This is a genomic window from Pseudomonas sp. ICMP 561 (assembly GCF_002699985.1).
Classification (GTDB): domain Bacteria; phylum Pseudomonadota; class Gammaproteobacteria; order Pseudomonadales; family Pseudomonadaceae; genus Aquipseudomonas; species Aquipseudomonas quasicaspiana.
This window is the reverse complement of sequence record NZ_LKBT01000069.1, coordinates 57,672-113,873: the sequence shown is the minus strand read 5'-3', so window position 1 is coordinate 113,873 and position 56,202 is coordinate 57,672. Positions and strand designations below refer to the sequence as shown.

The following is a 56,202-nucleotide window of genomic DNA, read 5'->3' as shown; positions in this document are numbered from 1 at the left end:
TATGACGCCGCCGGCAAGGTCTTCGCAGCACTTGAGGAAGGAGCTTGGGATCTTGCGTTTCTAGCCATTGAGCCAGTCAGGGCTGAGAAAATTTCCTTCTCAAGCCCCTACGTCTGCATCGATGGAACCTATCTGGTGCGAACGGAAAGCAAGTTTAATCTCGCTTCTGCCTTAGACGCTGGCGGCTGCAGGATCGCAGTAGGTAGGGGAGCGGCCTATGACCTGTTCTTGTCCCGGACGTTGAAAAATGCCGAGTTGGTTCGAGCGACCACTTCAGCCGTCGCCGTTGATGAGTTCTTGAAGCTAGGCCTCGATGCAGCTGCAGGAGTTCGTCAGCCTCTGGAGCGCTTCGCCCGAAGTACGGCAGGCGTCAGAGTGTTGAGTGACAACTTTACGGAAATTCGTCAGGCGATGGCTATTCCGAAAAGGAGAGCGCTTGCTGCTGAGTACGTTCAGAGCTTCATCAATCGCTGTCTGCGCAGCGGACTCGTTGCCAAAGCGCTGGACGACAGTGGTGAGCAGGATGCGCGAGTTGCTAAGCCCTACGTGGGGTAAACCCAAAAACACTTGATCCAGCCGTGGGCCGTTGGGCGGTCGAACTGATTATTTGCAGGGTCGCTGCCCAGTAAAGGTTAGATGTGTAACCATCTGTGGCTAACCCTTTAGTACTGCCGAATACAGGAAGCAACTCAGATGCTCGCTGCCTTCAGACACTACCCGTTTTCGGTCAATCTGCTGCTGTCGTCTGCATTGTTTCTGACACTGGGGCGCGCCATTACCCTGCCGTATATGGTGATTTATCTGTCATCAAACTTCACATTGGGCATCAGCGAAATCGGTTTGGTGGTGGGCGGTGCGATGCTTTTCGGCTCGTTGCTAAGCCTGTACGGCGGCTATCTGACTGACAAAATCTCCAGCTATCGATTGATCCTGAGCTTCACGGGGTTTTTCACAGTAGGCTTCGTGGGTATGTGCGTCACGGCGCACCTTTGGCTATTTTTCCTGTTTCTGGTGTCTTTCAATTTCGCCTATTCAGTGATCGATATCGTGGTCAAGGCTGCGTTTGGCAAACTGCTGCCGGAAGCGGAACGCGGCAAAGTGTTTTCAGTGCGCTACACACTAATCAACATTGGTTACGCGGTGGGGCCGTTCATTGGCGCTGGGCTCGCGCACATGGATATGAAACTGCCGTTCTTGATGTCTGCGACTCTCGGCCTCGGCTTCTTCCTGACCTATATGGTCTGGGGCGACAGGAGCCTCAGTTCCGCCGACCCGGCCAATGCCCCGGTGTCGTTCGTCGCTGTGGGACGCATTCTGCTCAAGGACTATCGCCTGGTCTGCTTCACTGTTGGCGGTGCATTGAGCGCTGTGGCATTCGGCCAGTTCACCGGCTACATCTCGCAATACTTAGTGACAACAAGCACACCAGAATTTACCTACCAGGTCATCAGTACGGTTGTGGCGGTTAATGCTACGGTGGTGATCTGCTTGCAGTACATTGTGGGCAAGCGCATTACCAATGAGCATTTGAACCAGTGGCTGACAGCGGGCTTCAGTCTGTTTCTGCTGGGCGTCGTCGGTTTTGCGTTGTCCACCAGGGTGCTGCATTGGGCATTGGCAGTGGCGATATTTACCGTGGGCGAAGTCATCGTCTTCCCGGCGGAGTATATGTTCATCGACCGCATCGCGCCGGAGCATCTGCGCGGCATGTACTACGGCGCGCAAAACCTGTCCAGCCTGGGCGGTGCGCTGGGACCGGTGTTGTGCGGATTTGCCCTGGCATCGCAGCCAGCGCATTTCATGTTCTATATGCTCGCGGTGTTTATCATTGCGGGCGGGTGCTTCTATCTGATGGGGGCCTCCTACTCAAAACGCCATGACACTGGACGCGGTGATCTCCGCCCATAATTGCTTTACGTCTACTTCTGGCAGAACATGGACATAGATCTCACGACCTGGGCGGCAGTCAGGGGCAGAATGGAGGTCAGACCAGTTCAAACAATTTTGGTCTGACTCCACTCTGCGCGGCAGGCACGCTGTATTTCGTATCTTTCCACCGGGAAAGCGGTTACCAGCTTAGACCTTCTTAGGCGGGCAGCTACCGCTGCTCAACCCTTGCTCTCATAAAATCAATGAAAGCGCTTAGTTTCCGTGGGATATGCATTCGGCTTGGAGGCGAGGCCCGGTTAGACAGTGTCCTGCCACGGCAAAACACACGAAAAATTAGTGACTGAGGACTTTATGGAAGACCTGGATATTTCAAACAGTGAGCTTTCCCAGAAAATTGTAGACCTGGTAGAGTCTGGTAATAGATTGGAAATTCAGAACAATCTTGCCAAGGCACTTGAAAAATATAATGAAGCGTGGGGTTTACTACCTGCCCCAGCTACGAAATGGGATCTTGCCAATTGGATTTCTGGCTGTATCTCGGGCTTGTTTTTCGATGTGGGAAACTATATGGAAGCCAAGCCATGGGCCGCTATTGCAATGGAAACCAAACCACCACGAGAAACTAGCAGTTTTATCAATTTTGCAAAAATATGTTATGAGCTTGGCGAAAAAGAGCTTGCGATTGAATATTTTGACAAAGCTTTCAAGCTGGGTAAGAAAAGAGCTTTTCAGGGGTTCGATAAAAAGTACCTGAACTACTATCTTGAGAATATAAAGGTATAAAACATGCTGGAACTTGATGACGAACTGTACGAGAAAATTTCTGAAATGAGCGAGTTGGGAAACTCGTTTATGGATGATGGTGAATACCCAAGTGCATTGAATATTTTCGAAGAAGCACTTAGTTTATTGCCCGCTCCTTGCGACACTTGGGAAGCCTACACTTGGCTGAAAGCTGGCATCGCTGACGCGCTTTTTGGCATGAAGGACTATGAGCATGCCATTGAGGCCCTCCATGACGCGATGAATGGGCCTGAAGGTGCATTCAACCCTTTCATCATGATGCGCTTAGGGCAGTCACTTCATGAACTGGGCAAACCTGGAGGTGTCGATTATCTGTGCAAAGCTTATAGGCTGGAAGGTGAGGAGATTTTCTCAGAAGAAGATGAGAAATACCTGAACCTTGTAATGCATAGTTTGGCAGTTAATAAAAACCAACTTCACTAGCTCAAAATAAAGGCATGTCACTCAAGACAATCAAGCTGTGACAGCCAAAGCTCTCCCCATGGGCATGTGAGGTCTGTCGAAACCCTTCAAGACAGAGGTCTATACGATGCCCACAGGTAGCAATCCTGCAGGCCTGCTCAGTGCCTGATATTCATTCCAGCTTGAAAGCAATCACGCTGTCACCCGTCGTCGTACCGAGGGAGCCGTGACCGCCAGCAGCAATGACCACATATTGTTTGCCATCACTTCCCATATAGGTCGATGGAGTCGCCTGGCCGCCCGCTGGCAATTCGGTCTGCCAAAGAGTTTCTCCGGTATTGATGTCGTAGGCGCGAATGAAGCCATCTGCGGTTGCGCCCTGGAACGCTAATCCTCCTGCCGTGATCAGTGGCCCACCGTGCGCCACCATGCCCATTGGGAAACCGATCGGAAAGCGTCCTGGCAGGAAACTGGTATTCAGGTTTTTGGTCGTTCCGATGCGGCGCATCCACTCCGTTTTACCGGTGTTCAGATCAACCCCAACCATGCGGCCCCAAGGGGGAGCGATGCAGGGGATACCCAGATCAGAGGCAAACTGCTGAATCCTGATCGCGTAGTCGCCCTTGAAGTTTTCATTCCAATAGGGCTTTCCTTCTGCGCTAAACAGCCGCTTCTCTTCGGTCCCCGGCGTTCGTTTGATCAGCGTGTATTTGTAAGCCAGGCGCACGGGGGCGCCAATCAGGATCTGTCGTTGCGGGTCAATCGCCACCGAGCCCCAGTTAAAGACGCCGATGTTTCCCGGAAATACCAGCGTCCCGGATTCGGTGCTCGGCGTCCATGGATTGCCATCGTACCGAAGCTTCTTGAAGCTGGTACGACAGGACATCTGGTCAAACGGTGTCAGGCCCCACATGGATTTTTCGTTCAGCGGCTCAGGAATGAAGTTGAGCCTGGAGACTGGCTGACTCGTCGCGAAACGCTCACCGGCCACACCGCCTTCAGCCGACGCCTTGGCCTGATCAATAGGAATAATCGGCTCACCAGTCAATCGGTTGAGCACGAAGATATTACCGACCTTCGTTGGCAGCTCCACAGCGGGCAGCTTATTGCCGTCCTTGCCGAGATCAACCAGCGATGGTTGCGACGGGTTATCGCGATCCCACAAGTCGTTATCAGAAGTCTGGAATTTCCATTTGAACGCGCCAGTTTTCAGATCCAGAGCGACCAAGGCGTCACGAAATTTTTCGGTATTGCTGGCCGGGTCGCGTCGAATACCGAGTTCATCGGGAGAGGCATTGCCGAAGGGGACGTACACTAGACCGTTCTGCAAGTCGGCACTCAGCGTGCCCCATGCCACCGGCGTGTCTTGTGGGTAGTCGTGGTCAGCAGCAATGGGCTGGGTGGATTCAGGCGTGGCAGGATCGAAATTCCAGACCAGTTTGCCGCTGAGGACGTCATACGCCCTGATCACGCCGGACGGATTACCGGCGTTGTAGCCATTGTCCATCACCGAACCACCGACGATGATCAGGTCACCGGCCACCAGCGGAGCAGCGGTTTGCATGAGAGCGTGGGGGCGGATTTTGCCCATGTTATCGCTCAGGTTGACCACGCCGTTATTGCCGAAGTCGCTACAAGCCTTGCCTGTATCGGCGTCCAGTGCGACCAGTCTCGCATCCGCTGTCGCGGTAATGATGCGCTTGTCGCAGAGCGGCGAGGCACCAGTCACTGATACGTCGCCGTTTCGAGTGCTGGAGGACGCCGCAGCGTAATAGCTGACCCCTCGGCATGTCTGATGTTGCTGCAGGTATGAGCGGTCCTTCTGAGGCTCGTACTTCCACTCCAGTGATCCCGTCTCGGGGTTTAACGCGTGCACCTCATTGTGCGCAGTGCAGACATAAACCCGATTGTTTACTTTTAACGGAGTGGCTTCGAAGGTGTATTCGCTGGCGTCCTTCTCAGGATCACGCAGGTCGCCGGTGTGGTACTCCCAGGCGACCGTGAGTTTTTTAACATTCCCCGCGTCGATTTGATCCAGTGCAGAGAATCGCTGACCGTCGTTGGTGCCCCCGTAGGCAACCCAATCCTCTGCCGCGCCAATGGCTGCCTTTGCAGAAACCGGGTTAGTGATTTTGCCCTGAACAGGGTAGGGGTCGTAGAACATGATGCCGACAACGATCACGATCATTACTGCCACCGTGCCGCCAAGGAAGGGGTGAAAGCTTCGTGACTCTGCTGGCGTCTGCGCTATGTACAAGCGGCGTACGACCCATGGCAACGCCAGCCAGAACCCCAACAACGCGAACAGATCGCCACGTGGAATCCACTGCCATTTGTCGAACCCCACTTCGTAGATGATCCAGATCAGAATCGCCCACATCAGTAGTGCATAGAGCGTGAGTGCTGATTTTTTCTTTAGAAATAACAACACTGCAGTGATCAGCACGCCGAGCCCGATCAAGGCATAGGCAGGACTCCCTCCAGCCGCAACCAAAGCGCCGCCCATGTACAAAATGGCGACAGCGACTAGCGCCATGACGATACTTGTTATTTTCAGCACCATGATCTAACTGCCATCCGTTCAAGCTCCCAATGACAAGCAGACCAGAATACGGCACGAATCGTTCGGTGCGCGGAGAGGGCGGGGCGTAGATATCTAATGATCCCTGTGCACAAAAAAATCCTACCGCTCGGTGGATTTGGCTATGGGTCGCCAACAGGTCAATCTCTGCGGTCTCAGGTAAAAACAGGTCGTAATTATCGTCAGACAACGCGTTCCATTTGGTAGTCTCAGGCGAGATCCGGGAGACTTTCAATGAATCGACGCGTTTGTTTGGCCGCTCTATTGGCAATGACTGTATCAACTGCCTTTGGCGCTCCTACCTTCGACCACCTCTATGCATTCGGTGACAGCTACTCTGACAATGGCGCGGGTCAGAACTTCACTCGAACACTGTCCGTGCAGAAGGTCAAAGAGGCGCAAGAGCTGCCTGGCTCTTTGTATTGGGAGGGGCGGTGGAGCAATGGTCCCACTGCCGTCGAGAGTCTGGCCCATACCTTGAATCTACCCTTGACCGATTACGCGATTGGCGGAGCCAAGAGCGGTAACGGAAACTACTATGCCTGGATGGAGCCGTTTCGTAATACCGGAGTTTTCGGGCAAATCAACGATCATCTGAAAGCAACCCCTACACACAAAGCTGATCCGAATGCGCTCTATTTCATTTTCGTTTCAGCTAACGACTTTTTCGAATGGGCCGACTTTTCGCACCCCGAGTCGATTGATGTGCTCAGCCAGAAAAGTGTGGCTAACATACAGAAGGCTACCGAGACATTGGCTACAGCGGGCGCGAAGCATGTAATGGTTGTGGGAAGTACGGATTTGAGTCATGTGCCGGCTGTGGTGCAAGGTAATCAAGTCAACAATGCAGCACGATATCAAAGAGTACTCGAGCAGAAGCTGCCAGCCGTGTTGGCAAAAACAGCGAAAGCCAGAAACGTTAATATCATCTATTTTGATCACCTGGCCTTCAGCAACAAGCTTCGCGCAGCACCCGATGTTGCAGGTTTCAAGGATCTGGACACCCCTTGCCAGCCGACGTATCCGGACGTCCAGCCTGTGTGTGAAAGTCCAGATACCCATTACTATTGGGATGAATGGCACCCGACCCGCAAAGTCCATACCCTGGCGGCCGAGGCGATGTTTGAAACGCTAAAAGCTAGTCGTTGATGTCGCCATGCTTTAGCAACTGCCGAATAAATATATCGAAATTCGGTACGGTGCCCATGGCACTTTCCCACTCCATCGGGACGAACATGACTGAGCATACTGGGAAGGGTGGTCCTGAGCGTGTATCGAACCCGATCATATCCGGGCCACCGTTGTCTCCAAATCCAATAAATCCCGGCAACCACTTTGCGACCTCGTAATCACGATTGTTCTCGATCGCCTTCAACGCTGACCAAATACGGACGTAGCGTGGATATCCCGACATATCTGCTTCGCCGCCGTCGCTCAGACGGAGCAACTCTAAATACTCACACGGCAGAGGGACGGGAGTTGCGGCGATCAGAGCTTCGATGGAAGATTCCGCAGCTGGCGGATCGCATTCGAACTGATAGTCGCCGCTTAATAGTAACGTTCGTAAATCCATTCGATACTCCTTATAAATTGGCGGTGGCTGAGTAGGCTCATTCAGTGCCCTGACCGCGCGACCCTATGTGTAAGCATCAGCGAAATATCTGGCTGTTCTGCGAATGCTCGCGTAACGCTTCCGCGATGGCATTGAATACAACCTGGCAGCGAGCGCTGTTACGGAGGTCTTCATGCATCGCGACCCACGTGTCCATCTGCACCGAAAAGGCTGACGCAAGCACCCGCATCAAAGTTGAGTCGCGGGATGCAATTGTCGATTGGCACACGCCAATGCCGAAACCGGCTCGCATGACTGCCAATTGCGCAAGTTCACTGTCGGCACGAAATGCCAGGCCCGCGCGCGCAAATATCGGGAACTGTTTCAGGAATCCTCGAATAAAGGCGTTCTCTCGGTCGAAGCCAATGAGCGTATGGTTGCTCAGCTCTTCGAGTGAGCAGGGGCTGCCGTGGATAGCCAGATAACTGCGATGAGCATACAGCCCGACTTCTATACCACCGACATGCCTTGCGATTAGCGCATTCTGAGTAGGCCTGTGCATCCGAACCGCGATGTCTGCGTCCCGACGTAGGAGGTCATCAACCTGATTAGAGAGAATCATCTCTATAACCAACTCGGGGTGCTGCTTGCGCAATACCAACAAAACTGGTGGTAAGACTTCAACGCCGATCACTTCGCTGACTGTCAGACGCACCGTCCCACGGATATCGGTGCTGCCTTCACTTGCCTTGCGCAACAAAGCCGCCGACATTGCCGCCAGGTTGAGCGCATAAGGCGCGATTTCATAAGCGGCACTGGTGGGACTGAATCCATCTGATGAGCGAGTAAAAAGTTTCAGGCCCAGAGCAGATTCAAGGCCGTCGATGTGACGGCCCGCTGTTGGTTGACTGATGCCCAGGTTACGCCCCGCTGCCGACAACGAACCGGTCTCCAGTACGGCAAGAAAGGTCCGATACCATTCCCAGCTTGGCTCATGCTGAATCACAGGGCTATCCATTTTTGTATGGTGTGTATGCGATCTTATACGATTACGTTTTGCAGATGTATCGTACAAAATTGAATGCTCAATCCCTGGAGAGCTTTCATGTCCCATTTAGCGCCATCGGCATCGCACACTGTTCTGTGGCAACGTGTAGAAGGGGGGCTCCTGTTTGCCACCTGCATTCTGCTTTTTTGGCGCACTGGGCATGACTTCTCATGGTGGGAGTTGCTGGCAATTTTTTTCACGCCCGACTTGAGTATTCTGGGCTATGCGTTGGGGCCCAGAGTGGGGGCTTATTGCTATAACTCCCTTCACTTGTATGCGACTGGTGCTGCTTTGCTCGCGGCCGGTTTGATAGGGTCGATCCCTGATCTCGCTGCGGTAGGTGCTCTCTGGCTCGCACATTCGGGCTTCGACCGAATGCTTGGCTACGGTCTGAAGTCGCCACAAGGTTTCACTTTCACCCACCTGGGTGTAATCGGCCGTTGAGAGAAAGACCGCGCTTACAGGGCTTACTCTACTGCCGATTACCAGCGGTGCTAAAACCGCTTACCCGGCTTGATAAACAACGCTCAACGCCAGAAAAACTCTAGCCTTCGGCCGTTTTGTCTTCATCAATATGGATGCCTAAATCCTGACGGCCGGGTGCAATATGTGGCTTGAGGGTCAACGCTGGAATTTCATAGTCCCCGGCGTTCTGGCGACGAAATGGCAAAGGTTGATCAACGAACAGGTTATCCAGCCGGGCAGCATAGGCTGTGCATAGCTGTTCGAACCGAGCGGCGTCCATTTTGCCGGTCTTATAGATCGGGAAGGGCGGCATGACAGTGAACCCTGGATAGAAAAGCACCCCATGCTGGATAGGGAAGAGCAGATCATCCAGTGCACCGTTGACCCCTCGACCACTGTAGTGGGATTCCCACCCGCCCATGGTGACCACCAGCATCGCCCGCTTTCCAGCCATGCTGCCTTCGCCATAACGATCGCCCCAGTGGCTTTCGCTGTGTTCGCCGACACCGTAGGCAAACCCGTAGGCGTAGACGCGTTCGACCCAGCCTTTGAGGATCGCGGGCATCGAGAACCACCACAACGGGAATTGAAAGATCACAGCGTCCGCCCACAGCAGTTTGGCCTGCTCTTCCTCAATATCTAGCGGTTGGGTGCCCGCGGCGAATACGCGCTGCGATTCTATTGCCGGGTTGAAAGGTCTTTCGTCGTCATAGCCCGGGGCATCGTCCGTATCAAGAGGCGCTTTCCAACTCATCGCGTACAGATCCGAGACCTTGACCTCGTGACCTGCGGTTTCCAGGTGAGTGATCGCGAAATCCCTGAGCGAGCCATTGAGGGAACGAGGTTCAGGGTGGGCGTAGATCAGCAGCAGCTTCATGAGGAACTCCGAATGGATGGATGCCTCACAGTAATGACGAACCCGGTATGATAGAAATGAATTTCCGAAACATATGGTATTTACATGCACAATACCTTGCGTCGTCTGGATCTTAATTTGCTGGTCACGCTGGATGCGCTGTTGTCTGAACAAAACGTCACACGCGCAGCGCGATTGCTCAATCTCGCTCAACCGACCGTCAGCCTGCAACTGGGTCGACTGCGGGAAATCCTCGACGACCCATTGTTGCTGCCCGGTCCCCGAGGGATGTCGCCTACCGAGCGTGCCCGTGAATTGCGCGGGCCACTGCGTGAAGCGCTCATAGCTTTGGAGGGCGCGCTGAATCCTGGTGCCACTTTTGAGCCAGCACTGTCTAGTCAGACGTGGAAGGTCGCTGCCAGTGATTACACCGCGACTGCTTTAGTCTGGCCGTCGTTGGCACTGCTCAGGCGCCTGGCCCCTAATACACGCCTGGCACTGTTGAACAAACATCCCGCCACCCTTGCCAATGATATGGAGAACGGCCAGATCGATCTGGCGCTGCACACTCGCGATGACGCACCGCCAAAGCTGCGTCAGCGTTTTTTGTTTCACGAACGCTATGTGCTGGCAGGACGGCGCGATCATCCTGCTTTGGCAACCAGGCTATCGCTCAAAGCATTCTGCGGGCTCGAACATGCCGTTATGTCACCCAATGGCGCCGGGTTCGTCGGGAGTACTGACCAGGCACTGGCCGCTAAAGGTCTGGAACGACGCGTTGTATTGTCAGTGTCCACTTTCAACTCGCTCGTCTCTGCATTGATGCACAGCGACCTGGTTGCAGTGGTGCCTGAAAGGCTGGTCCGAGATGACCCGTCACTTCACGTCCAGGCGCCGCCACTCGCCATTCCGGGCTTTGAAATGCTCATGTTATGGCCCGAACGACTGCACCGGGATCCTGCTCATATATGGCTACGCGACCTCATCGCCTCGACGCTGCAAACAGCCCCTGACTCAGTTGATTAATCAAATGATGGTAAGGGTATGGCTTCAAGCGAGGCAGTCAATCAGGGCATCACGCTCATGGCGGCTTCACGGCCGTGATCTTGTCAGCTGCAATCGACACATTTACACGTTCTTATTCACGAAACAGGAAATTACCCAATGAAAGCTTTTCAGATAGGTGCTCAGAATGGTCTGGACTCGCTGACCGCGACGACCCGCCCGGAATTGTCGGCCGGGGTAGGCGAGGTTGTCATCGCTCCCCGCCTTGTGAGCCTCATCAGTCGAGACGTCCAGATTCTGCGGGGTGTTTACGGTCCTATGCAGGCACCTGATCGTATCCCGGTGTCCGAGGGCGTGGGAGAAGTCATTGCAGTCGGCGAAGGCGTTGAAGATTTCAAACCAGGTGACCGAGTCATCTGCGGTCATTTTCCCAACTGGCTGGAAGGGCAGTTTCGCGCTGACGTTTTCAGCCATGATGTCGGTGTCAGCCATGACGGCTGGCTTGCTGAACAAGTTGTGCTTCCGGCTGCTGCGTTGATCCATGTCCCGGAAGGGTTGATGGATAAAGACGTCGCCGCACTCGCATCCGCCGGGCTGACCGCATGGAATGCGTTGGTCGAGGTATTCAAGGTCAAGCCGGGCGAACTGGTTCTTTGCCTGGGCACGGGCGGAGTGGCGTTGGCAGCATTGAAAATCGCCAAGATCCTGGGCGCGCGCGTGGCGATGACCTCTTCAAGCGATGAGAAGCTGGAGTTTGTTCGCCAACTCGGAGCGGACATCACCATCAATTACCGCACTCATACTGACTGGGCAGCACAGTTGATGCAGCTTACCGGGAACGCAGGTGCCGACATTATCATCGAGACGGGCGGTCAGGACACGTTGGGTCAATCCGTCGCGGCAGCGGCCGTGAACGGGCGTATTGCTGTGATCGGTGTAAGCCCTGGACAGCAGTCGCCAATACCTGACTATGTCTCGCTCATCCTGAAAAACGTGACAATCCGGGGCATCGCCAACGGCAACCGGAAAATGTTTGAAGATCTTCTGCGCGCCATCGAAGTGAACGGCATTCAAACCGTAGTCGCCAAGACGTTCAAGTTCGACGAAGCGCCTGAGGCGTATGCCTATTTTGCTGCTGCAAAGCATATCGGCAAGGTGCTGATCGAGTTTGATAAGCGCTGAGACGATAAGCTTCGTGGTCCCTGCGTAAGAAAGACTGCTTAAAAGGCGAGGGCGTCCACTTGAATAGGTGGACACTTTCGCTTTTGGCTCCGGTGCCAGGAAGATGAGCGCCGCCCCGGTGTCCCTGATACCACGCTGTCTCGCGGCAAACATAGGACCTGTAGGAGCTGCCGAAGGCTGCGATCGCGGTGTCTCGGGAGAAATGCATCGCAGCCTTCGGCAGCTCCTGCAGACAATGCATTTCAATCCAGCAGTTTGCATGTATGGGGGCGTGTCGCCAAAGGCTGAAGGCTTAATTCGCCTCAGGCTTGAATAACCGCGAAATATCTACTTTTTCAGCCATCGCTTGATACCCGGCTCTATTAGGATGCAATTTGTCGCCGGTCCCGCCCACTGTGCTGTCCGCCACATATTCCTTTTTCATGCCGCCCGTCTCGGGGTCGAGCGTCGCTGCATCGAAGTCCGCGACAGCATCAAACAGGCCCGACGTGCGGATGAACTCATTTAGCTCTTGCCGCTTGGCGTTCTGCTCCGCGTGACCGTGTGCCGCGCTGGTACTGCCGAGGGCTGTAGTGAGCGTGCCTCCAATAACTTTGACATCTGGAAGCTGCGACTTGATTCGGCCCACAACATCCTTCATTCCTGCCTTCACAGCTTCGGCGGAGGCATTGCCATTTTTGCTGAAGTCATTGATGCCCTCCATCCAGATAACGCTGGTAACGCCGGACACACCTATCACGTCTCTTTCGACGCGCATTTGCGCAGAGGGGCCGCCTGAGAAGGGCGTCTGCGCAGAGTAGCTGGCCGGGCCAATAACCTGATTGCCGCCAATACCCGCATTGACAACCGATACCTTGTTGCCATGAACAGCGTGAAGTTTTCTCGAAAGGACGTCTGACCACCGATCATCGCCGTTCAGCGTTGTACCTGTGCCGTCAGTGATGGAGTCTCCAAAGGCAACAACGACCTTGGTATCGGCTGGCGCCATCATGTCAACGGCATCCAGGAAGTAGGTAGAAGTCGTACTGAACGGGAAAGCTGTTTCGCTTTCGGATTGGCCGACAGAACCTGCTCCCGGCTCGCTGACATAAGAGGTATTGAGCGCTTTGGCGTGCCATGTCATCGGCCCGCTCTGGCCCTTGATATGAAAACTCACTGCAAGCCTGCGCCCATTGAGTAGTGGGACGTCATCAGGCTTCACAAATGGCAACGCGATGGGGTCACTCCAGGCCGATGATCCGGCGGGAATATCAACGCTCGGCTTCCCTGCGAAAGAAACCGGCTGATTGGTGCCCTTCAATACGGCTGAACTGCCTTGCTGTAGTCCGGCGTAAATGCCATCAAAGGTGACGGGGCGGGTGCCCAGCACGTTGGACAGACGTATCCGCATGTGCGTCCCCCAGATGTCCGGTCGCACCATCAAGCGGAATGTCTGATCCTGCGCACCTTGCTCAGGTGCGGGGAAGGCGAGACTCAAGTCTGGTTGCGCAGAGGGATTGCCTGTCGGATAAGGCCCTTGAACTGCGCCTAGCCACGCAGCCACCCACTTGTCATTCGTCTCGGCCTGGGCCGCTGTCGGGAGGAATACGGAGATCAGAACCATTGAAATACACGCCAGCTTTTTTCTCATGGTGACTCCCTCATTTTTTGTCGGTCTTTTAGTATCGGGGGGGCGGGTACAGGTGCATCTACCCAGTTCGAATGCTGAAGCGCTTGCAATCGATTTATATTTAACAGGAGTGACGGGAGACGCAGGTATTGAGTTGCTTGCGGCGACCCCATGGACCTACGTACCTATAGAACATTCTTCTTAAGGGCATACCTGATCAGTGCGATGACAGCGAGTGCCAGACTTGCATACAAACAAAATTCACTGATCTGTGAGGCTGCATCAAGCATTGATCGATTGTCCGCGTTGCCTCCGCCCCCACTGATGCCGCTGGCGCTTCCGCCCAAATAAATAGCGCCCGACGCCAGACACAAGACCATGAATGAAAGCGACATTTTAAATAACGTACCCGCGGTGAGTACACTTGAAATGCCGCCTTTGGTATCCGCGTTGACGACCCGGAACATCACGACAGCCAGATAAGCCAAACCAGCCAGAGCGACTGCGAAAAAAACAAAAGTGACCATTATGCTTACCCACTTCCAGATTGTAGTTCGATTTATCATCGCAGAGGGATCGCCAGACTGAAAGCCCGAGTGACGAGTTCTCGGGATCGCATTCAGTGTTTCTGGCGAGTCACTGGACCGGGATGTTATTCATAAACGCCATCGTCTTGTGCTTTTCCAATGAAAGCATCCATCAGATCACCCTGGATTTCTTTGCCATCGCAAGAAAGTAGAAAATCTCCCTCCAGGTTGTCGGGGAAGTGTACGCCGTCCAATGTTCCTAAAATGACGCAGGCACTATCGGATATCACGACTTTAAAAAAGTTTATGACGTCAGACCTTTGAGCGTCATCCAGTGAAGCCAGAGCATTTCTCGCCCTTGCATAGATGTCCATGCCGTTATCCGGCGCGCGGTTCAAAGCCATTTGGTATTGGTTGAAGTTGTCTTTGAACAGCTCGTCATAGATCGCTTCAACAAAATCCTGGTCTGAAGACATAAGTGCTCCTTTGGTGCATTTCTGGATATATGGGTTGTCAGGTTAAGTGATCGGTAACACTTTGTATCAGGTTTTGCGCTTTCACAGTTTATATCCGCACAGGCTCTTTTATTGTATTGTGTTTTTCTGATGTCAGGGTGAAACAGAGTTCTATGGTATTGCCCGCCCTGGCGAAGCCCATGCTGTAGTGGCCTGGCGCGAAGTCTAACGTTTCTCCTTGGATAACGTCAGAACCATCAGGTTCAAGATTTCCTCCAGACGTGTCTTCTCCAGACCCTATAAAAACTTTGCCCGACGGGAAGTGCAGGTTCAATGTGCCTGCTGCATTTTCAATGCTGTCCAGCACTTTGATCGTGTAGCTACCGTCATCGCCTAAACCAAGAAAGGCGATATTACCTTTGTTGATCTCAAGAACCTCATCCTCCACAATGCTCCACCAGTCAGGAGCATCTGAGACTCTGTGCTTGATAGCGCCAAGATCAAATATTGAAAGGGTTGCGGTGTCTGTAAAAATGGAAAACTCTTTTGGCATATGGGTACACCTCAATTAAGGCTGTATTCAATCAGATTTGAAAATCCATAAAGAGTTTTTAGCGGCTCTCTGAGGCTCTTAGTTTATCCAGCTCTCGCTTGAGATAACTAACATCTGAGCGATCAAGTCCACGGTCTATTTTTTGCCACCATTTAGGGATGACGCTTTTAAAGAGCTCGACGCCTTCTTCAGTGACGTCGGATTTACGAACTAAAAAATCCATTTTAAGATCGCCATTTTCTGTAAAGGGAGGCGTGCTTATTACCCCCTCATCATGCAGAAACTTTAAAAGGGCAGTCGACATCTGGATTGTATTTTCTTTGTATTGCAGGTTCTTGTTTCTGCTGTATAAAAGGGGCACGCTAAACAGTGTGAAGTCTATCATTGTCTTATCCTCAGGTCAGGATTGGCTGTTTTGCTGTCGCTCAAATTCTTCATCTGCGGCGTCTAGAATACTATTGACCAGGTCTGCCGTCACCTCGCGTTTTTCCAGATTTCTGTTGTCTGCATACCTTTCCCCGTAAGGGATCTCATAGAATTTTACCGAGATTTTCTCTTCGGAAATTATTTTCAATACACCGCGGACGAATGTTGAAGTCTCTTGGAGGTCACTGTCAAAGAGCTCAATTTCCAGAATAGGATGACCACCACCGCAAAGGCTTTTAACCTTCTGTAATGGTAGCATCAAGAATTTATGAAGTTTGATGAGCGTGGCGGGCCTGACAGCAGGTTCGTCAATAACGATAGCTAAAATAGACATTTTGTCTCCCGGTTGATCCTGTCTGGAGATTAATAATCTTCGGACGCTTCTCGGTCCAGTAGATAGGAAAAAAAGCTGGCGTAGTTTTCCCAGCAGTCGGGAGGTGTTGAAAGTTCGCCTGTGCCCAAATGCTCAGCGTCATTGGCATCGCACCATATCACCACTGGAGATTTGGAGACATTCATGACGATGAGGCTTTCAGCCGGTTCGGCCAATACTATGTACTCCGTGCCCAGATTTATCGACTTCCTGAGGCGCAACGTCTCGCTGACAATGTTCAATGGATTAGTCGCGCTAAACATCGCGTGATGACTGATACCCCCCAAAAAACCACCTGTATAAAAGGTTGCGATTTCTTTAAAGTCGTCAGGCAAACGCACGCTCAGGGAATTTTCTACCCCTCTTATATCCTCGGCAGAGGAGGTGTCGGCTTCATAGAAGCTCAGATATCTTTCTTTCAGGTCGTTAATGCTTATTCTCCTTATCTTTCTTAAACAGGGTCTCACTGGCAGTTAGCTCAATATCCGTAACTCGCGCCAAGGTTGGATAGCTTTGGCGGGGCTGGCTAGTAAGGGATTAAACCACTTGCTCAGGCGCTCAAGCCAGTGCCTCCGGCGGCGAGAGCGGTTTTGACTCGAAAGTACGAGAAACCATGGTCCACGAAAACCCTTCTGAATTAAAAAATCAACACCGGTTGGTGAACGATATCGTTTAGCCATGTTCCAACCGCCGACAGATATTGCTCAGGCAATGTTCAGGTCCATTTGAAACTCTCATGAGCGCCACGTATGTGGCAGGTTGCCTGGGCAGCTTTGCTCTTCAAACTCCATACAGGGAAGCAGAATTATGCAGCAATCCTCTCAGTCTCCAGAAACTGGCGAATTGATCGCTACCTTTCGCCATGGCAAAGGGTTTTTGGTATTTAGCCTGGTTTTCGGTGTCGTATTGCTGGGATTGGCTGCATTCGTGTTGTATCTGGGCACGATCCTGCCGCCTGGCAACAATGGTCCGGTAACCACCGTCAGCCGTGGCATGACACTCAACTTTTCAAGCCCGCAGATGTTGATCAATTTAACGAGCGCTGGGTTGGCTATTTTCGGGCTTTGCACGTTTGCCATTTACGTATGGCATAAAAAACTGCGTGAGCCGGTTTACGAAGTGTTTGAGCACGGCATCGCTCGTTTGATCAAGGGCGAGCGGGAGTACACTGCGTTTGCCGATATCGAGGACCTCTACCTCTTTGGTTCCGGCCAGACCGTGATGACCGGCATGATCACCAACGTCGCCTACCGTCGTAATGCAAGCGAGCCTTTTCATCGGGTCATTGAAACCTTGAAAGGCTTTCATGACTTTGAACAGTTGGTGCGTGAGTTGCACGTACGGGCTCGTTTTCCTGAAGTGATGGACACGCTCGAGTCGGGGCGTGCGGTGACCTTCAACTACATAAGCTCCGGGCAAGTCTGGAGCAAGCGTGTGTCTGGCAACTTCCTGAACATCAAGACCTCGCCGATCACCGTCACCAGAGATTTTCTTGAAGTACAGGGAAGCAAGGTACCCATGTCAACCTTGCGCACGATTGACCTGAGCAATTGGACCGAGAAAGTCGTTATCAAAGACGAGAATGGAAAAGTCGTGCTGTCGACGATATGCACCGGCATTCTGAGTCATGACTTGTTCCTCAATACGCTGCACGTGCTGCTTGGCGCTGAAACCGGAAACCGCGACCAGGTAGAGCCCGTTCTGGCTTGATCGGTATCGGTATCGGAAGCGGTGGCAATGGCCACTGCTTCCATTTTCAGGTTGAGCGTGCATACCCGGGCCTGAATCAGATTGTTTTAAGATCGTCGCCTGATGACAACGGAGGAAGTGTTGATGGACATGGGCCCGGAAAACCTCAGGAAGAGCCTTTATGGTGTCTTCGGCCTGACAGCAATGTTCAGCGCATTCATGTTTGCAGGTACCGGGTATTTCTGGGTTTTGGGTGGGGTTTTGTTGGTGCTGCTGGCACGTACCATCTACTTGATACATATAAGTGAGAGTTTTGTCGCTGTGTTCACCCATTATCACGTGGGCTTTGTTGTGTCGTTTTCCATCATGATTTCAGGTTGTTTGTATCTGGTGGCACGGAGCGATTATGAACAATCCTTCATTGACTCTATCTCTTTAGCGCTGGTGCCTGTGCTGCTTTTTACGGTTGAGGTATTGTTTTTCTACTTTACCCGCCCTCCAAAGGGCAAAGCCGGTTACGAGGTCAGGGGTAATAGAGTGGTGGTGATAGACCAACCGTTCAGCCACTTTGCGGGGAACCTTCTGGCATCGATAGTGCTGGTGTCGGGTATTGCAATGATGATGGCGTGGCAGCTCAGCGAGATGGCATTTGTGGTTTACGTGCTAACACTGTTGACCCTTTATTTAATCTATATCCGCCGACACTGGTTTCGGGTATTGAAAACTATCAGGGTCAAGGAGAAGCGCGCCTCGGAATTGACCTTTGAAAACATCGATGAAATCAGGGAGGCTCGCCGTCGCTGGTGGATGAGCAGGCTGCTGAATTGGCTGATTTCTCTGAGCAAGGCCTCACGACGTTGAGCCTGAATTAGATGTTTCAATACCGTTAATCTGAGAACGGTGGAGAAAGTTGTCATGGATCCAGAAGAAATGAAGAAGGGTCTTTCTAGTATATGGGCCCTGACAGCGCTGTTCAGTTCGATATTTTTTTTCAGCTCCGAGTATTTCTGGGTTGTGGGCATTGCTTTGCTGGTGCTGCTGTTACGTACCCTGTATCTGATTTATATAAATGAGAGTTATGTTGCGTTTCTCTCGCATTTTCAGAAGTGGTCTCTTGCTTCGTTTACCCTCATGATTTCAGGCGGTTTTTATATGGTGGGTCGGAGCGACTATGAACAGTCTTTCGTCGATTCTATCTCTTTGGCCATGGTGCCGGTCTTGCTTTTCGCAGTCGAAGTCGGTTTTTTCTATTTTACCCGTTCTCCAAACCGCAGGGCCGGTTACGAGGTCAGAGATAATAGAGTCCTGGTGGCAGGAGGGCAGTACAGCCAGTTCGCAGGGAACATTCTGGCGTCTATAGTGGCTGTATCTGCACTTGCGATGAAGATGGCGTGGCATGTCAGCGATGGGGTAGTTGGAATTTACGTGCTAACACTGAGTGTCTTCTATCTAATCTACGTCAGCCGAAACTCGATTCGTATGTTGAAGGCTATTAAAGCCAAGGAGAAGCGTGCTTCGGAGTTGACCTTTGAAAACATCGATCAAATTCGGGAGGCTCGCCGCCGTTGGTGGACCAGCAGGCTGCTGAATTGGCTGATTTCGCTGAGCAAGCCCTCAGGCCGCTGATGGCTCATCACGTCAATTCCACACTCTTCTGTTCGCACCTTCATCGTTAATCGAAAGGAAAAGAGTCATGCTGACTACACCTCAAGCCTTTACCGAATGCCTCACCACTATCGAGCAACTGCTGCCCCCCGATAGCCTCGCGACACTTCGGCCTCCAGCAAGCGAGACTTCAATCCAGCAGATAGAACAATTGCTGGGTGCGCCTTTGCCATTGGGCCTACGTCAGTTGCTGCTTTGGCATGACGGCCAGGAGTGGAATGCGGAGTTGCGCGAAAGTGACAACCGCCGCTTGCTCGCCGCCAGTGAAATAATGGATGCACTGAAGTTTTTTCTCGACCCGGAGGAAGAGTTCTGTGAGCCATGGGAGCGGTATTGGGTACCTTTCCTGACCAATGACTCGGGGGACTATGTCGTTGTGGATGCGTCGCCTTCAGGTACTGGAGAGCTCATCCATTATTGGCACGATTGGGACGACCGGAGTGTTGCGTATCAGTCCTTGAATGAATGGGCTGAGGGTCTTAAGGAAGAGCTCAGTCAGTAAACGGCCTGGAAAGAACGCTTTGAATCCCATGCCGCTCTCATAAAAAAAATAACTAACTGGATTTAAATGCTTTTCTGTAGGAGGTCGCACAGTGTCCCTGACACCGCGCTGTCGCGCAGCAAACACAGGATGTGTAGGAGCGCGCTTGCCCGCGATCGCGTCAGCACAGGCGATATATTTATCGACTGATAGACCAAATCGCGGGCAAGCGCGCTCCTACAGGTCTGTGTTTGCTTCGCGACAGCGTGGTGTCAGAGAAACCTGAGTTGATCCCGATGATCTCAGCCCGTGAATTCCCTGACGTAAAGCTGTTCATAGCGCGCTATGGTGTCTGTGAGCCGCTGCCTGAGGTAGTCATTCACATGTCCGAGCGCGGTCAGAATCTGTTCGGACTCGACGAGATATGAAGCGCGTTTGGCCTTGGCCCATGTGGCGGGTGCCGACTGCAGGTTGGTGATTCTGTCGCACAGTTTTATCGAAGCAGCTTCACGAGATTGGCTGGCGATACCCTGAAAGTAGCGCTCTTCGGAGAACGGTACAATCAGGTTTTTACTCAAGCTCGCGACAGTCGAAGACACCTCTGGACCAAAGGCGTCTGTCAGCGCTTCCTGCGTAGTGGGGGTGTCCTCCAGTACGTCATGCAGCAACGCAGCAGGTAGGGCAATTGCCAGATCGCCGACCGAGGACTCCCGGGCGGCAAAAATCAGCTCATTGGCAACCATGGCTACGTGGGTGGTGTAGGGCAGTTCTGACCCTGTCATTTTCTGCCCAAGGTGGGCATGAGAGGCGTATAGCCAGGCTTTGTTATAAAGGCGTTGCAGGTCATCACCAGGCATATGGACTGTCTCCAGAACAGGTGGTTAATTGCGGGGAAAGCTTTCAGGTGGCGTCCCATTGGGTAACTGGATTCTCAGGCCCCGGGCGAGTTGCATGCCGATGTAGCAGGCGGTTCCCAAAGCATTGGCCAGCTCCGGGTCGTCGGTCAGCTTTGCGGTTTTACGTGGCACTCGTCATCACGCCGATGACGAAAATTCATCCCCGGCCTTTCTGGTTTCCCGATAGGTGACCGGGGGATACTGTACTACACCGTATCCCGGGCAGAGGCTGAGTGGGAGGCAAAGGAGTATTTACATGACAACAGAAAAACTCGGGAAACCGAGAAGGCCAAGAAAGGCAAAGCCATGCCCAGGCCACAACGCACGCAGGGTTCTGAAAAAGATGGATTTCTGGGTAGGTTGCGCCTATCTGGTGACCCCTTTGCTATTGGTGCTCCTCGGCGGGAAGGATATGATCTTTAATGTGATATTTATCTATCCATTCATCAGTGTGGTTTTTTTTGTTGTCCGTCATAGCTATCTGAAAAACCTGCCCAGTGAAGAGCTCCGACACATTGTTCCGTGGAGTTCTATTTACACAGGGCGCGGCATATCCATGGTGATTCTGATCCTGACTTTTTTTTCACTCGCTATGGCGCTGTTCAATGAAGCCTGCAAGTCATGGCCTTGGCTATGAAAAAACAGTGCCTGTTACCTTCGCTGCACGTCATGAAGCGCCGGAAAATTATTTCAATATTACCCCGCTGCTAGCTCATCAAGTATCGGATTTGCTGGCGGGCCGAACATCGCAGGTATCTCGGATACTGACCTGATGCCGAAAATCTTAAAGTGCAGGTTCTGTACTGACGCGGGATTTCATAGATGAAACTTCTGGATCGTTTGAAAGCGTACTTCGACCACAAACAAAGCACCGTTGAACCCCAGCAAAGCCCCGTCAAGCCCAAGGTTGCTTCGAATTCCCCGACCCGCAACAAAGGCGAGCCGCTGTCGCGTGTCGCCCAAAACCTCAGTTGGCTGCCGGTCTATGAGGAGCCAAAACCACGGTCACTCACTCCGCCCGCCTGCCCGCCGATTTCGCTGGATGACACCACCCTGATCAGTCGCTACGAAGCCTGGATCGCCCAGGCTGAACAAGCTGAACCCCATGATTTGAGTTGGGAGTTTCGTGAGGCAGGTCGCCAATTGGCGGGGAAGTTGTTTTCGAGTGTTCTCGATCTCTCCAGCATGAAGGGGCGAGAGGGCTCGGAGGATATTTACTGGCTGCTGCAAAGCGCGGCCATCGCTTCGCTGTTTGCAGAGGGGCCACAATCGGAAGCTTTTCTCCACTACAGCAAAGATGTTCAGTCCTACGGTAAAAATCCCTATACCTCCGGTCAGGTCCAGGCGTTTGAGCTATACGTAGCGTCACACCTCCATAAAGCCGAATTGCACCGCGCCACTTCGGAGAGCGCCGCCCCAGCGCCGCGCCCGCCCAGCGAGCCCGTGCCTCAGGCCGCCGACATGGACGAACTGCTGGCCTGGCGACCCAGGCTCTATCCCCGCGGAGTGGCGATAAAAACCCATGTGCTTGAGGATCGTTGGCCCGCGTACTTCGATGTCGTCAAGGACTTCTACCGGGTGCTGGAAAAAGAATGCTGGACCGATATCGAATACATGAAGCACGGTGCCGCAATCATGCTCAAGGACGAAGCCTATATCGCTCGGGCGAGCCTGGGAGATATCCAGACGATGCTTACGCTGTGCATCAGGGGAGAGCGTTTCTGTGATGGGCACCATGGCGCGGTTATCCGGGATGGTTACGTGCTGAATGTACTGAACAGGTTGGCGGTGTTGCGGGAGGAGGTTTGAGCGGCGGCTCGTAAGGATACCGTTTTGCTCCAGGAGCTTGATCCAGGCAATCCGGTTCGCTTAAAGCGCCAGCATTTTCCTCAGTGCTGTTTCTACATCACGTTCGCACTGCCGGGTAATCGCTCCAGGGTATTGATCGAACATATGCGGGACACCCGGGTAGACATGCATTTCCGTCTGGACGCCGGATCGCGAAAGCGCAAGCGCAAAGGCCACGTCCTCCTCCAGGAATAAGTCCAGAGACCCCACGCTTATGAAACTTGGGGGCAGTCCTTGCAGATCTGACGCGAGAGAGGGGGAAAACAGATGCGCTTGATCGTCATCAAGCGTGTATGAGCCTTGCATGCAATCCCAGCAGAACCGGTTTGCTTCCCGTGACCAGCTCAGTGTCCCGGTTGTTGGATTATCCGACGTCGCTGCCGAAGAGCCGGTTCGGTGGTCGAGCATCGGGTAGATCATCATAAGGCCTGCAGCTTGATACTGACCTCTATCACGCAGGAGCAAGGCTAAAGCTGCGGCGAGTCCACCCCCTGCGCTATGACCCATGATGACGAGTCTGCTTACGCTCACCCCTAAGGATGATGTCTCGCTGAACAGCCATTTTAGCGCGGTATAGCAATCCTCAAGCGGGGCGGGAAATGAGTGCTCGGGAGCAAGCCGGTAGTCAGGTGCTACCACCACTGTTTTCAACGTGTTCGCAAGGTTGGCCAGATAGTCGTCCGCCATCTCCGGACGGCCCAGGACAAATCCGCCTCCATGGATATACAGGATTGCCGGGAGTATTTTTTCATTCGCCACGGTGGCGTCGGGGCGGTAGATGCATAAACGAATGCGTAAACCCTCTGTGTCAGTCGCCCAACGTTGGTCGCAACGAGCAGTGGACGTTGGTTTGTATCCACTAGAGACGCGGTTTCTGATGGCGGGAAGGGAGTCCAGCGTCCATTCACTGGAGGGCTCATCCAGGAAGAACTCATACGAGGGGTCCAGCAGTCTGGCGGTGTCCACTGTTCAGCTCCTTTTCAAGTCGGGGACGCAGCGCGCCCCCGGGATGAAGCGTTTACAGCCAGCCTTTGATTTGTGTGCAAACAGCGTTTGTGGAAATGCCGTATCGGTCGTGAAGCGTCGGAAGCGCGCCCGCGTCGAGGAAGGCGTCGGGCAGCGCAATTTGCCTGAACGTGGGGGTTACGCCGTTGCGCAGCAGCACCGTTGCTACCGCTTCTCCCAAACCACCGATGATTGAGTGGTTTTCTGCTGTTACCACAAGTCTGCCGGGCTTTCTCGCCTCGGCAAGAATGGTTTGCTCATCCAGAGGTTTTATAGTCGGAACGTGCAGAACTGCAACGTCAACGCCGTCAGCCTGGAGCTCTTTGGCGGCTTCAAGAGCGCGCATGGTCATCAGTCCAGTCGAAATGATCAGAACGTCGTTACCTGTGCGCAACGTCTTGGCCTTGCCGATTTCGAACTTATATCCGTATTCGTCCAGGACCAGCGGCACGTTACCGCGCAGTAGTCTCATGTAGACCGGCCCTTGGTGGGCTGCAATGGCCGGGACTGCCTGCTCGATCTCAAGAGCATCGCAGGGGTCGACGATCATCAGATTGGGCATCGCGCGAAAAATGGCCAAATCATCTGTTGCCTGGTGGCTGGGGCCGTAACCCGTTGTCAGACCTGGCAGGCCGCAGACAATTTTGACATTGAGATTTTCTTCCGCGATGGCCATGCAGATGAAGTCATAAGCACGGCGTGAGGCGAATACCGCATAGGTTGTGGCGAAGGGAACGAAGCCTTCACGGGCCATGCCGGCTGCGGCGCTCATCAGCAGTTGTTCTGCCATGCCCATCTGGTAGAAGCGATCCGGGTGCGCCTTGGCGAAGATATGCAGATCGGTGTATTTGGACAGGTCGGCGGAGAGACCGACGATATCCGGACGCTGGTCGGCAAGTGCCGCCAAGGCATGCCCGAAGGGTGCAGATCGGGTTGCCTGACCTTCGGAGGCGATCGATGCAATCATCGCTGAGGTCGTGAGTTTCTTCTTCGCGACTGCCGGAGTCTGGGCAGCATTGTTATTGGCAATACTCATGCTGTTTTACCTTCTTCAAGGTTATTCAGGGCGACGTCCCATTCATGCTCATCCACACGGATAAAGTGGGTCTTCTCGCGGGTTTCCAGAAACGAAACCCCTTTACCCATTTTCGTGTCGCAAATGATGACTCTGGGTTGCGCGGCAGTGTGGGCTCGCGCCGCGTCGAAGGCTTTGACCAATGCATCCAGATCATTGCCGTCCACACGCTGCGTGAACCAGCCGAACGCCTGCCAGCGATCAACAATGGGTTCGAAGGCAAGGATTTCGCTGGAGTGACCGTCAGCCTGCTGGTTGTTGACGTCGACGATGGCAATAAGGTTATCGAGCTTCCAGTGGGAGGCAGACATCACGGCCTCCCACGTTGAGCCTTCATTCAGCTCGCCATCGGACAGCAGGTTGTAAACAAACGATGCTGATTGTTTGCGCTTCAATCCAAGGCAGGCACCTACCGCGATACCCAGGCCTTGACCCAGTGAACCGCCAGTGATTTCCATGCCGGGGGTGTAAGTTGCCATGCCGGACATCGGCAATCGGCTGTCATCCGAGCCATAGGTTTCAAGTTCGTCCAGCGGGATGATTTCAGCTTCAATGAGGGCTGCGTACAACGCGATCGCATAGTGACCGATGGACAGATAAAAGCGATCACGCTGCTCCCATTCTGGATCGTGAGGCTTGTAGTTCATCGCATGAAAGTAGGACACGGCCAGCAGATCAGCAGCACCCAATGCCTGGCCGACGTAGCCCTGGCCCTGGACTTGCCCCATGCGCAGAGCATGGCGGCGGATGTTATGAGCTCGCTGCACCAGCATTGTGGCCGGTGCGAGTGATGGATTAGCAGTCATGGTAATACTCCGTTGACTCAACGATTGACCAGAGCGGCCGGGATGCGCAGCACCAGACAGGCACCGATGCACAGCACGCCGGTGATGAGGTACATGCCAATGGCGCTTGAGCCGGTTGTCGTGGTGATCCAGCCGATCAGGTAGGGCGAGCAGAAGCCTGCGAGGTTGGCGAAGCTGTTGATGCCAGCGATGCCTGCCGCAGCCGACACACCGCCCAGCAATGTGGTGGGTAACATCCAAAAAAGTGAGGACGCGGACAGAACGCCGGCCGCTGCGAGGCATAGGCTCAGCACCGAAAAAACCAGGTTTCCACCCATCAATGCTGCAAGGGTAAGGCCTAGCGCACCCGCAATCATGGGGCCGACGAGGTGCCAGCGGCGCTCACGGTGTTTATCCCCGCTGCGGCCCATCAAAAGCATCACCACGATGGCGCACATGTAGGGCAGGCTGGTGACCAGGCCGATGTGTAGCGGGTCAGCAACGCCCGCATTTCTTATGAGGGTCGGTAGCCAGAAAGTAATCGCGTACTGCCCCATCACGACACAGAAGTAGATGCACGCCAGCAACCAGAGCCTGCGATCGTGCAGAAACTCCTTAACAGAGCCGTGGGTAACTTTGCGGCTGTTGTCCTCCTCAAGCTCCTTGTTGATGAGCGCCTTCTCATCATCGGTCAGCCATGTGGCCTGATGAACACCGTCCTTCAGATACCCGAGTACGAACAGGCCTACGATGACGGTGGGGATCGCCTCGATGACAAACATCCACTGCCAGCCAGCCCAGCCATGAAAGCCAGCGAACTTTGCCATTATCAAACCTGACAGAGGCCCGCCGATCATTCCCGAAAGCGGAATGGCAATGAACCACAGCACAGTCATTTTTGCGCGGCGGTACGAGGGGAACCAATAAGTGAGGTAGAGCAGAAGTCCCGGGGCCAGACCCGCCTCTGCAATACCCAGCAAAAAGCGCAACGTGTAGAACTGCCAGGCCGTTTCGACGAAAGCGAACAGGGCGGAGATAATCCCCCACGAGATCATGATGCGCGCGATCCAGCGACGTGCACCCACTCTATGAAGGATCAGGTTGCTGGGCACTTCGCAGAGGAAGTAACCAATAAAAAACATACCCGCACCGAGTCCGTAGACGGCCTCGCTGAACGCCAGGTCATTCATCATCTGAAGCTTTGCAAAGCCTACGTTGACACGATCCAGATAAGCGCACAGGTAGCACAGCATCAGGAAGGGCATCAGTCGCCAGGCGGTTTTGCGATAAGCGTTGGAACGCGCGGTCGAAGCCGCTTCGAGCGTCATGGTGGTGATCATGATTGTCTGATCTCTTGTTGTTATAGACCGCCCGGCGCAAAGCAGGGCGTATCGTCGATCGAGAACATGGTGGGCCGCTACCGACTCAGTGAATCAGCATGCCGCCGTTGACATCCAGCGTGATACCCGTGAGGTAGGACGACAGGTCGCTGGCCAGAAACAGCGCTGCGTTGGCAACGTCCTGAGCTGCGCCAAGACGACCCAGCGGGATGCCATCAATGATGGCGTGACGGCGTTCGTCCTGCATCAGTCCGCCCGTGATATCGGTATGAATGAGTCCGGGCGCGATCGAGTTGATGCGGATCTGGTCTGGCCCGAACTCACGGGCCATCGCTTTGCCCAGTCCGAGTACACCGGCCTTGGCGGCGCTGTAGTGCGGACCACCAAAGATTCCGCCTCCGCGCTGCGCCGAAACGGATGACATGCAGACAATGCTGCCCGAAGACTGAGCGCGCATGGTCGGGATGACCGCTTGAGACATCAGGAGCGTGCCACGCAGGCTGACGTCGAGCACCTTGTCGTAATCGGAGGGGCGTATATCGAGTGTCTTGATGGGCTGCGTGATACCGGCGTTATTAACGAGCACGTCGATTCGACCAAACCGCTCCAGAACCTTGGCCACTGCCTGCTTAACCTGATGTTCGTCAGCTACGTTTGCGGCCAGGCCCAGGTGGCCGTCACCGAGCGCAGCGGCTGCATCACGTGCTGCCGACTCATCAAGGTCCAGAATGACGACCTGTGCGCCATGTTTAGCGAAGGTGATAGCCGTTGCGCGACCAATGCCGCGTTCTGATGCTGCGCCGGTGATGATTGCGACTTTGCCTTGAAGAAGCATGAGGGATACCTCTGATTGTTTTTATGGTTCGATCTTGTGATCGATGATTCAGAGTGTTCCTGGCAGGTGTGCCGAGCAATAACGTAAAAGTCACTGCTAGGTGAATAAAATTCACCTCTCGTCATCCGAAATAACTAATGGTTGAATGCTGCTTCTCCACGACCACTAAAAACAATAGGCGAAACGTTGATGCGCCAGATCGCCCCACCTTTATCTCATCTGCCACCGCTGAGAGCGATTCAAGCCTTCGAGCAGACCGCGCGCTTTGGCAATCTCGCCCGGGCGGCGGAAGTGCTGGATCTCACGCCTTCAGCGGTTAGCCACCAGTTGGCAAAACTGGAGGTCATGATTGGACGACAGCTGTTCGTTCGGGCCGCACGTGGTGTGACGCTGACTCCTGTGGGCGAGCAGTATCTGAAAGATATTTCCGGGTTGTTGCAGAGCCTGGAGGTCGCGACAGAACGCGCGGCAAGTGATGTCAGCCTGGATTGCCTGCGACTGCATTCGTCGCCTAGCTTTGGTCTGCTCTGGCTGATGCCCCGTCTGGAGGCGTTCCGAATGAGCAATCCCGACATACAAATAAATTTGTCATGTTCCTACGAGTCGTTGCATTTCAGTCAGGACAAGATTGACGTTGATATTCGCCACGGCCTGCCAAACTGGCCCAGTTACGAAGTTCGCACGGTACGCAACGAGAGTTTCATGGTGCTGGCCTCGCCCAAGCTGCTCGCGCGCTGCCCTGTCAGCAAAGCAGTTGATCTTCTTGCCGAAGATTTGATCCTGTCCGAAGCAACTTTGCTTCGCTGGCCAGAGTGGTTCGCGCAGCACGGTTTGGCTCGCCCGGAAAAGCCTTATGCGCTCAGTTTTGATCGCTCTTACATGACCCTTGAAGCAGCGAGCCACGGTTTGGGTTTCGCGCTGGAAAGCGCGCTTCTGGCCCAAAAGTACATCGCCAACGGCACGTTGGTTGAGGTTGCGCCTGAAGCGTTGAGTTCACCGGTAGCCGCCCATCATCTGGTTTTTCCAAAGGCTCACTCCAGCTTTCCTCGGGTCAGGCGCTTCCTTGAGTGGATGGAGAAAGAACTCGGACACAGTTTCGTATTTTGATCCCGTCAATCAGCAGTGCAATGCCTGAATATTTCGACGCGGTAGCTGCATGAACTACACGAGGCAAGCCATTGAAATGAGCTTGACCGATATGTCACGTTACAGCAGCCGGGATTAAGTCCTGCTCAATCGCATCCTCGACGACGGATCGTAGAGCAGGCATATCACCGGTACACTGCCCTCGACTGTCTTGCTGTCGCACCCACTTAATTAACCAAGAGAACCCTAATGCCCTACGAGCTGGAAAATCGTTTAGTCATTGGTGTCGCCTCCAGCGCGGTATTTGATCTACTGGACTCGGACGCGGTGTTTCGCAGCCAGGGGGAGGAGGAGTACCGGAAGTTTCAGGAGAAAAACCTGAACAATCCGTTGCCCAAAGGGATCGCTTATCCTTTCATCAAACGTTTGCTGTCGCTAAATGACTTGTGTGAAGACCCGTCCGATCCACTGGTCGAAGTGGTGCTGTTATCCCGAAATGATCCGGACACAGGGTTGCGGGTGATGAAGACCATTGAGCATTACGGCCTGGGCATGACCCGCGCTATTTTCATGCAGGGTCGGTCCCCGTACGAATACATTCCGGCCTTGAACATTGCGTTGTTTCTGTCGGGCAACAAGGCTGACGTCGAGGCTGCGATCAAGGCCGGGCATCCGGCTGGGCAGGTGCTGGATTCGCAGTTTGATGACGATGAAGACGACAAGACGCTGCGCATCGCCTTCGACTTTGACGGGGTGCTGGCGGGGGATGAAGCCGAGACAGTCATGCAATCGTCCGGTCTGGTGGAATTCCATGCCCATGAAGTGAAAAACGCCATGGAGCCGCATAACCCAGGCCCTCTGAAAGAGTTCATGGTCCGCATGGCAAAGATCCAGTCTGTTGAGGAGGAGCACAAAAAGCTCAACCCTGACTATGAAAACCGGATCAGGGTTTCCATCGTTACCGCCCGAAGCGCCCCATCACATGAGCGCGCGCTGAATACCCTGAAGAGCTGGGGCGTGATGGTCAACGACGCGTTCTTTCTGGGCGGAATAGAGAAGGGCAAAGTGCTCGCCGTTTTAAAGCCACATATATTCTTCGATGACCAGTCCGGGCACCTGAAGTCCGCCAGTGCCGTGGCACCGTCGGTTCATATTCCGTTCGGGATTACTAATCGCAAGCCGGTTGAGTTGCCTTTAGAGTTTGGACAGACACCATCAACCCCGTGACAGGACCAGATGCTGCATGCCTTCAATGGTCTTAAGAGGCTGATCGGTCATGCTCAGGATTTATGGGGCATGGCTGGGATCAGTATGATTAAGCCATTCAGCTGCAAAAGGTTCTCAAGGCATGAAGCTCAAAACTTCTTTAGCATAATTTTTCCAGTGGGGAATGCGAGAGGCTTTAAGGTATTGCTCAAGCTCTTTATGCCCTCGCTTAGCGATTTCAAACTCCATGAGGTTGGCCAGGAGAAATCCTTGTGCATAGCCATGGGGCTTGATGGGCGTGCTTGGCTCATACCCGTCCTGTTCAATATCTTTTTGTATGTTTTTGAATTTGTTAATTGAGTATGTCAATAAGGAGAACTCATCTTTTAAGCTTTCCATTATCTCATCATATGACAACCCTGATAGCGCCAATCTTTTTGAAACTATTGATGCCAGGATGTCGTCGTCGCCTTCATATATTTTAATTTCCGTGGCTTTTTTAATAGAATTTACTATTGATTGATATTGTTCGCATAAAATAATCGATTTAACTTCTTGAGTACCGTCTGTCATGTCTTGACTCCTTTATAACGGGTATCAATCAAATTCAATAGGTGGTTTTCACTGCTGTAGTGAAAGTGTTGCATGCCTTGGGCAGTGCTGATTCTTTTCACTCAGGTTGCCTCAAATGTCTTAACCTGGCAACTCGATCACTGGCCAGGCCCATGCAATTACGCAGCTAACAACACATGAGTCGTCAGCACGCGTCCCTGATATACCAACGTATATTTTAACGTCCTTAGTTTCTGTCGATCCGATAACCGTCAGTCCTTATGCTTTACCCCAGTAGAGCAAACCTGATGACTGGATCGAGGTGCTCCATGCGTTTGCTTCACCTGACAAGGTGGATGCCAGACGTTTGAGCCGCACGACAGAGGCTATTTTATGCGTTTTTCCCTGCCTGCAACCCTGAGAAGCCCGGTAAACAAACCGGCACAACCTCACGCTGCATCCTTGCTCGCTGAGGGCGCGCTGATTGCCGCGATCGCTTTGCTGGCGCTGTTTGTTTTTTACAGTGCCGGACAAATGAATCAGCCACTCAGCGTCCTTGATTCTGCGCCTGTGTCACTCGATCTGGCGCACTTGCCCTCGTATACCTTGCGTACCACCTTGCGCATGTTTGCCGCGTTGTTTGTGTCTTTTGTGTTTTCCATTGTTATCGCCACACTGGCCGCCAAAAGCCGCAGGGCCGCGATGGTTATTTTACCGGCGCTGGATATTCTTCAGTCGGTGCCGGTGCTGGGTTTCCTGACGTTTACGGTTGTGTTCTTCATGAGCATTTTTCCGGGCCGCCAGTGGGGGCTGGAATGCGCGGCGGTGTTTGCCATTTTTACCAGTCAGGTCTGGAACATGACCTTCGGCTTTTACCAATCCCTGAGGACCGTGCCTAACGACCTTTACGATGTCAGTCGGCAGTTTTCGTTCTCGCCGTGGCAGCGGTTCATCAAGGTCGAGCTGCCGTTCGGGATGCCGGGGCTGGTGTGGAACATGATGATGTCCATGTCAGGCGGCTGGTTTTTCGTCGTGGCATCCGAGTCCATCACGGTCGGGGACAGCACCGTCAATTTGCCGGGTATCGGTTCGTGGCTGGCGCTCGCGATTCAGCAGAAGGATATCGCCGCAATCAGTTGGGCGGTGCTGGCCATGGTCGGGGTGATCGTTCTGTATGACGTGTTGTTTTTCCGGCCGATCGTGGCGTGGGCGGACAAGTTTCGATTTGAACAGACCGCCTCACATAAACGTCCGCGATCACGGGTCTACGACCTGTTCAGGTCCACACGACTTGTGCCTCTGTTGTTTGCATGCCTGCGCAGCGTGAGCGACTGGATGCCATCCGTGCGGTTGCCCCGACTGGCGCACGTCAGCTTCACGATCAACTCCCGGTGGCACCGTTACCTCGATCTCGCGTGGATAGCGTTGGTCGTGAGTGCGTGCATGACCGGCATCTATCAGTTGGCGTGCTTTATCGGCACCACGCTGGGCGTGGAGGAGGTGGTGAATGTGTTTGGTCTGGGGCTCGCCACCCTGGCGCGTGTGGCGGTACTTATCGCCCTGGCCAGTCTTGTGTGGGTGCCCGTCGGTGTCTGGATCGGCCTGAATCCGCGCTGGGCAGAACGTTTGCAGCCTGTCGCGCAATTACTGGCTGCGTTCCCGGCAAACATTCTGTTCCCGTTTGCCGTGGTCACGATTGTCGCCCTGAAGCTGAACCCGGATGTATGGCTGTCGCCGCTGATGATCCTGGGTACCCAGTGGTACATCCTTTTTAACGTGATCGCCGGTGCCAGTGCCTTGCCAACTGACATGCTCGAAGCGTCACGGGTGTTCCGTGTGCGGGGTTGGCAATGGTGGCGCAAAGTCGTGCTGCCGGGTGTTTTTCCCTATTACGTGACCGGCGCTTTGACGGCTGCCGGTGGCTCCTGGAACGCCAGCATCGTCGCCGAGGCGGTGTCGTGGGGCAGCGATCATCTGTATGCGTCGGGGCTGGGTTCTTTCATTGCTCAGGCAACGACGGCGGGGGATTTCCAGCGGGTGGCGCTGGGTATCGTTGTGATGTCCGTGTTTGTGGTCGGTTTCAACAGCCTGCTGTGGCGTCCGCTGTACCGTTTTGCCGAACGTCGGCTTCGAATTGATTGAGGGTATTCCAATGGAAGTAATCGACAAACGTTGTCTGGTGGACGTGCAGGGACTTGGTCATGTTTACGGCACGGCCGGGGGCACCAAGCGCGTGGTGCTGGATGATGTCGCCATGCGTCTCAACGACGGCGAGGTCATCGGGCTGCTGGGGCGGTCGGGGTCGGGGAAATCCACGCTGTTGCGCTCCATCGCCGGGCTGGTGTCGCCCACCACCGGTGTGGTGGCGTTCCCGGCAAATACGCCGGGTGTTTCGACCTCGGTGCGGATGGTGTTCCAGAGCTTTGCCTTGTTCCCTTGGCTGACCGTCCTTCAGAACGTTGAAATCGGCCTGGAGGCATTGAGCGTGGCAGGGCCAGAGCGGCGTAGGCGGGCCTTGGCGGCCATCGATATGATCGGCCTCGACGGGTTTGAAAGTGCCTACCCTAAAGAGTTGTCCGGAGGCATGCGCCAGCGTGTCGGCCTGGCCCGCGCGCTGGTGGTCAACCCCGATATTCTGTTGATGGATGAGCCGTTTTCCGCTCTGGACGTGTTGACCGCGGAAACACTGCGCACGGATTTGCTCGACCTCTGGAGCGAGGGCCGGATGCCGATCAAGTCGATCCTGATGGTCACCCACAACATTGAAGAAGCGGTCTTGATGTGTGATCGCATCCTGATTCTGTCCTCCAATCCGGGGCGGATCATGTGCGAGGTAAAGGTTGATCTCGCCCAGCCGCGCAACCGTACAGACCCAGCTTTTCAGGCGTTGGTCGAAAGCATTTATGTGCACATGGCGGGCGGCACTACCGTGCATGCGCAACGCGAGAGCCTGTTTGCAGGCAACGGCATCGGCATGGTCTTGCCGCTGACGTCCACCAACGCTTTGGCGGGGCTGATCGAGGCGGTGGACAATGCTCCCTATGGCGGGCAGGCCGATCTGCGTGAACTGGCCACGGCATTGCGCTCCACGTCGGGTGATCTTTTTTCGCTGGCAGAAGTGCTGCAACTGATGCGATTTGCCGAAATGCGCGAAGGCGATATCACGCTGCTGCCTGCGGGTCGACGTTACGCCCAGTCGGACGTGGACGAGCGCAAACAATTGTTTGCCCAGCACCTGCTCAGGTATGTGCCGCTGGTCAGCCATATCCGTCGGGTGCTGGATGATCGTCCGGGGCGCACGGCACCGGCCAGACGCTTTCGTGATGAGCTGGAAGATTTCATGTCCGAAAGCGATGCGGCCGTTACGCTGGACTGCGTGACCCAGTGGGGACGCTATGCCGAGCTTTTCGCCTATGACGACGGGGCTGACCAGTTCAGTCTGGACAACCCGTCCTGAGTGGGTTGAAGTTTTCAGTGAACAGGCGACGGTGGCCGCTATACACTCTGCGTCTGCAATCCTGATGGGGTAATGCGCGATGGTGATCCAGTGAGACGGACTCGATTAACGCTTCGTTTGGTCCTGTTGTTCGCGTTGGCGTTGGGGATTGCTGCAATTGATACGGTCACCGATCTTGAAATTGCGGTCGGGGTCTTTCAAGTCATCGTGGTGCTGATCGCCGCCAGGTTTCTGCCCGCGCGGGCGGTGGCTGGGGTGTCCCTCGTCTGTATGGTACTGACGATTCTGAGTTACCGGTTCACGCGCTTTGGCGATACGGAGTCGGGACTGGTCAATGTGCTGATCAGCCTCGCGGCCATTGCCTGCACGACCTGGCTGGCATTGCGTCTGTCGGCGGCTATTCGCGCCGTACACGAGACCCGCGCGCACTTGGAACATGTCGCCCGGGTCAATGTACTGGGCGAGCTTGCCGCCTCTATTGCCCATGAGTTGAACCAGCCACTGGCGGCCACAGCCACCAGCGGTAGCGCCTGTCTGCGCTGGATCGCTGCGGATCCTCCCAACCTGCCGAAAGCCCGGCAGGCGGTGGAGCGCATCATCGAAGACACACATCGCGCCAGTGAAATCATCGCCCGGCTGCGCAGCCTGGCGAAGCATCAGGCGCCGACCAAGCAGTGGTTGAACGTCGAAGATACCGTCAAAGGGGCTCTGCGGTTGATCGCCGGGGAGTTGGCTGAGCAGGAGATCGCGCTGCACGTGCAAGTCGAAGAAGGCTTGCCTCCCGTGTTGGCTGACGAGGTGCAGATTCAGCAGGTCATCCTCAATCTGGCCATGAATGCGGTTGATGCGATGCGTCAGGTAAGCCCCGAGCGGCGAACGCTGGACTGCCATGTGGTGCTTGAGTCGCCCCAGCAATTGCGCTTCTCGATTTCCGATCAAGGCAACGGCCTGTTGCCGCGCGATTGTGAGCGGGTGTTCGACGCCTTCTACACGACCCGACCAGAAGGCATGGGAATGGGGTTGCCCATCAGCCGTTCCATTATCGAAGCCCATGATGGCCGGATCTGGGCCTCGACCGGTTCACCGTTTGGCGCTACTTTTCACTTCACGCTGCCCGCTATTGCCCGAGAACCCGATGCCTGAAACTGCCGTTGAAAGCGCTGCCGACATGGTTTACATCGTCGATGACGACCGCTCGATGCGTGAATCCCTTGAGGATCTCATGGCGTCGGTCGGTCTGGGGTGCATGACGTTCGGTTCCGCTCGCGAATTCATGGACGCCACATTGCCCGATGCGCCCGCTTGTCTTGTTCTGGATGTGCGTATGCCGGGGATGAGCGGGCTGGATTTCCAGCGAGAAATGGCGCGGCTGTGTATTTCACTGCCGGTGATTTTTATCACCGGGCATGGCGATATCCCCATGTCGGTAAAAGCCATGAAGGCGGGCGCCATCGAATTTCTGACCAAGCCGTTCCGTGAGCAGGATCTGCTCGACGCCATCAGCCAAGGGTTGAGTCAAGACAGGCAAACCCGTGAAGCGGCGGCCCGGACTGATCAGTTGAAGCAGTGCCACGCCAATCTGACTGACGGCGAGCGAGAGGTCATGGAACTGGTGGTTCAGGGGCTGCTCAACAAGCAAGTGGCTGCACGGCTGGGCGTAAGCGAAATAACCGTAAAGGTTCGGCGCGGCGCGTTGATGCGGAAAATGGGTGCGGATTCCCTGGCGACGCTGGTCAAGATGTCGGAGCGTTTGAATCTCGAAAGTTGATTGATCAGGTATTGCTTCGTTGCTCCTCGAATTAAATATCCAGATCAACCCAGACCGCCGCATGGTCAGAACCCGCATTCTCTTTGCGGGTCAGTTCGGGGTACGTTTCCCAGCGTACAGGCCTGGAGCCTGGCCACATGCCCTTGCGGAAAACCCCGCCAGCGCTGACTTTTTTGAACAGTTCCGGAGACAGCAGCAGGTAATCGATTTTGTTGGAGGCGTTGCACGAGCCGTACGTTCCGGGATAGCCGCCGTCGTTGAAATGCTCATGGGTAAATGCGTCCTTCAGGGTCGAGTCCTGGAGCAGCGGTTTCAACGCGTCGCTGTCTGGCGTGTCATTGAAGTCGCCCACCACGGCGACATACTGTTCGCCTTGCTCGATGAGCGAGTTGTAGATTTCCTTCACTCTGTTAGCCTGGGCAAGCCGTCTTTTCGCCGAGTCGGTGAGGCTGCCGTAGCCTTTGCTTTTCAGGTGATTGACGAGCAACACAAGTCGCGCGCCGGAAGGCATGGACAGGTAAAACTCCGGGCAATCCCTGGAAAAAATCAGCTGGCCTCCGTCATCGCTGTCGTCAACGTGACTGCGCATGAGGCCGATGGGAAATCCTGCCTTGGTCGTGACGCCGACATCAATGCCGCGCTCGTCGTTGCCGTCGATCAACATGACATGGCTGAACACATCGCCGCCGAGCCCGCTGATGATTTCGGTATTGAAGTCACGAAGGGCTGGCCTGCTTTCCGCTTCTATCACTGCCAGTACGTCTGCCTGCAGATCAATCATCACTCTGGCGGTATTTCGCATGGCTTCTTCGTCAACCGGGGCCTGAATCAGTTCAAGCGATCCGGTCCAGTCCGCACGGCCATTGGCGACGATTGTCATCTCACTGTTACGGGGCCGTTTGACCAGGTTGCCGCGGTTTTGCCGAAGCATCACGAATGGGCCGCGGTCTGATCGGCTGAGCCCAAGTTCGGCCAGCAATTTCACCATGGCTGTCTTGTCGGCGACGGAGTAGGTTTCCTGCCCCAGCAGCGCATTGAGTTTTGCGAAGCGCTCCAGCGTTGGCTTGCCTTCCGCCCACCCATCGAGACTCATCGCCTTGGCGCGATTGAACAGGTTTTCGACGTTGTAGGAGGCGAGTCTCATGGGGCATACCTCAAAAATGGGGCGAATACGCTAGCGTTCAGCGTTGCATGGCGCAGTGACAGTGAGATGAATGCCTTGGAGCCCCTGACTCACCGCTGTCGCGTAGTAATCAGTGGATCCTTCGGCAGTTGTCATCAAACTATGCATACCTATCTGAATTGAGCTACATCCCTGTAGGAGTGAGCTTGCTCGCGATTCGGTTTATTGGCTGACGAATTTATGCCTGGACTGACGCTATCGCGAGCAAGCTCACTCCTACAGGGTTGGGTTCCATTGGAAGAATGCATTCTGTTCGACATAAAGGCATGGGCACACCTATCCGGCCCTTAAAGCTGAACTTCCCGTCAGCCGCGGTGGTCATCATATCGACACAAGCATGGCGCACAGTCGTCGAAGAGCATTTGCCGCATTGGCTTTCTGATAGATAAACGTTTTGAAGGAACGACCATGGGTGCAACGGAAGCTGCAACCTCCGGGCATAAAAGCCTGAAAAGACGTGCCACCGTGATCTGCCGTCATCACGGCGAGATCCTTTTCGTTCGCAAGCGCAACGCCAAATGGAACCTGCCCGGTGGCCGCGTCGAGCAGGGCGAAACACCGTTGCAGGCTGCCATGCGTGAAATGGCAGAAGAGACCGGGTTGACCTTCGATCAGCTTGCCTACGTCTCGGAATATCAGGACGACAAAGCCGTCCACTTCCTCTTCGAGGCTCAGCGTGCAGAACACCAGAAGCCGCGAGCATCCAACGAGATTGATGACTGCCGCTGGTTTAAAGCCAAGGAACTGGGCAAGCGTAATGTTCGCGGCTCAATCAAAGCCTTGCTCAAGCATTGCGCAGCTAACACGGAGAAGAGCTCAGCCCGTCTCGCGGGCTGAGTGTGCAAGGGCGCCAGACTCAGACAGTCCTCATGGGGCAAGTCCAGGCTTGATCGCGGGTGCCGTTACTTCAAAGCAGGCGTTCTTGGCGGGATCATCCGCTTACTGCCCATCGATTCAAAGGCCGAAGCAAAGCGCAGCAGGTTCGAGTCGTCATACGCACGTCCTGCAAAGGTAAGCCCTATCGGCATGCCAATGTCAGCCATTACGCCCATTGGCACGGTGACGGTCGGCACTCCCAAGTGACGAATAGCGAGATTTCCGTTGGCTACCCACACGCCATTGCTCCAGGCGATATCGGCAGATTGCAGGTCGACATCGGCGTTCGCCGGACCCACATCGGCTACCGTTGGAAACAGCACCGCATCAAGGCCCATGCCTTCCATCCAGTCTTCCAGATCGATGCGACGCGTTTGCTCCAGTCCGCGCAAGCCATCCGGCAAAGTAGGAATCTCATTCCAGGGCGTGATCCCGCGCTCGGCCATGCGCACATATTCATCCATGCCAGCTGCCAGGTCGTCTTCACGGTTGGGCAGGGTGCCTGGGTCGTGGGGGAAGATTTTCGCCCCGTCGACATCGGCCAGACGATTCAGCGCCGGGTCGCCATTGGCGCGCAGGAATTCATCGAACGCCCAGGCCGACAAATCCCATAGTTCGTGATGCAGGAACTCTTTGGAAACCAGCCCACGTGTAAACACGGTCGGCGCACCGGGACGATCACCTTCGCAGTTCGACACCAGCGGGAAATCCACTTCGATGACTTCAGCTCCAGCGGCTTCGAGCGCCTTACGCGCTTCTTGCCATAAATCGATGACGGAGGGGCGGGTGATGATGCGCTGCCCGGTCGGGCCGCCAATACCAGGTTTCTCCGCCGTACCTGCCAGCGGATCGGCATTGATGTACATACGCGGCACACCGAAGCGTTTGCCGGCGAGCGTCTGTGCGTCTGCGGCAAGTTCAGCATAGGAAACAGGGCGCACCGCGGCCACGTCTGGAAGCTCTACCCAAGGCTGCAACCGCCACAGATCGCCACGGGTGTCGGGATCTTCTGCAACGATCACATCGAGCACTTCAAGCAGGTCAGCCATGGTTCTGGCGTAAGGCACCACAACGTCCATGGTCGGCGTCAGAGGCCAGTTGCCGCGCACCGATATCACTCCGCGCGAAGGGGTGTAGGCACACAGGCCGTTGTTGGAGGCAGGGCCTCGGCCACTGGACCAAGTTTCCTCCGCCATACCGAAGGCGGCAAAACTGGCGGCGGTTGCGGTACCCGCGCCATTCGATGAGCCGGAAGCAAACGGGGCGGTCAGGTAGTCAGCGTTGTAAGGGCTCTCGGCACGGCCATAGACCCCACGTTGCATGCCGCCGTTAGCCATCGGCGGCATATTGGTCTTGCCCAGACAGATCGCCCCGGCGGCGCGAAGTCGGCCAATAGTAAAGGCATCGTGCTGAGCAACCAGATCGACAAATGCAGGGCTTCCCGATGCGGCGGTGAGGCCTTTGACCAGGTAGCTGTCTTTGGCCGTGTAGGGAATGCCGTCCAGCGGGCCAAGCGTCTGGCCGTTCGCGCGACGAGCGTCGGATGCCTGGGCTTCGGCAATGGCTTGGGGATTGCGAACCACCACGGCATTCAGCGCGGTCGGTGTATCCGGACCGTCGTAAGCGTCAATCCGTGCCAGATACGCCTCGACCAGCTCGACGGCTGTGGTCTGGCCTGACTCAAGCGCGGCGCGCAGGTCCGCGATGGATGCTTCTGTGACGTTGATCATTGGGTTCTCACTTAATGAGCTCTTTCAGTCATGGCCAGAATAATTTCATAAAGCTCGGACTTCGCCTCGTCTGCGGAAATTTCATCCACCGCGGCGGCATTGGACAGTGCATCCGCCGCGCCGAGCATGGCGCGCAACTGGGCATTCGAAATCTGGCTCGGTTTGCTGTGACTTCCCAGTGCGGCTCGACATTTGTCCATAAAGATCAGCTCGTAATCACGTTTGATTTTCTCCAGTTCAGGAGAGCTGCTCAGTGCTGCGATCACGCCAGGGATTTCTCTGCCTTGCAGCAGCACACAATCGACGTAGGAGTCGGCAATGACCCTCGCTCGAGCCTGCACGGTCGCATCGGTGTTGCGCAATGCTTCGTCCAGGCGAGAGGTTTGTCGAACATCAAAATCTGCATAGAGTCTGGCCAGCAGCAGCGGGCGAGTGGGGAAGTGGTCATAGACAACAGGCTTGGTAACCCCTGCCATTTGCGCCAGATGCCCCAGTGTCAGGCTTTCCGTGCCTTCCTCGCGAACAATTTGCCATGCCACTTCCAGCAGTTGACTGAGGCGACCTTCCCGGGACATGCGTTGGCGTGGCTTTGCGTTTGATGGCTGGCTTGACACGCTTATATACCAAAGGTAACTTAAGGTTAATGTACGAAAAGTATATAGCTGTGAACATCCATCAGCAATCATCCAGCGTCGGAGCTTTACCATGCACGCACTCATCGTCGTCAGCCATCCCGATTCCAGCTCTCTCACTCACGGCATTGCCCGGCGCATTGCGGAAGGCATCAGGGATGCAGGCGCGGCCAATACGGTCGAGCTGGTCGATCTGGCCGCTTCGGGGTTCGATCCACGCTTTACCGCTGCTGATATTGCAGTGCATCGAAAAGAAGGGCCGTTCCCGGCCGACGTGGCAGCCGAGCAGGCACGCATTGATCGCGCAGACGCATTGATCATCGTATATCCGGTTTACTGGTGGTCCATGCCCGCGTTGCTCAAGGGATGGATAGACCGGGTCTTTTCCAATGGCTGGGCGTTCGACTTCAGTGCTGAGGCGACCCTGATCAAGAAGCTCACAGACCTTAAGGTGCATCTGGTGGGAGTCGGCGGTGCAGATGCGGGGACCTATGAGCGTCACGGCTATGCGTCAGCCATGAAGACGCAGATAGATCACGGCATCTTTGATTACTGCGGGGCCAGGGTGATCACGTCCGAACTGATGCTCGACTCAGAAACGCAGGAACCTGAGATTCACCTGAACGCTGCCTACAAGAAAGGCAGCGCTATCTTTTCCTCGTGAACATTCGACTCAATCCTGCGGGGTGATCACTCTTTGACGTCCATGAACTCTTTGGCCCAGGACACGTAGTTCTCAGGCAGGGTGTAGGTGTGGGTCAACTCGGTAGCGCTCAGGTTCGAGGTGCTGTGCGTCACCTGGCGCTGGGCGCGCAGAGAATCGTAAGTTGCCTTGATCGCTGCGAAGTACGCGGCATGACCCTTGACGATGATGCGCACGCCCAGGCTTGCCAGACGTTGCGAGTCATTGAGCTTGGGATTGCCGTAGGTCACCAGCATCAGCGGCACGGTGAGGTGCTCCGAGATCTGTTCAAGGTGCTCGAAGTCACTGATCCCGACGATGCAGATGCCATCGGCGCCAGCCTTTTCGTAGGCTTTGGTACGTTCGATGATGTCTTTGACCGGCAACACGCCGGCATTGGTCCGGGCAATGATCGACAGCTCGGGATCGATACGTGCTTCCAGAGCGGCTTTGACTTTGCCGATGCCTTCTTCAATGGTAATCAGGTCGGTGGACTTTCGGCCAAACTGCGCAGGCAGCAGCGTGTCTTCAATCGTCAGTGCCGCGACGCCAGCGCGCTCAAGCTCTTCAACGGTACGCATCACGTTCAGCGCATTACCGTAACCGTGGTCGGCGTCTGCGATGAACGGCAGCTGTGCAACGCGGCCGATCCGGGTGGCCTGTTCAGCAAACTCAGTCAGGGTAATCAGCGCGAAATCCGGCGCTGCCAATACCTGCAGGGATGCCACTGAACCTCCCAGGATGCCAACCTCGAAACCCAGGTCTCCAGCGATGCGTGCAGACATCGGATCGAAGACAGAGGCGGTTTCAAAGCAGGTTTGTGAAGCAAGCAGCGCGCGAAAATTCTGGCGCAGCGCCAAGTGGGAAATTCTGGGCATGACGTTTCCTGATTCTAGGCATCTTCTATTCGTAGTGGCGCGAGACTACCACGCACGAAAATATAGGGTTATGACGTTTAGGAATGGCCCATGCGCAAAGTGCATGATCGCCGTCTGGCAGGGGTTTGTGCTGAGCTGAAACGATTTTCATTGCGCATATCCGCGCAACGGGTTTTGACCAAAATTACAATCAGGGTGCTGCTTTTTGCTATTGATAGCCTGATTGAGCGCTGTCGCGAGCAAGATGGAGCGCCACCCCGGTTGTTCCTGCAAGTGATGGTTTTTCAGTCAGATAATCCTGCGAGGCTAATCCATAACATTGTGGGAGCTAGCCCTGTATCCCTGACACCGCGCTGTCGCGCAGCAAACACGGACCCTGTAGGAGTGAGCTTGCTCGCGATTCGGCCTGTCAGTCGATGAATATATTGCCTGTACTGGAGCTATCGCGAGCAAGCTCACTCCTACAGTAAAAAGCATTCCAAATCAGATAGTTATATTTTTTTTGATAGGAGCAGGGCTTGCCCGCGATACAGACACCGCTGTCTTTCAGGTAAATCACCGAAACCTTATCGCGGGCAAGCCCGGCTCCCACAGAGTCTATGTAAATCCACAGATACAGCCGGTCAGACAGAAACACCGCCTCGCCGCCACAGTGGCTTAAAATTGCTCGTGTGTTGGCGCAGGCGGCAGAAGGTGTACCAGATGCTTAGTGACGATCCAGCCATACGGTCTGCGCATTGCAGAATTCGCGCAAGCCGAAGTGCGACAGCTCGCGGCCAAACCCACTTTTCTTCACGCCACCAAAGCTTACCCTTGGATCGCTGCCGCTGTAGCCGTTGATGAATACGCCACCGGTTTCCAGTTCGTCAGCCATTTTGCGTGCCCGATCAACGTCGCGGGTATAGATAGTTGCGGTAAGACCGAACTCGCTGTCGTTGGCCAGTGCCAGGGCATGTTCGGCATCCCGCGCAGTAATGATTGAGGCAACCGGGCCGAATAACTCCTCCTTGAACGAGGTCATCTGGTCAGTGACATCGGCGAAAACCGTCGGCTCATAGAAATTGCCAGCGCCTTGGGCTTTCTTGCCGCCAAGCAACAACGTCGCGCCTTCTTTCAGCGTGGCTTGTACCTGACCATCCAGCTCATCTCGCAGATCGAACCGCGCCATCGGGCCGACGTAAGTGTCTGCCAGCAATGGATCGCCGACCGAGAGCTGACGTGTTGCTTCGACGAATTTGCGGGTGAATTCCTCGACCACGCCTTCTTCGATAATCAGGCGCTTGGCCGCTGCGCAGACTTGCCCGCTGTTCTGGAAGCGCCCGATTACTGCGGCTTTTACCGCTTCGTCCAGGTCCGCATCGTTGAGCACAATAAACGGGTCAGAGCCGCCCAGCTCCAGCACGCATTTCTTCAGCGCCGCGCCAGCTTGCGCGCCGATCGCCATGCCAGCCCGCACGCTACCAGTCAGCGTCACCGCTGCGATACGTGGATCGGCAATCGCTTTGGAAACGCCCTCTGGCGTCACGTTGATGATTTCAAAGACCCCGTCGGTAAAACCCGCGCGCTTGAAGGCGTCCAGCATCAGATAAGCACTGCCCATCACATTGGGCGCGTGTTTCAGCACATAGGTATTACCCGCGAGCAGTACCGGAACCGCGCCACGCAGTACCTGCCAGACCGGGAAATTCCACGGCATTACCGCGAGGATCGGACCGAGCGGGCGGTATTCAATTTGCGCTTTGCCGCCTTCAACCAGCGTCGGTTCGGCGCTGAGCATGGCCGGGCCGTGTTCGGCGTACCACTCGCAGAGCTGCGCGCACTTTTCAATTTCGCCTCGGGCTTGGGTAATCGGCTTGCCCATTTCCTGAGTGATCATGTTTGCCATGCTGGCTGCGTTGTCCCGCAAGGCTTTGGCGAGCGCAATCATCAGTTGTGCGCGCTGAGTGACCGGGGTTTTACGCCAGGTAGCGAACCCAGTGGAAGCTCGGGACAAAGTGGCGTCCAGAGCGGAATCAGATTCAAAAGAATAATGGCCGATCTGTTCGCCGTTGGCTGGGTTGATCGAGATGGCATGGGTAACGCTGGAGATAGTAGTCATTGCACCGTCCTGCTGGGTGGGGAATGAGTTCAGGTTACGGCGTTGTTGTTTTTATGAAAACTGAATAATACTGAGCGTATCTTTCACAAAAGGAGAATGGCGTGGATCTGGTTCAGCTGGAAATGTTCAAGGCCGTTGCCGAGCAGGGCAGCATTAGCGCTGCGGCGCAGCACATTCATCGCGTGCCTTCCAACCTGACCACCCGGATCAAACAGCTGGAGCAGGATCTGGGTGTCGATCTGTTCATTCGGGAGAAAAGCCGGTTGCGTCTTTCCCCCGCAGGCTGGAGTTTTCTCGATTACGCCCGGCGCATTCTCGACCTGGTAGGAGAGGCCCGCGCCACGGTTGCCGGTGAAGAACCTCAGGGATCTTTTGCCCTCGGCTCGCTTGAGAGCACGGCGGCGGTGCGGATTCCCGAATTGCTCGCCGCCTACAACCAGCAGTACTCGAAGGTCGAACTGGATCTTTCCACCGGGCCGTCCGGAACCATGATCGACGCCGTACTGGCCGGTCGACTGGTGGCGGCGTTTGTCGATGGCCCGGTTTTGCATCCCGCACTTGAAGGTGTGCCTGCGTTCGAGGAGGAGATGGTGCTGATTGCGCCTCTCAGCCATGCGCCGATCAGTCGAGCGCTGGATGTCAGCGGCGAGAATATTTACGCCTTCCGCTCCAACTGCTCCTACCGGCATCACTTCGAACAGTGGTTCGCCGCCGACGCTGCGGTGCCCGGCAAGATATTTGAAATGGAGTCGTATCACGGCATGCTGGCGTGTGTCAGCGCCGGTGCCGGTCTGGCGCTCATGCCGCGCAGCATGTTGCAGAGCATGCCGGGCTGCACCACGGTCAGCGTATGGCCGATGGCAGAGGCGTTCCGCTTTTTGCGCACCTGGCTGGTGTGGCGCAAAGGCACAGTGTCCCGCAGCCTGACCATGTTTGTGCGCATGCTGGAGGAGCGGGGGGTGGTTTAGCCCTGCATCCTCGGCGTCCCTGGCACCGCGCTGTCGCCCAGCAAACATTGGTCCTGTAGGAGCTGCCGGAGGCTGCGAAGCATTTCTTCTGCTACAGCGCGATCGCAGCTTTCGGCAGCTCCTTGGATCCATGTTTGCCGTGGCAGGGACACAAGGCGATCTCCTGCAGCCCGTTGGTTGAATCCCGGTCAGCCGCAGAACTATCGCTCCCGACAATATTCACCATCACGACAGACAACTTCTGTTTCCTACGCAAATCCGGAAAATGCCCTGCATTGAAGACCCTGCCCAATCGGCAGATTTTTTTCGTTCAGGATTTTTTGTCCATGCGCCTTTCTCTTGTTTGCACCGCCGCGATTGCCGTTTCATTGCTGGCGGGTTGTACAACTGCTCCCAATCAGCCGACGCTGGTATTGCAGACGGCGAAGTCCCCTGAGCAGTACACAGACTGCCTGATGCCCAAATTGCAGGACCGCAAGTTCACGCCGACGCTGTCGCAAGGCCAGCGTCATTATCGGGTCGTGGTTTCCAGCGCTGTGGCGGCGGACAACGTGATCGAGGCATACAAAGCCCCGGCCGGCGGCAAAGTGTTTCTTTATGAGCGCCGATTGCTGGCTTCCAGCTTTACGCCTTCCAGTTTCGAACAGGCTGCTCAGGAGTGCTTGTAAGAGGCTGACGTCAGAATGATCAAACCCAGCTTTCGACCCACATCCACATCGGCATGGTTGCCGCTGATACCAGCGTCGACAGGCAAATGGCCGAGCTGGTTTTCCGTACGTCTTCTTGCGTCCGTGAGAAGCCCAGTACATTCAGTCCGCAAGGCGTCGCCGCCATCAGCATCAATACGGCCCGTGGTGTGCCGCTGATCCCCATAATCATGCAAGTCACCAGCACCAGTACCGGCATGATCAGCAGTTTGGCCACGGTAATCCCGACCGCTTCGATACTGGGCCGCAGACGGTAACCTGCGAGATTGCCGCCGAGCACGATCAAGGCGCAGGGCAATGCAGCCTGAGCCAGCCAGGTGGTGAGGTGCTCGGCCCATAGCGGCATTTTCAGGCCCGACAGGTTAAGCAGAACGCCCAGCAACAGGCCGATGATCATCGGGTTGGCGAGGCTGCCAACCAGGGTCTTGAAACTGAAAGGCTCATCACCGGCAAGGCTGTTGTAAAGACTCTGGAAGCTGAACAGCAACAGGCTGTGCACTGCCAGAATGGTGAACAGCAGCACCAGACCGGGGTTGCCGAACAGGCTGGCAACCAGGGCAATACCCATCAACCCGTTATTACCAAACGCTGCGGTCAGGCCAAAAGGCGTCGGATGACCGACGCGCCAGTGAGCGACCAGATTCACCCCGGCAAAAATGATCAGCGCGGGTATGAAGTAGGCGGCGAGAATCGTCGTGTTCAAGCCGTCATGCAACGGGGCTTTGGCCATGCCGATGAACAGCACCATGGGCATGAACAGCTTGAAAGCCAGTTCGCCGAAGGCCTTGTTACTCTCCGCTGTCAGCGTGCCACGACGGCGTAGAAAATAGCCCAGAATAATCAACAGAAAGATCGGCAAGATAGCTTGCGGGACGGCCACGGCAGAAAGCTCCGGAAAAAAAGTGCGGGCATTATTACCGTGTGTGAAACGATCTGTCAGTGTTTTTCTCAAGTAAATTAGTGGCTTGGCATACTAATTGCTAAACCTGATTAACCTTATGTTATGCGTTTGCTGGAAAGGCGAGTGGTTGCAGGCGAACACAACATCTCGCACGGAAAAACGTTTTTCAACGAGAAAAAAAAGCAAGGAGAGAGCAGCACAATGCAGTCTCTGAACCTGCGACAGATTGAAGTGTTTCGCGCAGTGATGATCACCGGCTCTATCAACGGCGCTGCCCAGTTGCTGCTGGTCTCCCAGCCAGCGGTCAGCCGCATGTTGTCCCATACCGAAGCACGGATTGGCTTTCGCTTGTTCGAACGGGTCAAGGGGCGGCTTTATCCCTCTCCGGAGGCCCGGCGGCTGTTTACTGATGTCGAGTCGGTGTATCGCAATATCCAGCGGGTCAATACCACCTTGCTGGACCTGGTTCAGCAGCGCCATGGCGTGCTGCGTATCGCCAGCAGCCCGAGCATGGGGCATCAAATGGTGCCGGACGCCGTGGCTGCTTTCCGGCGTAGCAACGACGATATCCGGGTCAGCCTGGAATGCCTGCGCCATGTGCTGTTGCGTGATCGATTGCTGGATCAGCAGGCTGATCTTGGCGTTTCACTGTTTCCCATCGATCACCCTAATCTGCGCGCCATCCCTTTGAGTGACATTCGTGTATTGGTGATCTGTCCAGCAGGGCATGACCTGGAGAGGGTTCCGGCCGAGCAATTGCCGGAGGCGCTGCTGGGCACCCCATTTATCGGCTATCCCTCCGATACGCCTTTTTTCAATGTCATGAAGCCCGCATTCGAGCAGGCCGGACTGGCCTATCGGCCGAGTATCGAAGTGGATTCACCGCACCACGCCTGTGCGCTGGTCAAAAATGGTTCAGGGTTTTCCGTGGTTGACGAGATTTCCTGGCGCGCCTCCGGCATGCAGCACATGGCTGTTTTGCCAATTCTTCAGCAAGAGCGCCTGACAGTCAGTCTTGTGCATTTGCGCCGCGAGCCGTTGGCGCAACTGGCGCAAACGTTCGTTGAGCAGTTGCGTGGAACCCTGCGTGCCAGCGGCTTCAAGTTGTTCGATGCGTCATAGCCTGCTGCGTCATAACAAAGGGTTAAGGATTGGCGACGTATTGGCATACGACAACCCTCGCAGACTTTTTCACAATGGCCCCAGACACGGCGTAAGGGTGCGTCGGCAGGGGAGATTCGCAATGCGAGAGATAGTCATCGGCGGTGCCCAACTGGGTGCAATCCAGAAAAGCGACAGCAGAGAAAGCGTCGTCCAGCGCATGCTTGCACTGCTTGAGCAGGCGCGGCAGCAGGGTTGCGAACTGGTGGTTTTTCCCGAGCTGGCCCTGACCACCTTTTTCCCGCGCTGGTACATGGAAGATCAGGCTGAAGTCGATACCTGGTTCGAGCGCGAAATGCCCAGCGCCGTGACTCAACCACTGTTCGATTACTCCCGCGAGCATGCGATTGCTCTTTCGTTCGGTTACGCCGAGCTGACCGCCGAAGGCCGTCATTTCAATACCTCCATCCTCACTGATCGTCAGGGCAACATCGTCGGCAAATACCGCAAGGTGCATTTGCCGGGGCATGTCGAGTTCGATACCGAACGCGATTTTCAGCACCTGGAAAAGCGCTACTTCGAACCGGGCGACCTGGGTTTCCCGACATGGTCAAGTCAGGACACGGTAATGGGGATGTGCATCTGTAACGACCGCCGCTGGCCGGAGACTTATCGGGTCATGGGCCTGCAAGGTGTCGAGCTGGTAATGCTGGGGTACAACACCCCCTCGATCAACTCGCAGAACCGCAGTGAAGGCGAAGAGCATCGGCTGTTTCACTCCGAGCTGGTCATGCAGGCCGGTGCTTATCAGAACGCCACCTGGGTAGTGGGCGTCGCCAAGGGCGGCGTCGAGGACGGTTTTCCGTTGATGGGGGGCAGCGTCATCATCGACCCCAATGGGTTTGTCGTAGCAAGGGCGCAAGGGCAGGGTGACGAACTCATCACGCACCGTTGCGACATGGACCTGTGCAACTTCGGCAAGACCACGATTTTCGACTTTGCCCGTCATCGGCGTATCGAGCACTACGGCATCATCACCAGCCAGACGGGTGTGAAACGCTCTGCGTAAAAAAACCTGTGGGAGCGAGGCTTGCCCGCGATAAGGCTGAACGCGATAGAGCTGATACCTGTGATGCCCTTATCGCGGGCAAGCCTCGCTCCCACACAAGCTGCACTCCCATAAGAGTGCACGTTCACAGGTCATGAGCTTTACAGAGGACGATCCATGCGTACGGTGTACCTCAACGGTCAGTTTGTTCCCGAAAACCAGGCCAGCATCTCGATCTTTGACCGGGGCTTCATGTTTGCCGATGGTATTTATGAGGTGACCGCAGTATTGCGCGGCAAGCTGGTGGATTTCGATCTGCATCACGCACGCTTGCGCCGCTCTCTGGGCGAACTGAACCTGCGTCTGGACCTGAGCAGCGATGAGTTGCTGGCGATACACCGGCAACTGATCGAGCACAACCAGCTGGACGAGGGCCTTGTCTACATGCAGGTCACCCGTGGCGCACAGGATCGCAATTTCCTGTACCCGGCCGAGGGCCATCCGTTGACCGTGGTGTTGTATACCCAGGCCAAGGTGGTCGTTGACAGTCCGCTGGCGGCTCGTGGCATGAACATCGTCTGTCTGCCGGACTTGCGCTGGGGTCGCAGCGATATCAAGACCACGCAGTTGTTGTATGCCTGCATGGCCAAGGAGCAGGCAAAGGGCATGGGCGCTGATGATGCCTGGCTGGTGAAGGACGGCATGATCACCGAAGGCACCTCCAACAACGTGTTCATCATCACGAAGGAAGGCGTGGTGGTGACTCGCGAATTGTCCAGCGCCTTGCTGCCCGGTATCACCCGCGCAGCCATGATTGCATTGCTCAGGGAAACCGGCTTGCGTCTCGAAGAGCGCGCTTACTCTCTGGACGATGCCAAACAGGCCGCCGAGGCCTTCATTACCTCATCTACCTCGTTCGTCTATCCCGTGGTCACCATTGATGGTCAGGCCATCGGCGACGGCACGCCGGGCAAGCTCACCCGGCGCTTTCGCCAGCTCTACATAGACCACGCGTTAGAGGTGCTGATGTAGTGCCTCTTGTGGATACAGCCCAGACCAGGCTCCGCGCCCGCTTACTCACGATTTTCATGACCAGATAACTCGCCAGGGCACCCGCAGAGGCGCCCGGCTCTACTCCATTGCTCACACAGGAATTCTGCCGCCCACGACCTTCGCTCTCTGTAAGGAATGTTGCGCATGAAATTATCCCGATCCCTGGTCTCCCGTCTGTTGTTGCCGGTTGGGCTTATGGCCGCTCTGCATGTTCCCTTTGCCCTGTCGGCCGAGAAAACCCTGCACGCCGTGATGTCGTCTTCGCTGCGTGTGCTTGACCCCATCGCCACCACGGCACAGATCACCCGCAACCATGGCTACATGATCTACGACACGCTGATCTCCATGGACGAGCATTTCGTGCCCAAGCCGCAAATGGCCGACTGGACCCTGTCGCCTGACGGCCTGACCTATACCTTCAAACTGCGCGACGGTCTGCTCTGGCACGATGGCAAGCCAGTGACCGCGGCGGATTGCGTGGCCTCCCTGAAACGTTGGGCGCATTACGACGTGGGCGGCAAGTTGATGATGCAGTACACCGCCAGTCTGGTGGCCAGCGACGAGCACACCATCGTCCTGACGCTGGCCAAACCCTTCGGCTACGTGCTGCCGCTGATTGCCAAACCGTCCTCGGTGGCAGCCTTCATGATGCCTGAGCGGGTTGCCAACACCCCGGAAGGCAAGATGATCACCGACTACACCGGCTCCGGGCCGTACCGGTTTGTCGCCAGCGAGTTCGATCCCGGCAATCGCGTGGTTTACGAAAAATTCAAAGAGTACGTGCCGCGCAAAGAAGCCCCAAGCGGTACGGCCGGTGGCAAGGTCGTCAATGTGGACCGGGTCGAGTGGATCAACATGCCCGATCGCATGACCGCGATCAACGCACTGTCTTCTGGCGATATCGACTTCATCGAGCAATTGCCCATCGACCTGCTGCCCATGGTCGAAGCGGACGACAACCTCAAGACCGGCGTACTCAGCGATCTGGGGTCGATGACCGGCGGGCGCATGAACTTCCTTTACCCTCCATTCGACAACCCGGACATCCGCCGCGCCGCCATGCTGGCGTTGAACCAGAAAGACGTGCTTGATGCGCTGGTGGGCAATCCGAAGTATTTCCGTCAGTGCGCTTCAGTCTTCGCCTGTGGCACAGAGCTAGAAACCGAGGCAGGCGGTGGGTCGCTGCTCAAGGGTGGCAATCCTGAAGAGGCCAAGGCCTTGCTCAAGAAAGCCGGGTATGACGGCACGCCTGTAGTGATCATGCAGCCCACCGACGTACCTAGCCAGGCGCCGCAACCGGTGGTCGCGGCCCAGGCTTTGCGTAACGTCGGCTTCAAGGTCGACCTGCAACCGATGGACTGGCAGACCCTGGTGTCACGCCGCGCCAATCAGAACCCGCCCGCTCAGGGCGGCTGGAACCTGTTCTTCACCTATTGGAACGTGCAGACCATCTGGAACCCGGTGGTCAACCCGATGCTTGACGGGGGCGGCAAACGCGCCTGGTTCGGCTGGCCGACCGATCCTCAGATGGACGAGTTGCGCGTGGCGTTCGCGACGGCGACTGAACCGGTCAAGCAGAAAGAAATTGCTGTGCAAATCCAGAAGCGTGCGATGGATCAGGTGAGCTACATCCCGCTTGGCCAGTACCACGACGTGTCGGCCTGGAGTGCACGTGTCAACGGCCTGCTGCCAGGGCCATCGACGGTGTTCTGGAATGTGAAGAAGGATTGAAGGCTGAACTCGGGGCAAGCCTCGCTCCCGCAGGACCTGCGCAGTCCCGCAGGACCGGCTAAAGCCGGTCCTGCGAATTTCATGTTTGTGTACCAGACAACGGATCAAGCCCATGCTCAGTTACTTCTTTCGCCGCATTCTGGCGGCGATCCCGGTCATGTTGGTGGTGGCGCTGTTCGTCTTCCTGTTGCTGCGGCTGTCGCCGGGGGATCCGGCGGCGATCATTGCCGGTGACATGGCAACCCCGGAGCAGTTGGCGGCCATTCGCGAAAGCCTGGGTCTGAACCAGCCGCTGTACCGGCAATTTTTCGTCTGGATAGCGCAACTGCTGCAGGGCGACTTCAGTACTTCGCTAATGGCCCATACCCCGGTGCTGGATATGATAGGTCAACGGGTAGAGCCGACCCTCAGCCTCGCGCTGGTATCGATCATGTTCACCATCCTGATTTCCGTGCCGCTGGGCGTACTGGCAGCCTGGAAACACGGTAGCTGGATCGACAATCTGGTCATGTCCACCTCCGTGCTCGGTTTTTCAGTGCCGGTATTCGTGATTGGTTACGTGCTGATTACGGTATTCGCCATCGAACTGAAATGGCTGCCAGTCCAGGGATTTCGCAGTATCAGTGACGGCATTGGGCCGTTCGCCCAGCGCATCGTTCTGCCTGCGTTGACCTTGTCGTCGGTGTACATCGCACTGGTGGCGCGCATGACCCGGGCGAGCATGCTCGAAGTCCTTGGCGAAGACTACATCCGCACCGCCCGGGCCAAGGGGCTGTCCGAAGTGCATGTGCTGTTTCGCCATGCGTTGCGTAACGCCATGATCCCGATTCTCACCGTGATCGGCACCGGCTTCGCCATGATGATCTCCGGCGTCGTAGTGACCGAAAGTGTCTTCAACATACCGGGACTGGGGCGCTTGATCGTCGATGCAGTGCTGGCCCGTGACTACCCGGTGATCCAGGGCATGATCCTGCTGACCAGCGGTGTGTATGTCGTCATCAATCTGCTGATCGATCTGTCGTACGCGATCAGCGATCCACGCATCCGTTACTGAGGGCCTGACTGTGAGCAAATCCGCTTCTCTGACCCTGCCCGGACCCCGGCGACGCCTGATCGGCCTGCCACGGGTGCCGCTGGTTTCGGCGATATCACTGGTGGTTCTGGTGTTGATCATTGCCATGGCGATTTTTGCGCCGTGGGTGGCCAACCACGACCCGGTAGCCTTGTCACCGGCCAACCGACTCAAACCGCCCAGCGCCGATTTCTGGCTGGGCACCGACGCTTACGGTCGCGATTTGTTTTCGCGGATTGTCTACGGCGCACAGGTTTCGCTGATGGTCGGTATCGGCGTGACCGTCCTGAGCATTCTGATCGGGTTGCCGTTGGGTTTGCTGGCGGGTTATTTCCGTGGCCTGGACGCGGTGTTGATGCGCGTCATGGATGGCCTGATGGCGATCCCCGGCGTGCTGCTGGCGATTGCCATCGTGTCCCTGAGCAGCGCCGGGATCTGGACCGTGATGATCGCCATCATGATTCCGGAAATTCCCCAGGTCGTACGTCTGGTGCGTTCCCGGGTGCTGTCGGCACGGGAAGAACCTTATGTCGAAGCCGCCGTGTTGATGGGCACGTCGACCTTCAGGATTTTACTGCGTCACTTGATGCCCACGACTGTCGCGCCGCTGATCGTACAAGGCACCTATATCTGCGCCTCGGCGATTTTGACCGAAGCGATCCTGTCGTTCCTCGGCGCAGGCATCGGTACTGAAATTCCGAGTTGGGGCAACATCATTTCCGAGGGACGGGTGTACTTCCAGCTCAAGCCATCACTGGTGTTGTGGGCTGGCCTGGCGCTGTCACTGTGCATTCTGTCGATCAACCTGTTGGGGGACTCGGTGCGCGATGCCCTGGACCCACGGATGAAAAAGAGGGGCGCGGCATGAGTGAAGTTCTGCGCGTTGAACAGCTCTGCGTGAGCACAGCCGAAGGCAAGCCGATCCTGCACAACATTTCGTTCGAGATCGCCGCAGGGGAAACCTTGTGCCTGGTGGGCGAGAGTGGCTCGGGAAAATCAGTGACCTCTCTGGCTACCCTGGGACTGCTGCCCAAAGGCGCGCTTCTGGCTGAAAGCGGACGCATCCTGCTCGAAGGTGAAGACGTTCTGGCGGTCAGCAATGGCCGCCTCAAGGCGTTGCGCGGCAATAGCATGGCGATGATTTTTCAGGAACCGATGACCGCCCTGAATCCCGTCCTCAGTGTCGGGCGGCAAATTGACGAAGTCTTGCAAACTCACACCCGCCTGACTGCGACCCAGCGCCGGGCGAAAGTCATGGATGCCTTGTCTCAGGTGCATCTGCCGGACATCGAGCGCATCCACGATGCCTATCCGCATCAACTGAGCGGTGGTCAGCGCCAGCGGATCATGATTGCCATGGCGCTGGTTCTGGAGCCGCGTCTGTTGATTGCCGATGAACCGACGACAGCACTGGACGTCACCACCCAGCAGCAGATTCTCAAACTGATCCGCGAGCTGCAGCAAAAGCATGGCACCGCCGTGCTGTTCATTACCCACGACATGGGCGTGGTGGTGGACATCGCCGACCGGGTTTGCGTAATGCGCCATGGTGAAATCGTCGAATCCGGCACTGTCGACGACGTGCTGTCCCGGCCTCGTGAGCCCTACACTCAGGCGTTGTTGGCGGCCGTGCCAGCCCTGAAGCCCCGTCCGTCGCGGCGGGAGTCCAGCCCGCAGGTGGTGCTGGATGTCAGTGAACTGGGCAAGGTCTACCCGGCGGCGGGCGGTGTGCTCAGCTGGTTTGGCAAGCAGCGTCCGGGCACGCGGGCGGTGCATGAAGTGTCGTTCTTGCTCAAGCGCGGACGTACGCTGGGGATTGTGGGTGAAAGTGGTTCCGGAAAGTCCACGGTGGCGCGCTGCGTAATGCGCTTGCTGACGCCAACGCATGGTGCGGTGCGAGTCACCGGCAAGGACATTTCCGAGCTGTCTTCGGCCGGGCTCAAGCCTCATCGCAAACGTATCCAGATGATTTTTCAGGACCCGAACCGCTCGTTGAACCCGCGCATGACCATCGGTAAAAGCCTGATCGAAGGTCCGATGAACTACGGCATGAGTTTCGCCGAGGCCTGGCAGCGCGGTCAGCAGTTGCTGGAGCTGGTGGGGCTGCCGGCGGATGCCATTGAGCGTTTCCCTCATCAGTTTTCCGGTGGTCAACGCCAACGCATCGCCATCGCCCGCGCCCTGGCCATGGAGCCGGATGTGATCGTCGCCGATGAGGCGGTGTCAGCGCTGGACGTTTCCGTGCAGGCTCAGGTCCTGAAACTGCTCGACGATATCCAGCAACGTCTGGGCGTCGCCATTTTGTTTATCACCCACGACCTGCGGGTCGCTGCGCAGTTGTGTGACGACGTACTGGTGATGCAGCACGGTCAGCTCGTCGAATACGGTCCTGCCGGGCAGGTGCTGGGTAATCCGCAACACAGCTACACCCGCCAGTTGATGGATGCCGTGCCGGGCAAGGGCTGGGATTTTGTGACTGGTCAGAGGGCGTGCGTATGACCTTTGATTTGTTGTTTCGGCAGGTCACGGTCGTCGATGGCACCGGTGCCGAGCCTTACGTGGCCGATGTGGCAACCTGCGCTGATCGCATCATCGCTATTGGCGATCTTGCCGGGCACTCGGCAGAGCGTGTCATTGACGGCAATGGACGTTGCCTGATGCCGGGCTTTATCGATGTTCACACTCATGACGACACCAATGTGATTCGCACGCCGGACATGCTCGCCAAAATATCTCAGGGCGTGACCACCGTCATTGTTGGTAATTGCGGTATCAGCGCCTCGCCGGTCACGCTGCCCGGTGTGCCGCCAGACCCGATGAACCTGCTGGGCGGTCGTGAGGCTTTTGTTTATCCAACGTTCCAGGCCTATGTGGCTGCGGTCGAACAGGCCCGGCCCGCCGTCAACGTCGCGGCACTAGTCGGCCACACCGCGCTGCGCAGCAATGTCATGCCCGGCTTTGATCGCCCGGCCAATCGGGATGAGCTGCAACACATGCGCAGCGCCTTGCAGGGCGCGCTCGACGCCGGGGCCATCGGCCTCAGCTCAGGGCTGGCTTACACCAACGCGAAGCAGGCGCCGGCCAGTGAGGTGCAGGCGCTGGTGGATATTGTCGGTGCCGAAGGTGCGTTGTACACCACCCACATGCGCGACGAGCACGCAGGTTTGCTGGACTCTCTGGAGGAGTCGTTCAGTACCGCACGCAAGGCCGGTGCCGATCTGGTGATCTCGCACCTGAAATGCGCCGGTGCCGGTAACTGGGGCCGCGCACCGCTGGCCCTGGCCGCTCTGGAACAAGCCGCCGCCGGACAACCCTGCAACTGTGATTGCTATCCCTATGCAGCCAGTTCCACCACCCTGGATGCGTGGCGGGTGGACGGCAAAATGGAGATTTACATCACTTGGTCCGACCCGCATCCGGAGATGGCCAGACAGACACTGAAAGACATTGCCGCGCAGTGGGATGTGTCGCAGCTGGAAGCCACCGAGCGCTTGCGTCCGGCCGGGGCGATCTACCACATGATGAGTGAAGACGACGTACGCCAGATTCTCGCGCACCCGTTGTCGATGATCGGTTCCGACGGTTTGCCCAATGACCCCAATCCGCATCCGCGCCTGTGGGGCACTTTTCCACGGGTGCTGGCGCATTATTGCCGGGACCTGAAGCTGTTTGATCTGGCCGAAGCGGTACGCAAGATGACCGGGCTGTCCGCGAAACGCTTCCGCTTGCAGGATCGTGGTGAACTGCGCGAAGGCGGTTTTGCTGATCTGGTGCTGGTGGATATGCAGCGCATCGAGGATGTCGCGACTTACAGCGATCCGTGCCGTCAGGCGCCGGGCATTGATCTGGTGGTAGTCAATGGCGTGCCGAGCTATGAAGGCGGCCAGGTCACCCGGCGGCAGGGACGTTTGTTGAAACGCCAGCCTGCCGCTGCGCGTGGTTAGCTGATGGCAGCCGTCAGCATGATTTCCACTCGTACATCCGGCGAGGCCAGGTCGGCCTTGATGGTGGCGCGGGCCGGTGCTGCGCCTTCAGGCAGCCATTCGCTCCAGACTTCGTTCATGGCGGCGAAATCAGCGTCGATGTCCTTGAGCCAGATCTGCGCGCTGAGCAGTTTTGATTTGTC

At 55.8% G+C, this 56,202-nt stretch carries 58 protein-coding genes (2 of these 58 running past the window's edge); 32 read left to right on the top strand and 26 right to left on the bottom strand.

The genetic code is table 11. The annotated features are described in order from the left end of the window. The 4 genes from AO242_RS27275 to AO242_RS27260 form a co-directional block, all read left to right on the top strand. On the top strand, positions 1–555 hold the 3' portion of the coding sequence (locus AO242_RS27275; protein WP_099271127.1) for a transporter substrate-binding domain-containing protein. It extends 186 nt beyond the left edge of the window; 555 of the gene's 741 nt are visible here — the last part of the coding sequence; its start codon lies off the left edge, out of view; the stop codon is at positions 553–555. Between the two features lie 138 nt (positions 556–693). Beyond that, the gene (locus tag AO242_RS27270) at positions 694–1,908 is read left to right on the top strand and encodes an MFS transporter (RefSeq protein ID WP_099271126.1); all 1,215 of its coding nucleotides are present in this window, start codon (positions 694–696) and stop codon (positions 1,906–1,908) included. A gap of 333 nt (positions 1,909–2,241) precedes the next feature. Then, positions 2,242–2,673 carry a tetratricopeptide repeat protein gene (locus AO242_RS27265; protein ID WP_099271125.1) on the top strand — a complete coding sequence of 144 codons (432 nt, stop codon included), beginning with the start codon at positions 2,242–2,244 and terminating at the stop codon, positions 2,671–2,673. 3 nt (positions 2,674–2,676) lie between these two features. Then, positions 2,677–3,117, top strand: coding sequence for a tetratricopeptide repeat protein (locus AO242_RS27260; protein WP_099271124.1), 441 nt, complete (start codon positions 2,677–2,679; stop codon positions 3,115–3,117). Between the two features lie 151 nt (positions 3,118–3,268). On the opposite strand, the gene AO242_RS27255 is transcribed toward AO242_RS27260, so the two are convergent. Further along, positions 3,269–5,659 (bottom strand): membrane-bound PQQ-dependent dehydrogenase, glucose/quinate/shikimate family, encoded by a 2,391-nt coding sequence (locus tag AO242_RS27255; protein WP_099271123.1) that lies wholly within the window; start codon positions 5,657–5,659, stop codon positions 3,269–3,271. A gap of 252 nt (positions 5,660–5,911) precedes the next feature. Between AO242_RS27255 and AO242_RS27250 the strand changes: the two genes are divergently transcribed. After that, positions 5,912–6,826 carry an SGNH/GDSL hydrolase family protein gene (locus tag AO242_RS27250; protein WP_099271122.1) on the top strand — a complete coding sequence of 305 codons (915 nt, stop codon included), beginning with the start codon at positions 5,912–5,914 and terminating at the stop codon, positions 6,824–6,826. Here AO242_RS27250 and AO242_RS27245 read toward each other — a convergent pair. Further along, positions 6,816–7,250: an SMI1/KNR4 family protein gene (locus AO242_RS27245; protein WP_099271121.1), complete on the bottom strand. Its 435-nt coding sequence runs from the start codon at positions 7,248–7,250 to the stop codon at positions 6,816–6,818. The genes AO242_RS27250 and AO242_RS27245 overlap by 11 nt on opposite strands. Positions 7,251–7,326: 76 nt before the next feature. Further along, a complete protein-coding gene (locus tag AO242_RS27240; RefSeq protein ID WP_306475067.1) occupies positions 7,327–8,343 on the bottom strand; it encodes a LysR family transcriptional regulator in 1,017 nt (338 codons plus the stop codon). On the opposite strand from AO242_RS27240, the gene AO242_RS27235 reads away from it, so the two are divergent. Continuing rightward, a complete protein-coding gene (locus AO242_RS27235) occupies positions 8,335–8,721 on the top strand; it encodes a DUF4260 domain-containing protein (protein ID WP_099271119.1) in 387 nt (128 codons plus the stop codon). The genes AO242_RS27240 and AO242_RS27235 overlap by 9 nt on opposite strands. Positions 8,722–8,821: 100 nt before the next feature. Here the strand turns inward: AO242_RS27235 and AO242_RS27230 are convergent, their stop codons facing one another. Next, a complete protein-coding gene (locus AO242_RS27230) occupies positions 8,822–9,619 on the bottom strand; it encodes an NAD(P)H-dependent oxidoreductase (protein ID WP_099271118.1) in 798 nt (265 codons plus the stop codon). Between the two features lie 84 nt (positions 9,620–9,703). Here AO242_RS27230 and AO242_RS27225 point away from each other — a divergent pair, with 84 nt between their 5' ends. Further along, positions 9,704–10,624, top strand: coding sequence for a LysR family transcriptional regulator (locus AO242_RS27225; RefSeq protein WP_099271117.1), 921 nt, complete (start codon positions 9,704–9,706; stop codon positions 10,622–10,624). A gap of 138 nt (positions 10,625–10,762) precedes the next feature. Then, entirely contained in the window at positions 10,763–11,785 is a 1,023-nt protein-coding gene (locus AO242_RS27220) for a zinc-dependent alcohol dehydrogenase family protein (RefSeq protein WP_099271116.1), read from the top strand. Between the two features lie 292 nt (positions 11,786–12,077). On the opposite strand, the gene AO242_RS27215 is transcribed toward AO242_RS27220, so the two are convergent. The 7 genes from AO242_RS27215 to AO242_RS27185 form a co-directional block, all read right to left on the bottom strand. Beyond that, positions 12,078–13,415: a GDSL-type esterase/lipase family protein gene (locus tag AO242_RS27215; RefSeq protein ID WP_206361763.1), complete on the bottom strand. Its 1,338-nt coding sequence runs from the start codon at positions 13,413–13,415 to the stop codon at positions 12,078–12,080. Positions 13,416–13,579: 164 nt separating this feature from the next. Further along, positions 13,580–13,921 (bottom strand): hypothetical protein, encoded by a 342-nt coding sequence (locus AO242_RS27210; protein WP_099271115.1) that lies wholly within the window; start codon positions 13,919–13,921, stop codon positions 13,580–13,582. 125 nt (positions 13,922–14,046) lie between these two features. After that, positions 14,047–14,397, bottom strand: coding sequence for a hypothetical protein (locus AO242_RS27205; protein WP_099271114.1), 351 nt, complete (start codon positions 14,395–14,397; stop codon positions 14,047–14,049). Between the two features lie 88 nt (positions 14,398–14,485). Continuing rightward, positions 14,486–14,929 (bottom strand): DUF6386 family protein, encoded by a 444-nt coding sequence (locus tag AO242_RS27200; protein WP_099271113.1) that lies wholly within the window; start codon positions 14,927–14,929, stop codon positions 14,486–14,488. A 58-nt stretch (positions 14,930–14,987) separates the two neighbouring features. After that, entirely contained in the window at positions 14,988–15,314 is a 327-nt protein-coding gene (locus AO242_RS27195) for a hypothetical protein (protein WP_099271112.1), read from the bottom strand. Between the two features lie 15 nt (positions 15,315–15,329). After that, the gene (locus AO242_RS27190) at positions 15,330–15,689 is read right to left on the bottom strand and encodes a hypothetical protein (RefSeq protein ID WP_099271111.1); all 360 of its coding nucleotides are present in this window, start codon (positions 15,687–15,689) and stop codon (positions 15,330–15,332) included. Positions 15,690–15,718: 29 nt separating this feature from the next. Next, a complete protein-coding gene (locus tag AO242_RS27185) occupies positions 15,719–16,195 on the bottom strand; it encodes an SMI1/KNR4 family protein (protein ID WP_231666816.1) in 477 nt (158 codons plus the stop codon). Between the two features lie 340 nt (positions 16,196–16,535). Between AO242_RS27185 and AO242_RS27180 the strand changes: the two genes are divergently transcribed. The 4 genes from AO242_RS27180 to AO242_RS27165 all read left to right on the top strand — a co-directional run bounded on the left by AO242_RS27180 (position 16,536) and on the right by AO242_RS27165 (position 19,584). Then, entirely contained in the window at positions 16,536–17,438 is a 903-nt protein-coding gene (locus AO242_RS27180; protein WP_099271110.1) for a hypothetical protein, read from the top strand. A gap of 123 nt (positions 17,439–17,561) precedes the next feature. Then, positions 17,562–18,278 carry a hypothetical protein gene (locus tag AO242_RS27175; RefSeq protein ID WP_099271109.1) on the top strand — a complete coding sequence of 239 codons (717 nt, stop codon included), beginning with the start codon at positions 17,562–17,564 and terminating at the stop codon, positions 18,276–18,278. Positions 18,279–18,332: 54 nt separating this feature from the next. Further along, positions 18,333–19,043: a hypothetical protein gene (locus AO242_RS27170; protein ID WP_099271108.1), complete on the top strand. Its 711-nt coding sequence runs from the start codon at positions 18,333–18,335 to the stop codon at positions 19,041–19,043. Positions 19,044–19,110: 67 nt separating this feature from the next. After that, positions 19,111–19,584: an SMI1/KNR4 family protein gene (locus AO242_RS27165; RefSeq protein ID WP_099271107.1), complete on the top strand. Its 474-nt coding sequence runs from the start codon at positions 19,111–19,113 to the stop codon at positions 19,582–19,584. Positions 19,585–19,865: 281 nt separating this feature from the next. Here the strand turns inward: AO242_RS27165 and AO242_RS27160 are convergent, their stop codons facing one another. Next, positions 19,866–20,420, bottom strand: coding sequence for an HD domain-containing protein (locus tag AO242_RS27160; protein ID WP_099271106.1), 555 nt, complete (start codon positions 20,418–20,420; stop codon positions 19,866–19,868). A gap of 24 nt (positions 20,421–20,444) precedes the next feature. After that, positions 20,445–20,591 carry a hypothetical protein gene (locus AO242_RS29495; RefSeq protein ID WP_164706319.1) on the bottom strand — a complete coding sequence of 49 codons (147 nt, stop codon included), beginning with the start codon at positions 20,589–20,591 and terminating at the stop codon, positions 20,445–20,447. Positions 20,592–20,715: 124 nt separating this feature from the next. On the opposite strand from AO242_RS29495, the gene AO242_RS27155 reads away from it, so the two are divergent. Both AO242_RS27155 and AO242_RS27150 read left to right on the top strand, forming a co-directional pair. Continuing rightward, positions 20,716–21,096 carry a hypothetical protein gene (locus AO242_RS27155; RefSeq protein WP_099271105.1) on the top strand — a complete coding sequence of 127 codons (381 nt, stop codon included), beginning with the start codon at positions 20,716–20,718 and terminating at the stop codon, positions 21,094–21,096. Between the two features lie 185 nt (positions 21,097–21,281). Then, positions 21,282–22,268 carry a DUF6508 domain-containing protein gene (locus AO242_RS27150; protein WP_099271104.1) on the top strand — a complete coding sequence of 329 codons (987 nt, stop codon included), beginning with the start codon at positions 21,282–21,284 and terminating at the stop codon, positions 22,266–22,268. Between the two features lie 60 nt (positions 22,269–22,328). On the opposite strand, the gene AO242_RS27145 is transcribed toward AO242_RS27150, so the two are convergent. From AO242_RS27145 to AO242_RS27125, 5 genes are all read right to left on the bottom strand, one after another. Further along, entirely contained in the window at positions 22,329–23,273 is a 945-nt protein-coding gene (locus tag AO242_RS27145) for an alpha/beta hydrolase (RefSeq protein WP_099271103.1), read from the bottom strand. 52 nt (positions 23,274–23,325) lie between these two features. Then, on the bottom strand, positions 23,326–24,348 hold the full coding sequence (locus AO242_RS27140; protein WP_099271102.1) for a transketolase family protein: 1,023 nt from the start codon (positions 24,346–24,348) through the stop codon (positions 23,326–23,328). After that, the gene (locus AO242_RS27135; protein WP_099271101.1) at positions 24,345–25,193 is read right to left on the bottom strand and encodes a transketolase; all 849 of its coding nucleotides are present in this window, start codon (positions 25,191–25,193) and stop codon (positions 24,345–24,347) included. The genes AO242_RS27140 and AO242_RS27135 overlap by 4 nt, the downstream gene beginning before the upstream one ends. A gap of 17 nt (positions 25,194–25,210) precedes the next feature. Then, complete coding sequence (locus AO242_RS27130) at positions 25,211–26,512, bottom strand: MFS transporter (protein ID WP_099271100.1); 1,302 nt, start codon at positions 26,510–26,512, stop codon at positions 25,211–25,213. An 85-nt stretch (positions 26,513–26,597) separates the two neighbouring features. After that, entirely contained in the window at positions 26,598–27,347 is a 750-nt protein-coding gene (locus AO242_RS27125; protein ID WP_099271099.1) for an SDR family NAD(P)-dependent oxidoreductase, read from the bottom strand. A 189-nt stretch (positions 27,348–27,536) separates the two neighbouring features. Between AO242_RS27125 and AO242_RS27120 the strand changes: the two genes are divergently transcribed. Next, the gene (locus AO242_RS27120; RefSeq protein ID WP_099271098.1) at positions 27,537–28,454 is read left to right on the top strand and encodes a LysR substrate-binding domain-containing protein; all 918 of its coding nucleotides are present in this window, start codon (positions 27,537–27,539) and stop codon (positions 28,452–28,454) included. Between the two features lie 228 nt (positions 28,455–28,682). Next, positions 28,683–29,660, top strand: coding sequence for a 5'-nucleotidase (locus tag AO242_RS27115; protein ID WP_099271097.1), 978 nt, complete (start codon positions 28,683–28,685; stop codon positions 29,658–29,660). A 114-nt stretch (positions 29,661–29,774) separates the two neighbouring features. Here AO242_RS27115 and AO242_RS27110 read toward each other — a convergent pair whose 3' ends face one another. After that, complete coding sequence (locus tag AO242_RS27110; protein ID WP_099271096.1) at positions 29,775–30,212, bottom strand: hypothetical protein; 438 nt, start codon at positions 30,210–30,212, stop codon at positions 29,775–29,777. A gap of 372 nt (positions 30,213–30,584) precedes the next feature. Between AO242_RS27110 and AO242_RS27105 the strand changes: the two genes are divergently transcribed. From AO242_RS27105 to AO242_RS27090, 4 genes are all read left to right on the top strand, one after another. Beyond that, positions 30,585–32,333: an ABC transporter permease gene (locus tag AO242_RS27105; RefSeq protein WP_099271095.1), complete on the top strand. Its 1,749-nt coding sequence runs from the start codon at positions 30,585–30,587 to the stop codon at positions 32,331–32,333. A 10-nt stretch (positions 32,334–32,343) separates the two neighbouring features. Beyond that, positions 32,344–33,648, top strand: a complete 1,305-nt coding sequence (locus tag AO242_RS27100; RefSeq protein WP_099271094.1) for an ABC transporter ATP-binding protein — start codon at positions 32,344–32,346, stop codon at positions 33,646–33,648. Positions 33,649–33,720: 72 nt separating this feature from the next. Then, positions 33,721–34,791, top strand: coding sequence for a sensor histidine kinase (locus AO242_RS27095; protein ID WP_099271093.1), 1,071 nt, complete (start codon positions 33,721–33,723; stop codon positions 34,789–34,791). Then, the gene (locus tag AO242_RS27090) at positions 34,784–35,416 is read left to right on the top strand and encodes a response regulator transcription factor (RefSeq protein WP_099271092.1); all 633 of its coding nucleotides are present in this window, start codon (positions 34,784–34,786) and stop codon (positions 35,414–35,416) included. Before AO242_RS27095 ends, AO242_RS27090 begins: the two co-directional genes overlap by 8 nt. Before the next feature lie 31 nt (positions 35,417–35,447). Here the strand turns inward: AO242_RS27090 and AO242_RS27085 are convergent, their stop codons facing one another. After that, positions 35,448–36,560, bottom strand: a complete 1,113-nt coding sequence (locus AO242_RS27085; protein WP_099271091.1) for an endonuclease/exonuclease/phosphatase family protein — start codon at positions 36,558–36,560, stop codon at positions 35,448–35,450. Between the two features lie 447 nt (positions 36,561–37,007). On the opposite strand from AO242_RS27085, the gene AO242_RS27080 reads away from it, so the two are divergent. Beyond that, a complete protein-coding gene (locus tag AO242_RS27080; RefSeq protein WP_099271090.1) occupies positions 37,008–37,436 on the top strand; it encodes an NUDIX hydrolase in 429 nt (142 codons plus the stop codon). A gap of 65 nt (positions 37,437–37,501) precedes the next feature. On the opposite strand, the gene AO242_RS27075 is transcribed toward AO242_RS27080, so the two are convergent. Then, entirely contained in the window at positions 37,502–39,205 is a 1,704-nt protein-coding gene (locus tag AO242_RS27075; protein ID WP_099271089.1) for an amidase, read from the bottom strand. Between the two features lie 11 nt (positions 39,206–39,216). Next, positions 39,217–39,819, bottom strand: coding sequence for a TetR/AcrR family transcriptional regulator (locus AO242_RS27070; RefSeq protein WP_099271088.1), 603 nt, complete (start codon positions 39,817–39,819; stop codon positions 39,217–39,219). A gap of 91 nt (positions 39,820–39,910) precedes the next feature. Here AO242_RS27070 and AO242_RS27065 point away from each other — a divergent pair, with 91 nt between their 5' ends. After that, on the top strand, positions 39,911–40,501 hold the full coding sequence (locus AO242_RS27065; protein WP_099271087.1) for an NAD(P)H-dependent oxidoreductase: 591 nt from the start codon (positions 39,911–39,913) through the stop codon (positions 40,499–40,501). 26 nt (positions 40,502–40,527) lie between these two features. Here AO242_RS27065 and AO242_RS27060 read toward each other — a convergent pair whose 3' ends face one another. After that, a complete protein-coding gene (locus AO242_RS27060; RefSeq protein ID WP_027899169.1) occupies positions 40,528–41,397 on the bottom strand; it encodes an isocitrate lyase/PEP mutase family protein in 870 nt (289 codons plus the stop codon). Between the two features lie 706 nt (positions 41,398–42,103). Next, a complete protein-coding gene (locus AO242_RS27055; RefSeq protein WP_099271086.1) occupies positions 42,104–43,495 on the bottom strand; it encodes an aldehyde dehydrogenase family protein in 1,392 nt (463 codons plus the stop codon). A 101-nt stretch (positions 43,496–43,596) separates the two neighbouring features. Here AO242_RS27055 and ptrR point away from each other — a divergent pair, with 101 nt between their 5' ends. Both ptrR and AO242_RS27045 read left to right on the top strand, forming a co-directional pair. Continuing rightward, positions 43,597–44,463 (top strand): putrescine utilization regulator PtrR, encoded by an 867-nt coding sequence (gene ptrR, locus AO242_RS27050; protein WP_027899167.1) that lies wholly within the window; start codon positions 43,597–43,599, stop codon positions 44,461–44,463. 326 nt (positions 44,464–44,789) lie between these two features. After that, positions 44,790–45,131, top strand: a complete 342-nt coding sequence (locus AO242_RS27045) for a hypothetical protein (protein WP_099271233.1) — start codon at positions 44,790–44,792, stop codon at positions 45,129–45,131. Between the two features lie 19 nt (positions 45,132–45,150). On the opposite strand, the gene AO242_RS27040 is transcribed toward AO242_RS27045, so the two are convergent. Further along, entirely contained in the window at positions 45,151–46,050 is a 900-nt protein-coding gene (locus AO242_RS27040) for an AEC family transporter (protein WP_099271085.1), read from the bottom strand. A gap of 222 nt (positions 46,051–46,272) precedes the next feature. Here AO242_RS27040 and AO242_RS27035 point away from each other — a divergent pair, with 222 nt between their 5' ends. The 8 genes from AO242_RS27035 to AO242_RS27000 all read left to right on the top strand — a co-directional run bounded on the left by AO242_RS27035 (position 46,273) and on the right by AO242_RS27000 (position 56,020). Then, positions 46,273–47,193, top strand: coding sequence for a LysR family transcriptional regulator (locus AO242_RS27035; protein ID WP_099271232.1), 921 nt, complete (start codon positions 46,273–46,275; stop codon positions 47,191–47,193). A 121-nt stretch (positions 47,194–47,314) separates the two neighbouring features. Beyond that, positions 47,315–48,241 (top strand): N-carbamoyl-D-amino-acid hydrolase, encoded by a 927-nt coding sequence (locus AO242_RS27030; protein WP_099271084.1) that lies wholly within the window; start codon positions 47,315–47,317, stop codon positions 48,239–48,241. A gap of 156 nt (positions 48,242–48,397) precedes the next feature. Beyond that, the gene (locus tag AO242_RS27025; protein WP_099271083.1) at positions 48,398–49,252 is read left to right on the top strand and encodes a D-amino-acid transaminase; all 855 of its coding nucleotides are present in this window, start codon (positions 48,398–48,400) and stop codon (positions 49,250–49,252) included. 165 nt (positions 49,253–49,417) lie between these two features. After that, complete coding sequence (locus AO242_RS27020; RefSeq protein ID WP_218927859.1) at positions 49,418–51,004, top strand: ABC transporter substrate-binding protein; 1,587 nt, start codon at positions 49,418–49,420, stop codon at positions 51,002–51,004. Between the two features lie 112 nt (positions 51,005–51,116). Further along, positions 51,117–52,058 (top strand): ABC transporter permease, encoded by a 942-nt coding sequence (locus AO242_RS27015; RefSeq protein ID WP_087265218.1) that lies wholly within the window; start codon positions 51,117–51,119, stop codon positions 52,056–52,058. 10 nt (positions 52,059–52,068) lie between these two features. Further along, entirely contained in the window at positions 52,069–52,944 is an 876-nt protein-coding gene (locus AO242_RS27010; RefSeq protein WP_099271081.1) for an ABC transporter permease, read from the top strand. Further along, a complete protein-coding gene (locus AO242_RS27005; RefSeq protein WP_099271080.1) occupies positions 52,941–54,575 on the top strand; it encodes an ABC transporter ATP-binding protein in 1,635 nt (544 codons plus the stop codon). The genes AO242_RS27010 and AO242_RS27005 overlap by 4 nt, the downstream gene beginning before the upstream one ends. Further along, complete coding sequence (locus tag AO242_RS27000) at positions 54,572–56,020, top strand: N-acyl-D-amino-acid deacylase family protein (RefSeq protein WP_099271079.1); 1,449 nt, start codon at positions 54,572–54,574, stop codon at positions 56,018–56,020. Before AO242_RS27005 ends, AO242_RS27000 begins: the two co-directional genes overlap by 4 nt. On the opposite strand, the gene AO242_RS26995 is transcribed toward AO242_RS27000, so the two are convergent. Beyond that, positions 56,017–56,202: the 3' portion of a RidA family protein gene (locus AO242_RS26995; protein WP_087265214.1), read on the bottom strand. It continues 168 nt past the right edge of the window; only the last 186 of its 354 coding nucleotides appear in the window; the start codon falls outside the window, past its right edge — the gene reads right to left on this strand; it ends in the stop codon at positions 56,017–56,019. The two genes, AO242_RS27000 and AO242_RS26995, sit on opposite strands and share 4 nt — an antisense overlap.

Bases quoted from the DNA above. Each gene is read 5' to 3' on its own strand.
- AO242_RS27230 (WP_099271118.1), bottom strand. From the start codon at position 9,619: ATGAAGCTGCTGCTGATCTACGCCCACCCTGAACCTCGTTCCCTCAAT.
- AO242_RS27005 (WP_099271080.1), top strand. From the start codon at position 52,941: ATGAGTGAAGTTCTGCGCGTTGAACAGCTCTGCGTGAGCACAGCCGAA.
- AO242_RS27235 (WP_099271119.1), top strand. From the start codon at position 8,335: ATGTCCCATTTAGCGCCATCGGCATCGCACACTGTTCTGTGGCAACGT.
- AO242_RS27065 (WP_099271087.1), top strand. From the start codon at position 39,911: ATGCACGCACTCATCGTCGTCAGCCATCCCGATTCCAGCTCTCTCACT.
- AO242_RS27175 (WP_099271109.1), top strand. From the start codon at position 17,562: ATGGACATGGGCCCGGAAAACCTCAGGAAGAGCCTTTATGGTGTCTTC.
- AO242_RS27265 (WP_099271125.1), top strand. From the start codon at position 2,242: ATGGAAGACCTGGATATTTCAAACAGTGAGCTTTCCCAGAAAATTGTA.
- AO242_RS27095 (WP_099271093.1), top strand. From the start codon at position 33,721: ATGCGCGATGGTGATCCAGTGAGACGGACTCGATTAACGCTTCGTTTG.
- AO242_RS27180 (WP_099271110.1), top strand. From the start codon at position 16,536: ATGCAGCAATCCTCTCAGTCTCCAGAAACTGGCGAATTGATCGCTACC.
- AO242_RS27240 (WP_306475067.1), bottom strand. From the start codon at position 8,343: ATGGGACATGAAAGCTCTCCAGGGATTGAGCATTCAATTTTGTACGAT.
- AO242_RS27210 (WP_099271115.1), bottom strand. From the start codon at position 13,921: ATGGTCACTTTTGTTTTTTTCGCAGTCGCTCTGGCTGGTTTGGCTTAT.
- AO242_RS27130 (WP_099271100.1), bottom strand. From the start codon at position 26,512: ATGATCACCACCATGACGCTCGAAGCGGCTTCGACCGCGCGTTCCAAC.
- AO242_RS27150 (WP_099271104.1), top strand. From the start codon at position 21,282: ATGAAACTTCTGGATCGTTTGAAAGCGTACTTCGACCACAAACAAAGC.
- AO242_RS27225 (WP_099271117.1), top strand. From the start codon at position 9,704: ATGCACAATACCTTGCGTCGTCTGGATCTTAATTTGCTGGTCACGCTG.
- AO242_RS27060 (WP_027899169.1), bottom strand. From the start codon at position 41,397: ATGCCCAGAATTTCCCACTTGGCGCTGCGCCAGAATTTTCGCGCGCTG.
- AO242_RS27205 (WP_099271114.1), bottom strand. From the start codon at position 14,397: ATGTCTTCAGACCAGGATTTTGTTGAAGCGATCTATGACGAGCTGTTC.
- AO242_RS27035 (WP_099271232.1), top strand. From the start codon at position 46,273: ATGCAGTCTCTGAACCTGCGACAGATTGAAGTGTTTCGCGCAGTGATG.
- AO242_RS27015 (WP_087265218.1), top strand. From the start codon at position 51,117: ATGCTCAGTTACTTCTTTCGCCGCATTCTGGCGGCGATCCCGGTCATG.
- AO242_RS27245 (WP_099271121.1), bottom strand. From the start codon at position 7,250: ATGGATTTACGAACGTTACTATTAAGCGGCGACTATCAGTTCGAATGC.
- AO242_RS27085 (WP_099271091.1), bottom strand. From the start codon at position 36,560: ATGAGACTCGCCTCCTACAACGTCGAAAACCTGTTCAATCGCGCCAAG.
- AO242_RS27255 (WP_099271123.1), bottom strand. From the start codon at position 5,659: ATGGTGCTGAAAATAACAAGTATCGTCATGGCGCTAGTCGCTGTCGCC.
- AO242_RS27000 (WP_099271079.1), top strand. From the start codon at position 54,572: ATGACCTTTGATTTGTTGTTTCGGCAGGTCACGGTCGTCGATGGCACC.
- AO242_RS27090 (WP_099271092.1), top strand. From the start codon at position 34,784: ATGCCTGAAACTGCCGTTGAAAGCGCTGCCGACATGGTTTACATCGTC.
- AO242_RS27270 (WP_099271126.1), top strand. From the start codon at position 694: ATGCTCGCTGCCTTCAGACACTACCCGTTTTCGGTCAATCTGCTGCTG.
- AO242_RS27260 (WP_099271124.1), top strand. From the start codon at position 2,677: ATGCTGGAACTTGATGACGAACTGTACGAGAAAATTTCTGAAATGAGC.
- AO242_RS27190 (WP_099271111.1), bottom strand. From the start codon at position 15,689: ATGTCTATTTTAGCTATCGTTATTGACGAACCTGCTGTCAGGCCCGCC.
- AO242_RS27250 (WP_099271122.1), top strand. From the start codon at position 5,912: ATGAATCGACGCGTTTGTTTGGCCGCTCTATTGGCAATGACTGTATCA.
- AO242_RS27100 (WP_099271094.1), top strand. From the start codon at position 32,344: ATGGAAGTAATCGACAAACGTTGTCTGGTGGACGTGCAGGGACTTGGT.
- AO242_RS27195 (WP_099271112.1), bottom strand. From the start codon at position 15,314: ATGATAGACTTCACACTGTTTAGCGTGCCCCTTTTATACAGCAGAAAC.
- AO242_RS27200 (WP_099271113.1), bottom strand. From the start codon at position 14,929: ATGCCAAAAGAGTTTTCCATTTTTACAGACACCGCAACCCTTTCAATA.
- AO242_RS27105 (WP_099271095.1), top strand. From the start codon at position 30,585: ATGCGTTTTTCCCTGCCTGCAACCCTGAGAAGCCCGGTAAACAAACCG.
- AO242_RS27030 (WP_099271084.1), top strand. From the start codon at position 47,315: ATGCGAGAGATAGTCATCGGCGGTGCCCAACTGGGTGCAATCCAGAAA.
- AO242_RS27115 (WP_099271097.1), top strand. From the start codon at position 28,683: ATGCCCTACGAGCTGGAAAATCGTTTAGTCATTGGTGTCGCCTCCAGC.
- AO242_RS27220 (WP_099271116.1), top strand. From the start codon at position 10,763: ATGAAAGCTTTTCAGATAGGTGCTCAGAATGGTCTGGACTCGCTGACC.
- AO242_RS27120 (WP_099271098.1), top strand. From the start codon at position 27,537: ATGCGCCAGATCGCCCCACCTTTATCTCATCTGCCACCGCTGAGAGCG.
- AO242_RS27025 (WP_099271083.1), top strand. From the start codon at position 48,398: ATGCGTACGGTGTACCTCAACGGTCAGTTTGTTCCCGAAAACCAGGCC.
- AO242_RS27160 (WP_099271106.1), bottom strand. From the start codon at position 20,420: ATGCCTGGTGATGACCTGCAACGCCTTTATAACAAAGCCTGGCTATAC.
- AO242_RS27020 (WP_218927859.1), top strand. From the start codon at position 49,418: ATGAAATTATCCCGATCCCTGGTCTCCCGTCTGTTGTTGCCGGTTGGG.
- AO242_RS27165 (WP_099271107.1), top strand. From the start codon at position 19,111: ATGCTGACTACACCTCAAGCCTTTACCGAATGCCTCACCACTATCGAG.
- AO242_RS27170 (WP_099271108.1), top strand. From the start codon at position 18,333: ATGGATCCAGAAGAAATGAAGAAGGGTCTTTCTAGTATATGGGCCCTG.
- AO242_RS27140 (WP_099271102.1), bottom strand. From the start codon at position 24,348: ATGAGTATTGCCAATAACAATGCTGCCCAGACTCCGGCAGTCGCGAAG.
- AO242_RS27125 (WP_099271099.1), bottom strand. From the start codon at position 27,347: ATGCTTCTTCAAGGCAAAGTCGCAATCATCACCGGCGCAGCATCAGAA.
- AO242_RS27110 (WP_099271096.1), bottom strand. From the start codon at position 30,212: ATGACAGACGGTACTCAAGAAGTTAAATCGATTATTTTATGCGAACAA.
- AO242_RS27215 (WP_206361763.1), bottom strand. From the start codon at position 13,415: ATGAGAAAAAAGCTGGCGTGTATTTCAATGGTTCTGATCTCCGTATTC.
- AO242_RS27075 (WP_099271089.1), bottom strand. From the start codon at position 39,205: ATGATCAACGTCACAGAAGCATCCATCGCGGACCTGCGCGCCGCGCTT.
- AO242_RS27045 (WP_099271233.1), top strand. From the start codon at position 44,790: ATGCGCCTTTCTCTTGTTTGCACCGCCGCGATTGCCGTTTCATTGCTG.
- AO242_RS27155 (WP_099271105.1), top strand. From the start codon at position 20,716: ATGACAACAGAAAAACTCGGGAAACCGAGAAGGCCAAGAAAGGCAAAG.
- AO242_RS27135 (WP_099271101.1), bottom strand. From the start codon at position 25,193: ATGACTGCTAATCCATCACTCGCACCGGCCACAATGCTGGTGCAGCGA.
- AO242_RS27055 (WP_099271086.1), bottom strand. From the start codon at position 43,495: ATGACTACTATCTCCAGCGTTACCCATGCCATCTCGATCAACCCAGCC.
- AO242_RS27080 (WP_099271090.1), top strand. From the start codon at position 37,008: ATGGGTGCAACGGAAGCTGCAACCTCCGGGCATAAAAGCCTGAAAAGA.